The 57,671-nt window shown below is 58.9% G+C and carries 47 protein-coding genes (1 of these 47 running past the window's edge); 18 read left to right on the top strand and 29 right to left on the bottom strand.

What is annotated here, in order from left to right; all coding sequences use genetic code 11:
* Window positions 1-374, top strand: the final stretch of a protein-coding gene (locus tag FH08_RS0135065) for an efflux transporter outer membrane subunit (RefSeq protein WP_031362807.1). It extends 1,042 nt beyond the left edge of the window; the window shows 374 of its 1,416 coding nt (coding positions 1,043-1,416); its start codon lies beyond the left edge, outside the window; its stop codon occupies window positions 372-374.
* A 90-nt stretch (window positions 375-464) separates the two neighbouring features.
* On the opposite strand, the gene FH08_RS0135060 is transcribed toward FH08_RS0135065, so the two are convergent.
* Window positions 465-1,643: a porin gene (locus FH08_RS0135060; protein ID WP_031362806.1), complete on the bottom strand. Its 1,179-nt coding sequence runs from the start codon at window positions 1,641-1,643 to the stop codon at window positions 465-467.
* 373 nt (window positions 1,644-2,016) lie between these two features.
* Here FH08_RS0135060 and FH08_RS0135055 point away from each other — a divergent pair, with 373 nt between their 5' ends.
* The gene (locus FH08_RS0135055) at window positions 2,017-2,262 is read left to right on the top strand and encodes a DUF4148 domain-containing protein (RefSeq protein ID WP_031362805.1); all 246 of its coding nucleotides are present in this window, start codon (window positions 2,017-2,019) and stop codon (window positions 2,260-2,262) included.
* A gap of 113 nt (window positions 2,263-2,375) precedes the next feature.
* Window positions 2,376-2,537, top strand: coding sequence for a hypothetical protein (locus FH08_RS53055; protein ID WP_200878838.1), 162 nt, complete (start codon window positions 2,376-2,378; stop codon window positions 2,535-2,537).
* A 56-nt stretch (window positions 2,538-2,593) separates the two neighbouring features.
* Here FH08_RS53055 and FH08_RS0135045 read toward each other — a convergent pair whose 3' ends face one another.
* From FH08_RS0135045 to FH08_RS0135025, 5 genes are all read right to left on the bottom strand, one after another.
* Window positions 2,594-3,325: a response regulator transcription factor gene (locus FH08_RS0135045; protein WP_051888771.1), complete on the bottom strand. Its 732-nt coding sequence runs from the start codon at window positions 3,323-3,325 to the stop codon at window positions 2,594-2,596.
* Window positions 3,326-3,417: 92 nt separating this feature from the next.
* Entirely contained in the window at window positions 3,418-4,797 is a 1,380-nt protein-coding gene (locus FH08_RS0135040; protein ID WP_031362802.1) for a sensor histidine kinase, read from the bottom strand.
* A gap of 57 nt (window positions 4,798-4,854) precedes the next feature.
* A complete protein-coding gene (locus tag FH08_RS0135035; protein WP_031362801.1) occupies window positions 4,855-5,535 on the bottom strand; it encodes a response regulator transcription factor in 681 nt (226 codons plus the stop codon).
* A gap of 135 nt (window positions 5,536-5,670) precedes the next feature.
* A complete protein-coding gene (locus FH08_RS0135030; RefSeq protein WP_031362800.1) occupies window positions 5,671-5,883 on the bottom strand; it encodes a DUF4148 domain-containing protein in 213 nt (70 codons plus the stop codon).
* Between the two features lie 251 nt (window positions 5,884-6,134).
* Window positions 6,135-6,446, bottom strand: a complete 312-nt coding sequence (locus FH08_RS0135025) for a DUF4148 domain-containing protein (RefSeq protein ID WP_051888770.1) — start codon at window positions 6,444-6,446, stop codon at window positions 6,135-6,137.
* Window positions 6,447-7,178: 732 nt separating this feature from the next.
* Between FH08_RS0135025 and FH08_RS0135020 the strand changes: the two genes are divergently transcribed.
* Complete coding sequence (locus FH08_RS0135020; RefSeq protein ID WP_031362798.1) at window positions 7,179-8,324, top strand: porin; 1,146 nt, start codon at window positions 7,179-7,181, stop codon at window positions 8,322-8,324.
* Window positions 8,325-8,415: 91 nt separating this feature from the next.
* Here FH08_RS0135020 and FH08_RS0135015 read toward each other — a convergent pair whose 3' ends face one another.
* Entirely contained in the window at window positions 8,416-8,868 is a 453-nt protein-coding gene (locus FH08_RS0135015) for a hypothetical protein (protein ID WP_031362797.1), read from the bottom strand.
* Entirely contained in the window at window positions 8,847-9,014 is a 168-nt protein-coding gene (locus FH08_RS52745) for a hypothetical protein (RefSeq protein WP_160172537.1), read from the bottom strand. The genes FH08_RS0135015 and FH08_RS52745 overlap by 22 nt, the downstream gene beginning before the upstream one ends.
* A 218-nt stretch (window positions 9,015-9,232) precedes the next feature.
* On the opposite strand from FH08_RS52745, the gene FH08_RS0135005 reads away from it, so the two are divergent.
* From FH08_RS0135005 to FH08_RS0134995, 3 genes are all read left to right on the top strand, one after another.
* A complete protein-coding gene (locus tag FH08_RS0135005; RefSeq protein WP_160172536.1) occupies window positions 9,233-9,844 on the top strand; it encodes a helix-turn-helix domain-containing protein in 612 nt (203 codons plus the stop codon).
* Window positions 9,845-9,940: 96 nt separating this feature from the next.
* Window positions 9,941-11,239, top strand: a complete 1,299-nt coding sequence (locus tag FH08_RS0135000; protein WP_051888769.1) for an MFS transporter — start codon at window positions 9,941-9,943, stop codon at window positions 11,237-11,239.
* A 32-nt stretch (window positions 11,240-11,271) separates the two neighbouring features.
* Entirely contained in the window at window positions 11,272-12,537 is a 1,266-nt protein-coding gene (locus FH08_RS0134995; RefSeq protein ID WP_031362794.1) for an NAD(P)/FAD-dependent oxidoreductase, read from the top strand.
* Window positions 12,538-12,572: 35 nt separating this feature from the next.
* On the opposite strand, the gene FH08_RS0134990 is transcribed toward FH08_RS0134995, so the two are convergent.
* Window positions 12,573-13,328 carry an SDR family oxidoreductase gene (locus tag FH08_RS0134990; RefSeq protein WP_031362793.1) on the bottom strand — a complete coding sequence of 252 codons (756 nt, stop codon included), beginning with the start codon at window positions 13,326-13,328 and terminating at the stop codon, window positions 12,573-12,575.
* A 138-nt stretch (window positions 13,329-13,466) separates the two neighbouring features.
* Between FH08_RS0134990 and FH08_RS0134985 the strand changes: the two genes are divergently transcribed.
* Window positions 13,467-14,390, top strand: coding sequence for a LysR family transcriptional regulator (locus FH08_RS0134985; protein WP_031362792.1), 924 nt, complete (start codon window positions 13,467-13,469; stop codon window positions 14,388-14,390).
* A 114-nt stretch (window positions 14,391-14,504) separates the two neighbouring features.
* Here FH08_RS0134985 and FH08_RS0134980 read toward each other — a convergent pair whose 3' ends face one another.
* The 5 genes from FH08_RS0134980 to FH08_RS0134960 all read right to left on the bottom strand — a co-directional run bounded on the left by FH08_RS0134980 (window position 14,505) and on the right by FH08_RS0134960 (window position 22,350).
* Entirely contained in the window at window positions 14,505-16,247 is a 1,743-nt protein-coding gene (locus tag FH08_RS0134980; protein WP_031362791.1) for a methyl-accepting chemotaxis protein, read from the bottom strand.
* A gap of 609 nt (window positions 16,248-16,856) precedes the next feature.
* A complete protein-coding gene (locus FH08_RS0134975) occupies window positions 16,857-17,066 on the bottom strand; it encodes a hypothetical protein (RefSeq protein WP_031362790.1) in 210 nt (69 codons plus the stop codon).
* A gap of 468 nt (window positions 17,067-17,534) precedes the next feature.
* Window positions 17,535-18,167, bottom strand: a complete 633-nt coding sequence (locus FH08_RS0134970; protein ID WP_031362789.1) for a response regulator — start codon at window positions 18,165-18,167, stop codon at window positions 17,535-17,537.
* Window positions 18,164-20,200, bottom strand: coding sequence for a response regulator (locus FH08_RS0134965; protein ID WP_051888768.1), 2,037 nt, complete (start codon window positions 20,198-20,200; stop codon window positions 18,164-18,166). The genes FH08_RS0134970 and FH08_RS0134965 overlap by 4 nt, the downstream gene beginning before the upstream one ends.
* The gene (locus FH08_RS0134960) at window positions 20,197-22,350 is read right to left on the bottom strand and encodes an ATP-binding protein (RefSeq protein WP_031362787.1); all 2,154 of its coding nucleotides are present in this window, start codon (window positions 22,348-22,350) and stop codon (window positions 20,197-20,199) included. Before FH08_RS0134960 ends, FH08_RS0134965 begins: the two co-directional genes overlap by 4 nt.
* 175 nt (window positions 22,351-22,525) lie before the next feature.
* Here FH08_RS0134960 and FH08_RS48875 point away from each other — a divergent pair, with 175 nt between their 5' ends.
* The gene (locus FH08_RS48875) at window positions 22,526-23,398 is read left to right on the top strand and encodes a substrate-binding periplasmic protein (RefSeq protein WP_051888767.1); all 873 of its coding nucleotides are present in this window, start codon (window positions 22,526-22,528) and stop codon (window positions 23,396-23,398) included.
* On the opposite strand, the gene FH08_RS49755 is transcribed toward FH08_RS48875, so the two are convergent.
* Window positions 23,369-23,629, bottom strand: coding sequence for a hypothetical protein (locus tag FH08_RS49755; RefSeq protein ID WP_152602998.1), 261 nt, complete (start codon window positions 23,627-23,629; stop codon window positions 23,369-23,371). The genes FH08_RS48875 and FH08_RS49755 overlap by 30 nt on opposite strands.
* Before the next feature lie 545 nt (window positions 23,630-24,174).
* Here FH08_RS49755 and FH08_RS0134945 point away from each other — a divergent pair.
* Window positions 24,175-25,215 carry an ABC transporter substrate-binding protein gene (locus tag FH08_RS0134945; RefSeq protein ID WP_031362784.1) on the top strand — a complete coding sequence of 347 codons (1,041 nt, stop codon included), beginning with the start codon at window positions 24,175-24,177 and terminating at the stop codon, window positions 25,213-25,215.
* Between the two features lie 1,125 nt (window positions 25,216-26,340).
* Here the strand turns inward: FH08_RS0134945 and FH08_RS0134940 are convergent.
* The 10 genes from FH08_RS0134940 to FH08_RS0134895 form a co-directional block, all read right to left on the bottom strand.
* Entirely contained in the window at window positions 26,341-27,501 is a 1,161-nt protein-coding gene (locus FH08_RS0134940; RefSeq protein ID WP_031362783.1) for a glycosyltransferase family 4 protein, read from the bottom strand.
* Between the two features lie 52 nt (window positions 27,502-27,553).
* Window positions 27,554-28,831, bottom strand: a complete 1,278-nt coding sequence (locus tag FH08_RS0134935; RefSeq protein WP_051888765.1) for a glycosyltransferase family 4 protein — start codon at window positions 28,829-28,831, stop codon at window positions 27,554-27,556.
* Entirely contained in the window at window positions 28,828-30,357 is a 1,530-nt protein-coding gene (locus tag FH08_RS0134930) for a glucose-6-phosphate isomerase (RefSeq protein ID WP_031362781.1), read from the bottom strand. The genes FH08_RS0134935 and FH08_RS0134930 overlap by 4 nt, the downstream gene beginning before the upstream one ends.
* 3 nt (window positions 30,358-30,360) lie before the next feature.
* A complete protein-coding gene (locus tag FH08_RS0134925; protein WP_031362780.1) occupies window positions 30,361-31,503 on the bottom strand; it encodes a glycosyltransferase in 1,143 nt (380 codons plus the stop codon).
* A gap of 56 nt (window positions 31,504-31,559) precedes the next feature.
* Window positions 31,560-32,564 carry a glycosyltransferase family 2 protein gene (locus tag FH08_RS0134920; RefSeq protein ID WP_051888764.1) on the bottom strand — a complete coding sequence of 335 codons (1,005 nt, stop codon included), beginning with the start codon at window positions 32,562-32,564 and terminating at the stop codon, window positions 31,560-31,562.
* An 18-nt stretch (window positions 32,565-32,582) separates the two neighbouring features.
* Window positions 32,583-34,808 (bottom strand): polysaccharide biosynthesis tyrosine autokinase, encoded by a 2,226-nt coding sequence (locus tag FH08_RS0134915; protein ID WP_031362778.1) that lies wholly within the window; start codon window positions 34,806-34,808, stop codon window positions 32,583-32,585.
* Window positions 34,809-34,851: 43 nt separating this feature from the next.
* Entirely contained in the window at window positions 34,852-36,027 is a 1,176-nt protein-coding gene (locus FH08_RS0134910; RefSeq protein ID WP_031362777.1) for a polysaccharide biosynthesis/export family protein, read from the bottom strand.
* Complete coding sequence (locus tag FH08_RS0134905) at window positions 36,021-36,476, bottom strand: low molecular weight protein-tyrosine-phosphatase (protein WP_031362776.1); 456 nt, start codon at window positions 36,474-36,476, stop codon at window positions 36,021-36,023. Before FH08_RS0134905 ends, FH08_RS0134910 begins: the two co-directional genes overlap by 7 nt.
* 118 nt (window positions 36,477-36,594) lie before the next feature.
* Window positions 36,595-37,986: a UDP-glucose dehydrogenase family protein gene (locus tag FH08_RS0134900; RefSeq protein WP_031362775.1), complete on the bottom strand. Its 1,392-nt coding sequence runs from the start codon at window positions 37,984-37,986 to the stop codon at window positions 36,595-36,597.
* A 39-nt stretch (window positions 37,987-38,025) separates the two neighbouring features.
* Window positions 38,026-39,396, bottom strand: a complete 1,371-nt coding sequence (locus FH08_RS0134895) for an undecaprenyl-phosphate glucose phosphotransferase (RefSeq protein ID WP_031362774.1) — start codon at window positions 39,394-39,396, stop codon at window positions 38,026-38,028.
* Between the two features lie 549 nt (window positions 39,397-39,945).
* Here FH08_RS0134895 and FH08_RS0134890 point away from each other — a divergent pair.
* The gene (locus FH08_RS0134890) at window positions 39,946-41,451 is read left to right on the top strand and encodes a mannose-1-phosphate guanylyltransferase/mannose-6-phosphate isomerase (protein ID WP_031362773.1); all 1,506 of its coding nucleotides are present in this window, start codon (window positions 39,946-39,948) and stop codon (window positions 41,449-41,451) included.
* A gap of 97 nt (window positions 41,452-41,548) precedes the next feature.
* Here FH08_RS0134890 and FH08_RS0134885 read toward each other — a convergent pair whose 3' ends face one another.
* The 3 genes from FH08_RS0134885 to FH08_RS0134870 form a co-directional block, all read right to left on the bottom strand.
* The gene (locus FH08_RS0134885; RefSeq protein ID WP_051888763.1) at window positions 41,549-42,517 is read right to left on the bottom strand and encodes a transposase; all 969 of its coding nucleotides are present in this window, start codon (window positions 42,515-42,517) and stop codon (window positions 41,549-41,551) included.
* A gap of 359 nt (window positions 42,518-42,876) precedes the next feature.
* Complete coding sequence (locus tag FH08_RS0134875) at window positions 42,877-43,971, bottom strand: glycosyltransferase family 9 protein (RefSeq protein ID WP_235210597.1); 1,095 nt, start codon at window positions 43,969-43,971, stop codon at window positions 42,877-42,879.
* A 475-nt stretch (window positions 43,972-44,446) separates the two neighbouring features.
* Window positions 44,447-45,664 (bottom strand): glycosyltransferase, encoded by a 1,218-nt coding sequence (locus FH08_RS0134870; RefSeq protein WP_031362769.1) that lies wholly within the window; start codon window positions 45,662-45,664, stop codon window positions 44,447-44,449.
* A 572-nt stretch (window positions 45,665-46,236) separates the two neighbouring features.
* Here FH08_RS0134870 and FH08_RS0134865 point away from each other — a divergent pair.
* Window positions 46,237-47,493, top strand: a complete 1,257-nt coding sequence (locus tag FH08_RS0134865) for an oligosaccharide flippase family protein (RefSeq protein ID WP_031362768.1) — start codon at window positions 46,237-46,239, stop codon at window positions 47,491-47,493.
* Between the two features lie 41 nt (window positions 47,494-47,534).
* Here the strand turns inward: FH08_RS0134865 and FH08_RS54490 are convergent, their stop codons facing one another.
* Window positions 47,535-47,885 (bottom strand): transposase, encoded by a 351-nt coding sequence (locus FH08_RS54490; RefSeq protein ID WP_152602996.1) that lies wholly within the window; start codon window positions 47,883-47,885, stop codon window positions 47,535-47,537.
* A gap of 278 nt (window positions 47,886-48,163) precedes the next feature.
* Here FH08_RS54490 and FH08_RS0134855 point away from each other — a divergent pair, with 278 nt between their 5' ends.
* The 6 genes from FH08_RS0134855 to FH08_RS0134830 all read left to right on the top strand — a co-directional run bounded on the left by FH08_RS0134855 (window position 48,164) and on the right by FH08_RS0134830 (window position 56,840).
* Entirely contained in the window at window positions 48,164-49,366 is a 1,203-nt protein-coding gene (locus tag FH08_RS0134855) for a glycosyltransferase (protein ID WP_031362766.1), read from the top strand.
* 125 nt (window positions 49,367-49,491) lie between these two features.
* Window positions 49,492-50,940 (top strand): glycosyl hydrolase, encoded by a 1,449-nt coding sequence (locus tag FH08_RS0134850; RefSeq protein WP_051888762.1) that lies wholly within the window; start codon window positions 49,492-49,494, stop codon window positions 50,938-50,940.
* Window positions 50,941-51,130: 190 nt separating this feature from the next.
* Window positions 51,131-51,403 (top strand): hypothetical protein, encoded by a 273-nt coding sequence (locus FH08_RS0134845; RefSeq protein WP_152602995.1) that lies wholly within the window; start codon window positions 51,131-51,133, stop codon window positions 51,401-51,403.
* Window positions 51,404-52,762: 1,359 nt separating this feature from the next.
* Complete coding sequence (locus FH08_RS0134840) at window positions 52,763-54,208, top strand: beta-glucosidase (protein ID WP_160172535.1); 1,446 nt, start codon at window positions 52,763-52,765, stop codon at window positions 54,206-54,208.
* 877 nt (window positions 54,209-55,085) lie between these two features.
* Complete coding sequence (locus tag FH08_RS52180) at window positions 55,086-55,292, top strand: hypothetical protein (RefSeq protein ID WP_152602994.1); 207 nt, start codon at window positions 55,086-55,088, stop codon at window positions 55,290-55,292.
* Between the two features lie 231 nt (window positions 55,293-55,523).
* On the top strand, window positions 55,524-56,840 hold the full coding sequence (locus FH08_RS0134830; RefSeq protein ID WP_051888760.1) for a hypothetical protein: 1,317 nt from the start codon (window positions 55,524-55,526) through the stop codon (window positions 56,838-56,840).
* The last annotated feature ends 831 nt before the right edge of the window (window positions 56,841-57,671 follow it).

Raw genomic sequence — 57,671 nt, 5'->3', positions numbered from 1 at the left:
TCACGATCTTCGATGGCGGCAAGCGCAGCGCGGCCGTGGCGAACTCGCGGGCGGAACTCGCCGAGAACGGCGCAAAGTACCGGCAGACCGTGCTCGTGGCGTTCCAGCAGGTCGAGGACGGTCTCGCGCTGCTGCATCATCTCGGCGATGAGTCGGTCAACGAGGATCAGGCGCTGAGCGCCGCGCAGCAGACGCTCGCGCTGGCGACGTCGCAGTATCGGGACGGCGTGGTGAGCTATCTGGACGTGGTGACGGCCCAGACGACTGAACTGACCGCGCAAATTTCGTCGCTGGACCTGCGTACGCGGCAGCTGACGGCTTCGGTGTCATTGATCCGGTCGTTGGGAGGTGGATGGACCGGGAAGGCCGCCTGACGCTTGTTTCGGCCGCGGAAGTGAAAACGCCGCCGGGGTGCATTTCATGGCCCCGGCGGCGTATTTACATCCTGCCCTGCAAGGGCAGGATCAGAAGCGCAGGCGAACGCCCGCGGCCACCACCGCCTGCTTGCCGTTCGACGAAGCGGCCAGGTTGTAGATCGACGCATTGCCCAGTGCATTCACGCCTGTTGCGCCGGTCGCATGCTGGTAGACGCCTTCGAGGTAGACGTCGGTACGGCGGCTCAGCGCGTAGTCGGCTTGCAGCATGAACGCGTTCCACTTCGGCGAGAGGCTCGACGTGGCGGTGTCGAACTTGCCGTCGGTGAACGTGTACGAACCGCCCAGGGTCAATGCCGGCGTCAGCGCGTAGCGAGCGTTCAGCTCGTAGTTGTTGAACGTGAGCTTGTTGCCGGAAAGCGCCGTGTAAGCACCGCCCTGCGAGATCTCGCTCGGGTCGTCGAGTGTCGTACGCGTGAACACGGCGCCAATGGTCGCTGCGCCTATAACGTAACGCGCTCCAGCGCCCATGATGCGCTGGCGGCCGCCGACCAGCGTTGCGTCGCCGTCACCGCTCGAGAGCGCGCCACCCGTGTTGGCGGGCGGTGTGACACCGCCCGGATTGTTAGCCTGGAAGTACGCTGCAGCCAGGCTCAAAGGACCGTTGTTATACGACGCACCCGCCGTATAGGCGTTGTTATTGCTGAAGCCATTCGATGAATTGCTGAACGCGTACGCACCGCCGAACACGAGGCCGCCATAGTTCACGCTGCGAAACTTCACCGCATTGTTCATGCGGAAGTCGTTGTTCAGGTTGTCGTTGTCGAACGGGTGATCGGCTATGTTGCCGCCGAAGCCCGAACCGGTTGCTGACAACGGCGCAACGAAATCCACCATGGAGTCGTATTGGCGCCCGAGCGTAACGGTTCCATAGGCGGAGCTTGAAATACCGACCCATGCCTGACGGCCGAACTCGTCGCCGCCGTTCGAGAACTTGCCGTTGTCGATGTTGAAACCGTTCTCGAGGTCGAACACGGCCGCCAGACCACCGCCGAGATCCTCCGTGCCTTTCAGGCCCCATCGATCCGTACTCACGTTGCCGCTTTGCAGGCCCCACGCGGCATGGCCGCCCGTTGCGGCTTTCTGGTTGGAAATATAGTCGATACCCGTATCAAGTGTGCCGTACAGGGTAACGCTGCTTTGTGCGTTCGCGGCTTGAGAGACCGCGGCCGCGATCAGGCTCAAGGAGGCGATCAACGCTTTATTCATGTGTGCAATTCCAGGATGATGCGGCTGCTGTTCCGCTCCCCGGCATGGCGGAGACAGGATGGCGAAGTGCAGCCGCCCGACTCGCCATGCGGACCGGGGCAAATTTAGGCGGCGGGCATGATGTGGACGTGTCCGAATTGCGCTAATTCATGAAGAATAATTTATAAAGCAGACATCAAATATTTAACTTAGTTATCCGATGTTGTTTGTCCGGTTTCCTTTCACGTTTCATGAACTGCGCTACATGAACAACTCTTCACGTTTGAGCGTCTTTCCCGACAGGGCCGACTCGTTAATCTGTATTCACCGGACAACGATCACCCATCTGCATCGAAGCCCGGTCACTCCTTAAACGGACTTTTAGGAAAGCACCATGAAGACCATGATGATCACCCTCGCTTTTGCCGGCCTGGCCGCGACGGGCTCAGCCTTTGCCCAGAGCTCGGCGCCGGCTCAGGCACCCGCCCCCACCACCCTTGCTCAAACAGGTCAATGGGTGCCCCCCGATGGCCAAAGCATTGCGCCTAAAACACGTGCCGAGGTTTATCAGGACCTCGTGAAGTCTGAGCAGGATGGCCAACTCGATTACCTGAACCGCACGTTGTACTGGCATCACTAAGCATGGTGCGCCGAGTGCCGCTTGTCGTGACGGCGGCGCACATCCTGATTCGCCGCAATGCGAACCTTCAAACCATGGATTCGAGTGACAGGCGCTTTCGCCAAGGTGATGCCATGAGCCGCTTAAGACGCATACTCTCCGCCTTGCGATTACCGCTGTGCGCGCTGGCGTTGGGCCTTTCGCTGGCCGGTTGCGCGTCGATGCAAGGCGCGTCGACCGATCCCAACGCTTGTGTGGGTCCGGTGGATTACTGCCAGCCCTTCTTCGGTTCCTGATCTAGCCCGATGCATGCGTAACGTGAGCGCGGGGTCCCTGCACGGGAGCATCGCGCTTACACATTTCCAGCGTTCGATCGGGGAACGGAAAACGCGGGAACAGGCGGCAACTGCGTCGTGCTGATCTGATAACCGAAGCGGCTGACGGTTTCAAGACGCGCGCCGAAGGTATGCAACTCAAGCTTGCGGCGCAGCCTTGAGACAACCAGATTCACGCTCGACGGGTCCACGACGTCCTTGTCAGGCCACGCATACCGAATCAAATGGTCGCGCGCGACGGGGGCATCGGGCTGACGCAGCAGCGACTCAACCAACAGAAACTCGCGCTTGGTCAGGGGGAAGCGCTTGTCTCCCTCCACCAGCTCCCGCGTAAGCGGATCCAGCCTCAGCGAAAGGTCGAGCGTAGAGTCGCCCAAGCCCTGCAGCGACGATCGATACAACGCCAGCATGCGCTCCTGCATTTCGATAAACGAATACGGCTGCACGAAGCATGCGTCCGCACCTGCGCGCAGCATGCGCGCTCGCTCTACAGGCGTCGCGCGTCCAAGGACGACCATGATTGCGGGCGAACCCGGCAGACGTGCGAACCCGGACAACAGCGTAGCCACGTTGCAGATGGATTCAGTATCGACGGCGACGATCAACACCGCGTCGAAGGTGTCGTGCGACGCGAGATGGAGCCCGTCGCGCAGATCGTCGGTCATTTGCAGGCTATGCGCGCTTTCGCGTAAAGCCTTATGCAGATAAGCGCCTTCAGTGCAGACGGTGGAAATGAGCAGAACTCGCATAGGGGTGGCTCTTACTCGGTTAATCGGTTTATCGGTTTATCGGATAGTCTGGCAATCTGGCAATCTGGGAAAGCCGACAATCAGCACGCCTCTCACTCGAGCGCGTGGGGCCAGCATTCAACCGTCATCGTCGTACCGAAGGTGGGACCGGTACCATTGGCGCCCACACGAAGCGCGAAATCGTGCAACCGCATCACGGCCGACACAATGCCGAGACCGAGTCCGGAGCCCGCCAGATGACGCGTCTGATCGGCTCTGTAGAAACGCTGCAGCACCGCCTCCCGCTCGCGCTCAGGAATACCTGGACCGTTGTCCGAAATGACCAGTAGAGCGCCCTGCGGATGATCCGTCAGTTCAATACGCACGGCCCCGTTGTCCGGCGCGAACTTGATCGCGTTATCGAGCAAGTTGCTGAATGCTTCGAATAGCAACGCGCGATCGCCATGCATCGCAGGAACCTGTTCGACCGCCACCGCCCAGCTAATTCCCCGGTCCTCGGCGAGCGGTTCATACAGGTCGCTCAATTCATGGACCAGCGTAGTGAGATCCACGGACGAGAACCCGCCACGCCGCTTCAAGGCGCCGATCTCCGAAATGCGGAGCATCGCACCGAAGCGCTCAAGCAGCATATCGGCTTCGACTCGCGCACGGTCGAGCATTTGCGCGACGCCATCATCCTGGATCACGTGCATGCGTTCGGCCACATTGGCAAGCAAGGTACGGATATGCGCGGCCGGGGTACGCAAGTCATGGGCTATTCCGTCGCATGCGCTCTTGACCTCCGTCATCAGCCGTTCGATTTCCTCGAGCATGTGATTCACCAGATGCGCGAGCATATCCAGTTCGTCTCGCCCACCGATCGGCAAACGCCGGTTCAGGTCTCCCTGCGCGATCCGTAAAGTCACCTGGCGAATATCGCGCACACGCCGCATCTGCCGCAGGTTGAGCAACAAGCCACTGGCTATGCTCACAATCAAGCAGAGCAAGCCCCCGCCAACCAACGCGTTGATCATCGTCTCGCGAACAGCCAGCACGTGCGTGAGATCGCGGGCCACCACGATCTGTTCGCCGCTGTGCCGACGCATGCCCATGGCCCGGACGACGGGCGACTTCGCCTGGTTGGCGACAATCAGGCTGTCGTTGAGCGTATGACCTTGACGATCCAGCGGCAGGTCCGCTGGCAACACGCGGATATCACCGGCGAGATGGGTGCCGTCGGCGGCAAACAGCCCGAAGTAATTGGTATTCAGGTGTTCGCCTTCCGTGCGCCGGTAGATGGTCGCCGGAAGCGCCTGGTCCTCGATGGACCCGAAGTAGAAGATCTGCCAATGCAACACGGAGTCCGCATCGAACTCCATGCGCGTAGTTGCGGACCAGCCGATGAACCCGATCAGCACCATGACCGACAGTGCGAAGATGACGGCGTAGACCGAAAGCCATCTGAACGTCGTGTTATGCCAGCGGCGCCCCATTTCTACAGGATGCGTTCGATTCGTCGAGTCAGCCAAGGTGTGCTTATAGGAGATGGATCACGTCAGGATGTAGCCCGAACCACGCACGGTCTGAATCGTTGCTTTGGCACCGGCAGGGTCGATCTTCTTGCGCAAGCGCCCCATGTGAACGTCGATCAGATTGGTGCCGGGATCGAAGTGATACCCCCACACCGCTTCGAACAGCATGGTGCGCGTGATGGTTTGACCGGCATGCCGCATCATGAACTCCAGGATGCGATACTCGGTTGGCAGCAGCGCCACTTCAGCGCCGTCGCGTGTCACCTTGCGCGAGATCAGATCGATGAGGAGCGGTCCCGCGTTCAGCGTTGTTTCATTGCGTGCAGGAGTTTCGCGCCGGCGCCGCAGCAGTACTTCGAGACGTGCGGTGAGTTCGTCTGAATTAAACGGCTTGGTCAGGTAATCGTCACCGCCCGCGCGCAGGCCGCGGATACGCTCATCTACGTCGCCAAGCGCGCTTAGCATCAACACCGGCGCCTGTATGCCAACCGTTCGCAAAGTGGTGAGGATAGTCAGGCCGTCGAGTCCCGGGAGCATGCGGTCGAGCATGATCACGTCATACTCGCCGCTCATCGCACGGGCGAGACCGTCGGGTCCGTTGTCCACCCAGTCCACCTCGAACCCGCATTTTTCAAGCTCTGTCACGATCTCATTCGCTGCTAGCGGATCGTCCTCTACCGTAAGCACTCGTGTCGTCATTGTTCCCAATCCCAAGTCGGCACCGGAGAAAAACCGGGTGCCGTCTGCACTACCAGAGGGTAAATGATGCCACAACCGACTCGATGAGATCGGCGAATGGAATTGACGGACAGGCATCAGAAAGCTGCCTGACGTTTAGTGGCCACCGCGATAAACCACCGTATCGAGGTAATTAAGCTGACCGTCTTTTTCAGCGTGAACAAGCGAGCGCTCAACCTGCGCGCGGGTGAGCGTCGAGACCGGCGGTTTCCACGATTGGTCTTGAGCGGGCTTCGCCGGTGACTGAGCAAATGCCGAAGAACACATTGCGCATGAGAGAAGGCTGGCTGCGAAAAAAAGTTTTTTCATGTCGCTGCTCCTGGGGAACCTGGTGAATTAAGCCTCGCAATCGGCCAATGGCGTTGCGATGGTGCTAAGACTACGCGGGGACCCTTAACGGTCCGTCATCCGCTTCATGAAAAGATATTTACACAAACGCGCCTAGGGCAAAGCCTCTACGCCAACATCGAAACTTTCGTGAACCATTGCTTGGCACGACATGTCGAATTGCCGCCTTGCTTCGTTCAGGGCGACGGCTGTCCAGAGGCAACGCTCAGGACTTAGTTCGCGGAGGGACTGGCCGGATCCCCTGCGACCTGCGCCGGCGTGCAGTCATGACGGAACTCCTGATGCAGCTTGGCTTCGGCGTCTTGCAGATCGTCCGGATATTCGTTGTCGTCGGAGGTCGGTTGATACCCGACCGCTTCCAGCTCGCTTAATTCCTGCATCAGTTGTTTATGCGTGACGGTATGCTTGAGCGGCGTGAATGGGTAGTCGTGACACTCGGCCTGCGTGAGACTTGGGGCGGCCAACGCGGATGCGCTGGTAAGGGCGAGTGAAAACGTAATCAATGCAGCGGAAAGGCGTTTCATGGGTGTTCTCCATAAAGATATTGGGCTTGGGTAGTCGCCTGCGCCTGGCTGGTTTTGTTTAGCGGCGAGTGACGAGATTCAGGATAGCGAACTGATTGCAACGGAAAATCCGCTGTAACATGAAGAGTAATTTAAGGTTCGCCAAGACAAGCGCAGAGGCTCCGACGCAAGGTCGGGCCGTATATCAATGTCGCCCGCTGAACGAACCGGCATGAGCGCACGCTATAGAGCACTTTGTTCAGAAGCACAGGGTTTGCGAATGATGGCGTGGAGTTGACACGTCGCTTGCGCAGAGGCTCGTTTCGCTTACAAACCCCATTTCACACGTCACGCTGCCCTGCCTGTTTGGGGAGGCAGCGCTTTCACGCTGCCCTTTTTGCGGTGCGTATGCGGCCTCCGAAGCGCTCGAGCAAGGTCCCAATACATCAATTCAAATTGTTTGGAAGCCAGCTGTATCGGATTCACGACACGCATCGTTCTCGCCCCTCCCTGCCCGATGCTTCACGCGCTACACCGTTGCTTCGCCAGCAAGCCGCAACGCTCTTTAGCGGGCATTCTTCCGGCGCCTGAAAGTCTGACTTTCAGTTGGTCGCCCCAGCTATGAATAACGGCTCATTAACCTTCGTGGGCGCTTTCATGAAGTCTTGATTTCGGCGGCGAGTTCGCGCGGCAGGAACCGACATCAAGCGACACACACGCATTTGAAACTATATACATTGGGATTGGAAAATCATGAAGAAAACCTTGCTAGCCGCTGCGATTCCGGCAATTTTCCTGAGCACCGTCGCGCATGCGCAAAGCAGCGTCACACTCTATGGCCTGATCGACGAAGGGTTTGACTTTACGAGTAATGGTCAAGGCCATCGCGGCTACGAAATGGTCAGTGGCGACACCGTGGGTAGCCGCTGGGGCTTGAAAGGAAGTGAGGACCTGGGCAATGGACTGAAGGGAATCTTCCTTTTGGAGAATGGCTTCAACACGAACAACGGGCAACTGGGTCAAGGCGGTCTTGAGTTTGGACGTCAAGCTTACGTTGGCCTATCGTCAGCTCAGTATGGTACGTTCACGCTGGGCCGTCAGTACGATCCCACTATCGACATGTGGAGCGGGTTCACGGCTGCCGGCAACACCATTGGCGATCTGGCGGCGCATCCGTTCGACAACGATAACTCCGACTGGGATTATCGTATCCAGAACTCGGTCAAGTATGTGTCGCCGACCTATAGCGGCTTTACTGGAGAAGCCATGTACGGCTTCAGCAACCAGGCGGGCGGGTTTGCGACGAACCGCATGTACAGTGCCGCGGGTACCTACAAGATGGGGGGCTTTGCTGCGGCTCTCGCGTACATGAAGACCAATAGCGGCGGAGCCAATGCTTCGGGTGCCGTGTCAAACGATACAACGGTCTTTACGGCTGACTCGCAGCAGAACATTGACGCGGGCGTGTCGTACACGTTCTCGAACAAGGCGATGTTGGCATTCGCCTATTCGCATGTCGATGTCTACAACCCGACTGGCAACTCGTACTTCACGGAGCAGCCGGTGGCAGGAACTCAGAACTCGTGGAAGTTCGACAACTTCGAAGTCAACGGCCAGTACTTCTTCAAGCCTGATTTCTGGATGGCGGCTGCCTACACTTATACGTTCGCTCACATTTCAGCTACGACCGGCCGCTCCATGCCTAAGTACAATCAATTTTCCTTGATGCTTGACTATGACCTCAGCACGCGTACGTCGGTCTATATTCAAGGCGCATATCAACACGTGAATGGCAACACGGGGACGCAATTCGACAATGCCGATATCCCGGGTTCATCGGGGATCTCTTCAACCGGCAATCAGATGATGGCCCGGTTGGCGATGACACACCGGTTCTGATCGTTCGCACCGGAGGGGGCGCCAGTGGTTCTTCCTCGTGTAACCCCTTGCGTAAGATTCACGCAAGGGGCTGGGCGAATCAGTCTGGTCGCTAAGCCCCGAACGCCACGCGCTTCAAACCAAGGTTCTCGCGCAGTGTAGTGCCCTCATACTCCGTTCGAAACAGGCCACGGCGGCGCATTTCAGGAATCACCAACTCAGCGAGATCATCAATTCCTTGCGGCAACGTCGCCGGACAAATATTGAAGCCGTCGGCGGCTCCGCTCTCGAACCAGTGCTGCAAGTCGTCCACCACGCCAGCCGGCGTACCGATCAACACACGGCAGCCATTCCCCGCTGCCAGGGTCTGATAAAGCTGGCGGATACTCAGCTTGTCTTTACGCGCCAGATGCAACAGGTTCTCGGCAATGCTGCGCACCTGATTGCTAATGACCGCAACCTCGGGCACGGGACCGTCGACATCGTAGGCGGACAGGTCGCGGAGATAACCATGCAGCATCGCAAGCCCGCTTGGCGGATCGATCAGCGCCTGAAGCTCGTCCAATTTCGCCTGTGCTTCCTCGCGCTCTGCAGGAAGTACTCGACGTGCACGGCGCCGTCGGCGGGCACAGCAGGATGCCGCCACGCGGCAACGTGGTAGCCAAGGTAGCGCATCGACAAACCCAGCTTGATCTTGCGGTCCTTCAGCATGGCTCGTTAGCTTCGTCGGGAAGCTGTTGCTCGCAGGCGGCCACGGGGAAATTACCTGAAGAATCGTGAGCTTTCGTCGCCGGCCACGTCGCGCGTCGTCCGGCTAATTTAGCGCAAAATTTCACCAGATCCTTATTGTTTGCTTGAAAACAATAATTTTCTGGATGAAACTTCATCACAGTGTAATTATTGATCCACTGTCCCTACAAGGCGATACCGTGTCCGAAGACTCCTTGCCGTTGACGAACGCCCCTGTGCACGAGCAGGACGTGGTCATCGGCGGCCGCTTGCGCGCCATGCGCAAGGCGCAGGACCTGCGTCTGAAGCACGTGGCAGAGCAAGCCGGCCTGTCTGTCAGCATGCTCAGCCAGATCGAGCGCGGTATCAGTTCCCCTTCCATTCGCGTGCTTCGCAACATCTGCCATGCGCTGGGCGTGGATGGCGCCGCCTTGTTCGACGAGCGCAATGCGCCCTCTGCGCAAGATGGTGCAGGCGCAGACTTTGTCGTACGGCTCGCGGACCGCAAGCCGGTGAGCGTCGGCGGCGTCACTAAATATCGGGTGACACCCGCGGGCTGCTCGGTCATGGAAGGGTTCCTCATGGAGATCGGCGCGGGCGCCGTATCCGACGTGAACTTCGTCCTGCAGACCGGCGACAAGATTGGTTACGTCGTGCGCGGCAAGCTGCGCCTGTTCGTCGACGACCAGGAAATGCTGCTGGAAGCCGGGGACATATATGGTTTTCCGTCAGGCCATCGCTACAGATGGGAAAACGGCTGGGAGTCGCCCACCACCATTCTCGTCATCAACAGCAACCACTTCTACGTTTAGGTTTTCGCCTGGGCGCGGCCAGTCTTGTGCGCCTACTTAGCTGTACTGGACACACCGCGCCCCGACCGGCCGGTGCTCACGACACAGGACGCAAAGATGAAACAGGCGATCGGCAGTATCGGCCCGGACGGCATTCCATCATCCACGCAGGCATCCACGCACAAGATTCGTGACGTGGCGGCGGCGAACGTGGGCACGTTTTTCGAGTGGTTCGACCTGCTCGTCTACGCCATGTTCGCGATCACCATCTCGCGCCTGTTTTTCCGCACCGGCAACCCGCAGTCGGCCTTGTTGTACAGCCTGCTGACCTTCGCGAGTGCGTACGTGATACGGCCCGTTGGCGCGGTCGTGCTGGGCATCTACGCCGATAAGCGCGGCCGCCGCGCCGCGCTGACCATCGCTGCATTCCTGATGCTGTGCGGCACCTTCCTGATGGCGGTGATTCCGACGTATCGGGTGATTGGTGCATGGGCGCCCGCCCTGCTCGTGTTCGGACGCCTGCTGCAAGGGTTCTCGGTCGGCGGTGAATTCGGATGTGCGAACTCTTACCTGACCGAGCAAAACCCGCGCACGAAAGCGTTCTTCGCCAGCCTGCAGTTCTCGACCTCGGGCCTGGCGGTGCTGACCGCGTCGCTGTTTGCTTATCTGATCAATCACTATCTTTCGCAGGAGCAGGTCGATTCGTGGGGATGGCGCGCGCCGTTCATCTTCGGCTGCCTGATCGGTCCGGTCGGACTGTATATACGCAGCAAGATCAACGAGACGCGCGAGTTCGAGGAAGTCGCTGACAAACCGCATCGGCCGCTTGCCGAAGTCTTTGCCTCTCACAAGCGTTTCCTGCTCATCGGCGCGGCCGTCGTGGCGGCGGGCAATGTGGCAAGTTTTCTGAACATCTACATGCCGACGTTCGCTATCAATAACCTCGGGATAGCTAAGGATTCCGCATTCATTGCATCCATCTTCAGCGGCCTCGTCAGCACGATCTTTCCGATCTTCGGCGGACTGGCTGCCGACCGATTCGGCACCATCAAGGTCATGCGGATTGCGTTGATCGCCGGCCTGATCATGATCTTTCCCATGTTCTTCGTGCTGACACATACGCCCTCGTTCCAGTCGCTGATCCTGTTTCAATGCGCGATGTCGCTGGTGTTCTACAGCTTCTATTACGCGCCGGTCGGCTCACTCCTGTCGCAGCTCTTTCCAACGTCGTGCCGGACAACCGGCGTGTCGATCGCCTACGTTGCATCTCAGACATTTTTCGGTGGCGTCACACCGCTCGTCGTCGGCTTCCTTGTTGCACAGACGGGCAGCATCATGTCGCCGGCTTATTACGTGATCGTGATCGGCGTGGTCGCGCTAGTGGGCTTATCGGCAAGCCGAAGCCGTGCCCACTGACATCATCGACCGCTTATTTTCAAGGACATGACATGCGTTCGACATTGCCTGCGGAGATCGATGTTGCGATCGTCGGAGGCGGCATTATTGGTATCAGCACTGCGCTCGCGCTGGCACGCAAGGGAGTACGTGTAGCCGTATTCGAAAAGGGTACGGTCGCGGGCGAACAGTCGTCGCGCAACTGGGGATGGATTCGCACGGTCGGGCGTGATCCGAAAGAGTTGCCGTTATCGGCTATAGCGAACGATATGTGGGCCGACATCCAGGCGCGCATCAACGTGGGATATCGGCGCACCGGCCTCGCCTATCTGGCGGAAACGGACAAGGAGATGGCCCGTCATCAAACTTGGCTCGACTCGGCCAAAGGCACGGGCACGGAAGGCAAACTGCTGGGACGCGACGAACTGGCGCGTCTTATTCCCGCCTCGAACCGGCCGTGGATCGGTGCTTTGTACAGTGCGGGCGATGGCGTTGCCGAACCCACGCTCGCCACCGCTGCAATCGCCAGACTGGCGACGGACGCCGGTGCGCTAGTGTTCGAACAGTGCGCGGTTCGCGGGCTGGAGACCAGCGCGGGAAGAACGTCGGCAGTTGTCACCGAGCGTGGTGTGGTGAAGTGTGCGTCCGTAGTGCTGGCAGGTGGTGCTTGGTCACGGCTTTTTTGCGGCAACAATGCCGTTGATTTCCCGCAGTTGAAGGTACATGCGTCAGTGCTGCGGACAGGGCCACTAGAGACTGGCTTGGACATGGCGATCAATGGGTCGGACTTTACATGCCGCAAGCGTGCTGACGGAGGTTATACAGTCTCGCAACTCGGCGCCTCGATAGCTGACCTCACACCAGACAGCATCCGCCTGTGCCGTCAGTTCTTGCCGGCATGGATGGCGGAACGCAAGTACCTGAAGCTTCGCGTAGGCAAGCGTTTTGTAGAAGAACTCAAGATACCGCGCCACTTTCGCCTCGACGCCCCCACACCGTTCGAAGCCTGCCGGACGCTCGATCCGCCGCCGACCATGAAGATGGTCGATGGCGCGCTAGGCAAGTTGAAACATGCGTTCCCAGCGTTCAAGAATGCGACGGTTGCGCAAGCCTGGGCCGGGTTTATCGATGTCACGCCAGATGCCGTGCCGGTCATCTCGGAGGTCGGCAAGATTCCAGGGTTCTTCCTGGTCGCTGGATTTTCGGGGCATGGTTTTGGCATTGGCCCGGCAGCCGGTGCGTTGATGGCGGACCTGGTGACCGGAGACACGCCAAGAGTGGACCCCAGGGCGTTCCGGCTGGACAGATTTAATTCTTGAGACTCGACCGGACAAGCGGTCTGCCGGTACCCCTATCAGAACTCCTGCATGGTCGGACGCAGCACGATCTCGTTGATATCGACATCGCCCGGTTGCTCGATCGCGTAGGCAATCGCGCGGGCCACCGAATCCGCGGGGATCGCTTGCTGATAAAACTGCCCCACCACCTTCGCGCTCTCTTCATGCGAGCTGCCGAGCTTAAGCTCGGAGTCGACCGCGCCTGGCAGGATGATCGTCGTGCGGATCGAAGCGCCGACTTCGTGGCGCAGCCCTTCAGAGATCGCGCGCACGGCAAACTTGGTGCCGCTATAGACCGTGCCACCGGGGCTGAAAACCTTGATGCCCGCTACCGATGAAATGTTGATGAAGTGGCCGCTGTCCTGCTTCTGGAATACCGGTAACGCGGCGGCGATTCCGTACAGCACGCCCTTGATGTTGATGTCGATCATGCGTTCCCACTCGTCGACCTTCATCTCCGACATGGGCGCGATCGCCATGAACCCTGCGTTGTTGATCACTACATCCACGCGTCCGTAAGCGCTCACTGCCTGATCGACCAGCGCCTGGACATCTGCGCGGCGGGTGACATCGGCGGCCATTACCTCGACCTTGCCGCCCGCTTCGCGCAACTCGGCGGCAATGCTCTCGAGCCGGTCCAGACGCCGTGCACCCAATACAAGCGCGGCCCCTTTCGCCGACAAATGACGCGCCGTGGCTTCACCAAGCCCGCTGCTCGCGCCGGTGATCACAACGACCTTGCCTTCGATTCCACTGCTGACGTTATTGCTCATTGTTGACAGGCTCCTGTGTTCCTGAGAGGACGAACGCCCCCTCGACAGAAGACAGTATGAGAATCGCAAGCCGACCATTCAATGGAAATGATACGATTTCATAATTCCATTTTATGGAATCAAAACCGGGAACCCGTCATGCAGAATCGCCTTGAAATGTTGCGTATCTATTGCGCAGCTGTTGAAGCACAGAGCTTTAAGGAAGCGGCTACCCGGCTGGGCACCTCGCCTCAGGCAATCACCCGAGCCGTCCAGGAAGCGGAAGCACTGGTGGGCGAAATCCTCTTCCATCGCAACACCCGGCGCGTGCGCGCGACCGAAGCAGGAGAAGCGTTTGCTCAGCGGGCGCGCGAGCTCGTGCGGCAGATGGATGATCTCTTGAGACCAAAAGACAGCGAGATCGATGCCGAGATTGCTGGGCTGGTCCGGTTGACCACACCCAAGTCCATCGGCGAGCGTTTTCTCATGCCCGCGCTAGTGCGTCTTGCCGAGAAGCATCCCCGCATCACGCTCGACCTGCGTTTATCCGATGCGATCAGCGACCCCATTGCGGAGCAGATCGACATTGGCGTGCGGATCGGCTTCATGCGTGACAGTCGCTTCGTGGTGCGCCCTGCATCGCATGTGGGCTTCTCCGTCATTGCCAGTCCAAAGCTTCTCGCACGCGTGGGCCGTCCCGCGGATCTGGCTGAGCTTGCGCTGCTGCCATCGACGGGATTCATCGACCGGAACACCGGGCGTGTGTGGCCCTGGCAGTTTTCCAACGGGCAGCAAATGACGCCGACAAACCTTGCGTTCCAGACCGACGATGGAGAGTGCGAGTGCCGCGCCGTGGTTGCGGGGCTGGGGTTTGGACAGATCGTGAGTTATCTCGCGTTGCCCTTGCTGCGTGCAGGCAAGGTGATAAGCGTACTGGACGACATTGCGCCGGAGCCGTGGCCGGTCTACGTCTATAGACCGCAGCGAGGACCGGTGCCCGCACGCATACGGCTCGTGTTCGACGCCGTGCTGGCAGCGCTGGAGAAATCGGAGCTGCAGCATGGGCCTTATGTGTCGGGCTGACGTGTCGGGCTAACTTCGCGCTCTGGGCGATTCTCTCAACAGCATGCCAGCTGGCGGTCAATCCGGCACGAGGAAAGACCCGCCACCACGGCCACAACCTACCCGCCCGACGCGTTAAAACGCCTCCCACTCCGCATTCGACGTGCTGCCGCTGGTTGCGGGCTTCGCCGATGCACGCAACACCCGCGCTCCATTCGCGACCTTCTCCCGAGACACCGGACGCGGTTTGACTTGCGTCCTCGGCGGGGCTTTCGCGCTTATGACCGGCGTTGCATATCCCACTGAATGTTCGGTGCCCAGCCGGAACGAAGACACTGCCTGGGTGAGTTTGCGCCCCTGATCCTCGAGCGATTGCGAAGCCGCTGTCGCCTGCTCGACCAGCGCGGCGTTTTGCTGCGTCACTTCATCCATTTGCGTGATTGCGGTGTTGACTTGCTCGATGCCGCGACTTTGCTCGCCCGAAGCCGCAGCGATCTCTCCCATGATGTCGTTCACGCGAGCGACAGCGTTCGTGACTTCCGACATGGTGCGGCCCGCTTCGCTGGCGAGCCCGGAACCGGTCTGGATCTTCTGCACCGACGAAGAGATCAGGTCCTTGATTTCCTTCGCGGCGCTCGAGGAACGTTGGGCGAGGCTGCGCACTTCGCTCGCAACAACTGCAAATCCCCTGCCCTGTTCGCCGGCGCGAGCGGCTTCGACAGCTGCATTCAGCGCGAGGATATTGGTCTGGAACGCGATCCCTTCGATGATCCCGGTGATATCTGCGATCTTCGTGGAGCTCTCGCTGATGTCGGCCATGGTCTCGACAACCTGCCCTACGACGCTGCTGCCCTTCGCCGCCACTTCTGATGCATTTGATGCCAGGGAACTCGCCTGTGCCGCGCTTTCTGCGTTTTGTTTGACCGTCGAGGTCAGCTCTTCCATGCTTGCCGCGGTTTCCTGCAATGACGACGCCTGCTGCTCTGTGCGCGCCGACAAGTCGATGTTGCCCGATGCAATCTCGCTGGAGCCGGTGCAAATACTGTCGGCCGCGATCCTGACGTCGCCGATCAACTTGACCAGGCTGCTTTGCATTGCGCCCATCAACGCGAGTACGCTGCCGGCGGGGGCGAGATCGGCCCCGCGAACCAGACTCAGGTCCCCGCTTGCCACCCGTTGAGTTACTTCGCCAAGCGCGACAGGTTCGGCGCCCAGGGCCTGGGTCAGCCCGCGAATGATCAGCGTGGCCGCGCCAATCGCCATGGCGAGAGCGAGCAGGCAGGTCGCGATAAGCAGCGTGCGCTTGTTTGAATAGTCAAGCGCTGACTGCTCCTCCATTGCCTTCGCGCTCTCGGCGGTGTACTCGGAATAGTCGTTGGTCGCCTTGATCAACTGAGCGAGAAGCGGGCGGCACTGGTCATCGATCATAGTGATGGCTTCGTCGCGCCTGTTGGTAAGCGCCGCGTTGACGATGTTCATCGCAACCGGACCATAGAGACTCTCTACGCGGCTGATTTCGGCCACGAGGCTGCGTGCCTTGTCGGAGGCACTGGTGTCCTTGACCCGTTCGCTCAGTTGACGCAACGCGTTTTGTACGTCCTCGTGGGCTTTGGTCACCTCGGTTTTCTCCGCATCGAGGTCAGCGGGTTTAGTCACCAAGACAAGATCGCGCGCCGCGATTGCGCGCCGATCTACTGACGTGCGCACCGTCTCTGCAAGACGCGCGCGTACTTCTATGCCGGAAACGTAATTGGAGAATTGACTATTCGCGTCGCTAAGCGCCTTGAGTGAAAAGATCGAGATGGCGACAAGCATGAAGATCAACAGACCAAAGCTCCATGAAAGCTTGGTTTTAACGGTCAGCGATCCGAAGTTCATTTGATAATTCCCCTTGATGACAATAATGTGAAACGCTCAAGCAAGCTCGACTCAGGCATTGGTGCATGTAATCGGCCAGACATTGATCTTTGTAGAATGCAGGACGCTGCTCTGCTTTTCTCTGTATGTACTACGGCGGAGGCGGTGCGAACTGGAGAGGGCTTTTGCGAGACAAACGTTTGCTAAAAAAATAAATAGTCGGCAAATAGATTTGTCTTAGGCTTGTCCACCACGAGCAACATGGGCTTCCAAGTTTTGATTGGAACAAGGTGTTTTTCCCGCCCATGGATTCGCGGCTGAAAATGAGGCGCGAATAACATGTGTCCTGTTCTCGTCCACTACGCATTCGTTCGGACGATCATGTGATGGCGGGGTGTATCCATGTCGCGTGTTAAAGACCGCGAGTGAAGAATGGTCTGTCAGGGCGATCGCTAATACGATCGTCCTCAACAACCAAAAAAAAGGCGCCGTGCGAACACGGCGCCTGAAATTCTAGCTCCGAGGGGAGGGCTAGAACTGAGAGCCAGCTTACAACTCAACCTCCCCGGCACATGGGCCGCTGAAGGTTCTACAAACTTGCCGCAACCACCGTTGGCGGCAGCGTGAGCGTCAGTGCATCACACCGAAAAAAGCATGGACGGCGTCGTCTGGCGTCAGGCCGACGTCGAAGTAACCTTGAAGACGGTCCGCAATCGTATCGTCAAGAACGAAAGGTGGGTCGATGAACCGCGCGGCGACCGCCTGGTCGTACCAGACGCTGATCCAGCCTTTAAGCTCATACACATCTTCCTGTCGTTCCAGCCCGGATTTGTTGTCCATGGAATCTCCGTAAAACTCACCAGCGTCGTCAAGCTGCCACCCGGACGCGCTCCATCAAAGCCTTCCCGCACGGCGGGATTACTTGCCAAGAACCATCGTGATGAAAGAACACCGAGAGCCGGGCCGCAGACGGATGATTGTGACGAAGCACAATCGCAACCACCCCCCCCCGCCATGAAAATACCAAACAAACAGACCAGCACTTGAACCGCTGCGACCTTTAGCGACCCTTACGAGACCTTGCTAAAGACCTGAGGATTTTGCCGCTACCGGCGTACTGCTCGCACCCCTTTGCATGACATCATGCTATCTGGTTCCAATCTATTTTCCAGTCGGCAGAAGCGGAATTTGAACTAGGAATATCCTGCAATGACTATAAGGATTTCCTGACAGGGCAACCCTGTGGATTCAGATGGCCAGGGTTGATACCGGAGTGTAAGGAGTGTGTGTTCCGAGTTTTTCATTCCCTTACTCAGTCACGAGGCCGTGCCGAACGGCATAACGAATCACTTCCGAATTGTTATTGAGCCCGAGCTTCTGCATGAGCCGCATCTTGTGCGTGCTGATGGTCTTTGCACTTAGCGACAATGCGTCGGCAATATCATTGATGCTATTACCGGCGGCCAGCATTTGCAGCACCTGGAACTCGCGGTCCGAGAGAATCTCATGCGGCGGCCCGTCGCTGGAAGGCGAGTCGAAAACGATTGCATCGACCAGCTTCGGATCAATGAAGCGCCCACCCGCCGCCAGCTTGCGGATCGCAGCGAGCAGCACCTCAAGGTCGCTGTCCTTGGTCACATAGCCCGTCGCGCCCGCACGTAACGCCCGCGACACCACCTGTCCCTCGTTGTGAATGCTCAGCACCAGGATCGGTAACGCGGGCTGTTCCGCCCGCACGCGCCGGATCAGATCCACGCCGCTAATGCCCGGCATGGTCATATCGAGCAACAGCAGGTCCACGCGGCAAGCACGCAGCTTGTCGACGACTTCAGACCCGTGCCCGGCTTCCCCGACCACGGTAATATCGCTCGTAGTGGCTACGATCTGCTTCAGCCCGCTTCTTACGATCGCGTGGTCATCCGCTATAAAAATACTAATCATCGTTCCCGCCCGCTATCCAGCGGCAAATTGATTGAAACCATGGTTCCGGCACCCGGAGCACTATCGACTTGAAGTGTCCCGCCTATCAGGCGCGCCCGTTCACTCATGCCCAGCAAGCCGTACGAGTAGCCGCTTTGCTCCGACTCCAGGTCAAAGCCCTGACCGTCGTCGCTCACCCGAAGATCGAGCGCGAGGTCAGTACTGACAAGTGTCACCGCCACGCGCGACGCGCCGGCATGCCGCGATACGTTCGTGAGCGACTCCTGGACAATACGGAACACGGCCGTTGCATGGGCGTCCGCAAGGGTCGGCTCACCGCCCCGCACTACCAGTTGACAAGGCATGCCGTTGCGCCGGCTGAAGTCCTCGGCAAGCCACTCCAAGGCCGACACAATACCGAAGTTGAGCGCCGCCGGTCTCAAATGGCTCGCGACGTTACGCACCATCCACATGGTTTTCTCCACCAGCTCGCGGATGTCATCGATCTTCCGGGTAGCTTCCGCGTCGGCGACTACACGCATCTTGAGCAGCGCAACATCCATTTTCAGCGCGGTAAGCAACTGGCCCAGTTCGTCGTGAACCTCCAATGCTATAAGACGCCGCTCCTCTTCCCGGATTGCCTCCAGATAGGCCGACAACTCGCGCAATTGTTCGCGCGACGCCAGCAGTTCCTCCTCGGTACGCTTCCTTTCGGTGATGTCCTGGACGGTGCCGACAATACCCCACGACTGCCCCTCTCGCATATCCAAGAGTTCTGCCTGGAGCCGGACGATGCGTGTCGTCCCGTCCGGACTCGTGATGCGATGGTCGATACCAAAGGGTTGTCCCTTGGAGAGCAGTACACGTACCGCGCGCCTGATGGTGGCCTGGTCGTCGGGATGAACCAGCGCGAGATACACGCTATAACACGGCTTCACGATCGAGGGTTCCAATCCGAGAATGCGGTAGAGCTCGTTCGACCAGTGCGTGAGCCCGCTATCGCGATCCCATGCCCAGTCGCCGAGCCGCGCAAGACGCTGCGCATTGGCGAGGCTCGCTTCGCTCGCTCGCAGCTTCTCGTCGGCCCTCCTGCGCGCCGTGATGTCGTATAGCCCTACATAAATTGCCGGAACGTCGCCGTAGGTCGCAACGCGTGCGTTCGCCACGGCCCAGAACGAGGTGCCGTTCGGCCGCCTGAAACTCAGCTCGGTGTTACGCAGACTTCCCTCGTCGCGCAGGTGGCACACCAGCTCGCCGCGCTCCTTGGGCGCAGCATACAAGTCGATAATGTTACCAAGCGCCGGTTGCGTCGTATCGAGCCCAAAGAGTTCGTGCATCGGCAGGTTCATGTAGAGGATGTCGCCTTCCGGCATGGACGTGATGCACAGCGGAACCGGACTCGTCTCCACGATCGCGCGAAACCGCGCCTCGCTTTCCTTCAGCCGCGCCTCCACGCCTCGGCGTTCGACAATCTCCAGGTTAAGGCTGACATTGGCCCGCGCCAGTTCCTCGGTGCGTTGCGCTACCCGCGCTTCGAGTTCATCGCGGGCATCGCTTAACGCCTTTTGCGTCTTTTCGCGTGCGGCAATTTCATGCTGCAACTGCATGTTCCTCGTAACGAGTTGCTGCTGCAGCGTGCGCAATGCCAGATGCGTCCCAATACGCGCCACGACCTCGTCCACCCGGATCGGCTTGGTCACATAGTCGACGCCGCCCGCTGCCAGCCCTTCGATCACGTCGGCAGTCGCGGACATCGCCGTCATGAAGATCACTGGAATGTCACTGGTTTCACTGTTCGATTTAAGCCGCCGGCAGGTTTCGTAGCCGTCTATGCCGGGCATCTTGACATCAAGCAGGATGAGATCCGGTCGCGAGAACGCCGCCCGTTCCAGCGCTTCCAGACCATCCAGTGCCACGAGCACGCGAAAGCCCTGCCCCTCGAGACTCTCCACCACGACACTCAGGTTAGCGGGCATGTCGTCCACGATCAGGACCGCAGGCGCTTCCAGCGTCGCGGGTGCCAGATCGATGGTCGTGTCGTTTGTGTCATTCATGACGCGTGCCCCCCTTCAAGATGCCGCTCGACGAATTGCACGATCGCCTTGGTCCGATAGTTCTTTGCCAGCGAGCGCAACTCAGCAGCGAACGCGCTATAACGCTCGTCGAGGATGGCGATGCGTTCGGCCCACAACACGATCTCGCGCATGTTGCCTTGACGCGCGAGCCGGTGCAGGTCCTGCATTTCTTGCGAAGGCACGGCCGGGCACGGCATCGTCGCAGCAGGCTGGGCCAGCGGCTCGCCAAGCGGCGCATACGTCCAGGTGAGCGGGAGCAGCGCGGCAATCTTCATCAGCAGCGTGTCGAGATGGATGGGTTTCGCCACGAACGCGTCGGCGCCGGCGCTGAGGCTGCGCCTTTCGGCGCCGCCCGTCGGGCTGGCGGAGATCGCGATGATCGGCACAGCGGCAAAGTCCGGCAGAAGCCGTAAGCGGCGCATGGTTTCGAGTCCGTCCATCTCGTGCATCACGATGTCTGTCAGGATCAGCGATGGGCGTTTCACCTGAGCTTTATCCAGCGCCTCCTGACCGCTGGCCGCTTCGATCATGTCGAAGCCGATCTGCCCCAGCATGTCGACCACCACCGCGCGGTTGGTGGCCACGTCGTCGATGACCAGCACGCTCCTGCGCGCTCCCGCGTAGCCGGTGACCACCCACGCGGCATGGGACTCTTGCGACACGGACGGGACCGGTACCGCTTCGAGGTCGAACCAGAAGGTGCTGCCCTCGCCCTTGCGGCTCTCGACCAGGATGTCGCTTCCCATCGAACGCATGAGTTGCCGGCTGATGCCAAGCCCAAGCCCGGCTCCTCCACGATGCCGTTGTTCGGCGCCGGTTTGCTCGAAGGGTTCGAAGATCAGCTCGTGTTGCATGTCGCCAATGCCCATCCCGGTATCTTCCACCGTGAAGCGGATCCGCCCATCCGGCAAGGGCGCCACGCGCAGGCTCACGGTGCCGCTGTCGGTGAACTTCACTGCGTTTGCCAGCAGGTTGAGCAGTACCTGGCGCAACCGCCGTTCATCTGCACGCACGGCGTTAGGCACGTCCCGAGCCGCGTCGCACACGAAGACTAGCTGCTTTTGCTCGGCCTTCACACGAATGATTTCCTCGACGTCGCCGAGTAGCCCGGGGAGTGACACCGCAACAATATCGAACGGCATTTTGCCGGCCTCGATCTTGGCAATATCGAGAATATCGTTGATCAGCGCAAGCAGGTGTTCGCCGCTGCGCTGAATCACGCCGAGCCCGTCGCGCTGGCGCTCACTGAGCGTCCGGTCCCGGCCGAGCACCTGCGCGTACCCCAGGATGCCGTTCAGCGGCGTGCGCAATTCATGGCTCATGTTGGCGAGGAATTCGGATTTCGCTCGATTGGCCGCCTCGGCGGTGCGCCGGGCTTCACGACCCTCGGCCGCTTCCCGCTCGTCGTTATAGGCGCGGTGAAGGCGCGCGCACATGGAGTCGAACGCGGCCACTACCCGTTCGAGTTCGTCTGGACGGCGTGGCCGGCGGCGATGCAGCGTGAAGGCTTGCGGCGCCTGCCGGAAGTCGTAACTTTCGACGCGCCGCGCCACAGTGGCGAGATGGCGCATGACGAGCCGCGAGAAAATGTAGATGGTGAACAGCGACACGAGAAACGTATTGGCGCCCTGGCTCAGCAAGATCACCAGTGCTGTCCTGAACAGTTCGTTGTACAGGTTGGCGAGGGTTGCCTCGACGCGCAGCGTGCCGATCGATTCCTCGTGGCCCTGGATGCGATACACGATCGGAAAACTGCGCACCATGACCGGCCCGCGAGAATGGCTTCCGGCGGAGACCACCATGGAGCTGTCGCTCGCGATCGACTCGGTGACTTCGGCCAGCCGAATGTCCGGCAAATGGAGAATGCCGTCGAGCTGGAGTTCGAGTTGCGGCCGGTCGAGGCGCCAGAGCGCTTCGCCCAGACTACCCCGATAACTGCTATCGATCTCCGCCAGCCGGCTTTCGACGACCATCACCCCCCGGTGATAATCGCGATACAGTTGAAGCGCTGTGAGCGTGAGCGTGACCGTGCAACTGAACAGGAACACTGTAGCGAGCAGCCGCATCAAGACACTGCTGCGGTGGCGGCCGACCAGATCCCAAAGTCCGCCGAATGTGTGGAGCGCCATAGTTCTTCCTCAGGACCGCCTTGGTTTCTTGATTTGCCTATTCTGCGCGCTCTGGCGGCGGTGGTCTAACGGTGGCATAACACCAGGAATTCAAAGAAAACAAAAGGGATGGCCGGCTGCAGAGGCCGTCGGGAACGCCGGCAACCGGCCGGCGTCCAGTGCTTGGGAGACAACCATGCGTATTGCCGTCATGGCATGGCTAATCGCGCTCACGATGACGTCTACCGTGTGTGCGCAGGATGTGGTGAAACCCCTAAAGTCGGAGGAATTCAAGGTCCGCTATGCGTATGCATTCGAGTTGCTGACCGAAGTGCTGCAGCGAACCACGCCGCAATACGGTCCTTACGTCGAGCAGGCTTACACGGACGAGATCTCCGTTGCGCGCTCGCATCTGGAAGCGATCAAGGGCACGCGGATCAACGTCATGATCAGCGACGTGGGTCATAAGGAGTTGGACGAGGGAATGATCCCCATCCCATTTCCTATCGACAAGGGTTTGCTTGGCTACCGTGTCGCGCTGATTTCAAAGGGCAGTCAGGAGAAAATTGCCCAGGTGCAGACGCTGGATCAATTCCGCACGCTCTCGGTCGGCCAGGGTGCGTTATGGGGTGATGTACGCGTATACGAGTACAACAATGTCCCGGTGAGGACGGCCGATACCTATGAATCGTTGTTTCTCATGCTTATGCATGGGCGCTTCGACATGTTTCCTCGCGGCGTAACTGAGGCGCCTGGAGAGCTGGCCGCCTACCGCGCGCGTTATCCCGATCTCGCGATCGAGCAGCATCTGTTGATCCGGTATGCATTCGCCCAATGCTTCTACATCAGCAAATCCGATCCACGTCTTGCGGCCCGCATCAACGACGGGCTGGAGCAAATGGAACGCGACGGTAGTTTTGACGCCTTCTTCAACCGTCATTTCGCCAGGCAACTAGCCGAACTCAAGCTGGAAACGCGAACTGTCATCGAACTCAAGAATCCTTACTTACCCTCGTGGGTACCGTATGGACGCAAGGCGCTATGGTTCGATCCTGCAAAGCCGCAGTAACTTCGAGGTGGCCCATGCGCGATCGCGGCTGTGGCGAATAATCGCGCGATCGTCCGCGCCATGCACCTGCAAGTCGTCAATACGTTGTTTTAGTTCGACCAGCAGTTCCGCCTGCCCCTTAGCCAACGCGTTGCCATGCGATTCCTGAAGCTCGCCCAAGGTATTGCAAAGTTGCCTGAGCGAAACCGCATCCATGCTGATCATCGGCCAGCAACGCAGCAGGAAGGTCAACGAGATGACGTTTCTCGTATCGCACCACGAATCGAACAGGCGCATGCAGATAGCGTCTATTTGGTCGGCGGCAGGCTTGGGGTCGAAAGAATCGGCGCTCATCGCAGCATAGTGAAGGGCAAGGAGTCCTGGATTGTTCGATCGTAAAGCAGAAGCCCGAATTTAGAAATCGGGAAAGCCACGAATATCGCTGAAAAAGCGCTGCTCGCGATCTAGGGAAATCCCGACCGGAGCGATGCGTGCCCGGCCGATCATTACCCCATGTTATGGGTACTCAAACAATTGCGGCATTGCCTCCTCAAAAATGGCCCCCTATATTTTCCCCATGCCAGCCGTATGCGCCTTGCCTTGCATTGCAACAGCGATCGCTTGAGCGTGCGGGTCCGGATGAACCGCATGGCACGATAAAGACATTACATTGATCGCGCGGCAAACCTTGTCCCAGCGGGCAAGCCGCATGCGGCTCCGAATGTCACGCCGAATGTCACTCCGAATGTCACTCCATTCTCCGCAGCCGAATCACTCAACCATCAGGACCGCCGTCGATGAGAACCCTGTCGCTTCGCCCCGTCGCACTGTCGCTGCTAATTGGTCTTGCTTCGACTGGTCCCGCTTTTGCCGCGGGACAGATCACCTTCGTGTCGCAAGGCGGCAGTTATCAGGAAGCCCAGACCAAGGCCATTCTGGATCCTGCTGCGAAGCTACTCGGAATCACGGTCAATCAGGACAGCATCCCTGACGCATGGCCGGCGATCAAGGCCCAAGGTGCGACCGGAAAACCGATCTGGGACGTAGTGGATACCCCAACGTCGAATTGTTTGCGCGGCGGCCGTGAAGGCCTGCTGGAGAAGCTGGATTTTTCCAAACTGCCGAACGCGGCCGCCATGCCGGAGCAATACCGAACGCCTTATTCGGTTGCTTACGAGTTCTATTCAACGGTGATTGGCTACAACAAGAAGTCGCTCAAGAAGGTTCCGCAAAGCTGGGCGGATTTCTGGAATGTGAAGGCGTTCCCCGGAACGCGTGCGCTTCGCAACGATCCGCAGACGGTGCTCGAAGCCGCGTTGCTTGCCGACGGCGTGCCGCGTGACAAGCTTTATCCGCTCGATGTAGACCGGGCTTTCAAGAAGCTTCAGCAGATCAAGCCTGACATTACGGTCTGGTGGACGTCGGGCGGCCAGTCGGCGCAATTGCTGCATGACGGCGAGGTAGACATGGAGATGATCTGGAACGGCCGCGCAAGCGCCGTGCAAAAGGACACTCCGGATGTGGCTTTTACTTACAACGACGGCATCCTGCAAAACACGCAGTTGTGCATCCTGAAGAATGCGCCGAATCTGCCGGCGGCGATCCAGTTCGTGAACGCGGCGGTGTCACCGGAATTGCAGGCTAACTTGCCGCTTTATATCGACTATGGGCCGGGGAATCCGGCGGCTTTCAAGACCGGTAAGATTACTGCCAAGCGGGCGAGTGAATTGCCAAGTTCGCCGGAGAATGCGGGTAGGCAGGCGCTGATGTCGGAGGAGTGGTGGGCGTCGGAGCCAGGTATTCAGGCTAAGGCGCGGTGGCTCAAGTTTATGCAATGAGGGTGTTCGTTCGCACTCGGGGGTTAGGGTTGCGCTGGGGTGGTCGGTTCCTGGGGGTAGTGGTCGGGGGTGATGCCGGGTTGCTAGGTTCCTGCGTTAGCGGTCGGATTCAGTGCCGGGTTGCTGCTTTCGGCCTTAGCGGTCTGCGTGATTCGGATTTTCTCTTTATCACTATTAGCCACTGTGCGTGGCGGCACGTCATTTCTTTGTCCAAAGCGACAAAGAAACGAAGCAAAGAAAGCGCTTTCAGAACGAGGGCTCATAAGTTGACCTAGCGTGCAGCCTCCACGTTTTTGGCACCCCAAAAGCACGGTGCTCGCCAGAACCACCAATGTTTGAACCCCTCTTTCTCCGAACACGGATACCCACACGCTTCGCCACCAGTGATTGAACCTGCCCAAGGTTCACCCCGCGCTATCCGCGGATAACCATCCACCAAATTTGTACGGACCACGAACTACATAGCCAACCCACCAAGAAACAAGGTTGCCGAAATGTGCGAGGCTTCCACCAACGAAATGACCGTCCAGCCCGCGCAATCAACTCACTAAAATGAAGCGGCAATACACGTGATGCCGTAAGCCTGACCCACGGAAATAACTGTCCGGATCACGATACCAATACATCAAGAAATGAAGCAAAAAATGCGCGTTAGGCCGTGCCGCATCCTGGACAAGTAGTGCTTGCCCGAGAGCGTACGGGGCGAAGCGTGTGCGTGTAAGAATTCGCGAGAAGGAGGGGTTCACACATCCGTCGCTCTTGCGAGCACCGTGCTTTTGGGGTGCCAAAAACTTGGAAACTGCACGCTAGGTCAACTTACGAGCCCTCGTTCTGAAAGCGCTTTCTTTGCTTCGTTTCTTTGTCGCTTTGGACAAAGAAATGACGTGCCGCCACGCACAGTGGCTAATAGTGATAAAGAGAAAATCCGAATCACGCAGACCACTAACACTGAAAGCAGCAACCCGGCACTGACTCAGACCGCTAACGCAGGAACCTGGCAACCCGGCACTGACCCCGACCGCTAGCCCCAGAACCTGGCAACCCGGCACCGACCCCGACCGCTACCGCACGAACCTGCCAACCTGAGCACCACCCCCCCCATCCCCGACCGAGTGCGAACGAAATTCACCGCCCTATATCGATCGCTTCGCTATAAACCGCAGCCACCCTCTTGGCAATCACCGGCGTATCGAAATTTTCCCGCGCATAGATCCGGCACTCCTGCTCCGTCGGCAATTCCAACGAACCATCCAGCGCACCAATCAAGCCATCGGCAATAGCATCCACCCCCGTCGACGGCAAAACAAGATTCGCCGATAACGGTGCAACCGCCTCCGGCAAACCACCCACCGGCGTCACCAGCACCGGCGTCCCCGACGCCAGCGACTCCACCGTAATCAACCCAAATCCCTCCAGCGCAACCGTCGGCACAATACTCACATCCGCCGCACGATACAACGTCGCCAAATGACGGTCAGGCACAAATCCCAGCAACCGGACATTGTCGTCAAGACCCGCATCCGTAATGCGCGCCTGCAACTCCTCCGCAAGACGCCCCTTCCCCGCGATCAACAGCAACACATCCGGTTGCTTAGCCTTCACACGCTTCATCGCTTCAATCAAATCTTCAAGCCCCATCCGCCTGACCAGTCGCCGCACCGCAAGCACCACCGGCCGGTCCTGCGGCAACTGAAGCCGGCGACGCGCATCGGAACGGCTCATCGGAACATTGAACTGCGAGACATCCACACATCCCGGCACCACCCGAATACGCTCTGCAGGAATGGCATAACGCGTCCGCAATATCTCCCCAAACGCCTCCGACAATACGATCAACCGCGACGAACGCGCATACACCCGCTGCTCAAGCATCCGCTTGGTCCGCTGACCAATGGAATCGGCACCCTCAACATGGCTCTCGTCCGCCCACGGCCCCTGGAAATGCGAGACCTGCGGAATGCCACGCGTGACATCAAGACCCGGGAAGGTATAGAGCGCAAAGTGCGACGAGACCACATCGGGCCGCTCACGGCTCAACGACGCCCGCAACGCCCGGCGCGCCGCCATCAAGCGGCGCGGCAACGACTGCGCCGCCGGACCAAAGCCGTGAATCGCGCCCTCCGTGTCGGCTGCCACCCGCGCTGATCCCGCAACCACGCCGCGTACCGTGACGCCCGCACCCGGCAACGCGCCGACCAACGTGTGATACATACGGTCCAAACCGCCCGCGCGCTCCGGGAACCAGTGCATTCCAATTTGCAGCGACTTGATGGCTTGCGTGCTCATATCCACGACCCCGATCGAAATTGTTGATGAATAACGACAACCGCCAACTTGCTCATACTGGCGATGCGTTTGATTCGTTTGAAATGTCAGCCAGCACCGAATGGCGGGCACGGATCGTCGCGCTGTTCGTCAGCGCCGCCGCTTTAGCAACCCCGCCCTCCGCCTGCGCTTCACCGGAAGCCGCTGCGCCGGCCTGGTTCGCAAAACCGCGATACAGATCCAAATACCGCCGCGCCATACGCGCCCAGCCAAATTGATCCGCCAACACCCGCGACGCTTCACCCATTTCGCGACGCAGCTCAGGTGCATCGGCAAGCGTGGTGATCGCACCCGCGAGCGCGGCGGCGTCGTCGGGATCGTCGAGCACAATGCCGCAGTCCGTGCCGATAATCTCCGCCCCACCCGCCGTCTTGGCCGTAATGATCGGCAGACCCGCCGCGAGCGCTTCCAGCAGCGAGAGGCTCATCGCTTCGTAACGCGATGGGAAAACGAAGGCATCGACGGAATGCATCAACGTGGGCATGTTCTTCACCAGCCCCAGGAAATGCACGCGATCGGCAATGCCCAGCGCCTTCGCTTCATCGGGGTAAGGACTGCCCGGGAGATAACCGGCCACCACCAGCTGCACATGGGCAGGAAGTTGCACCAGCGCCTTCAGCACCGTGTCCAGGTTCTTGCGCGGCGTGCGCAGGTCACCAACAAACAGCAACAGGCACGCATCGTCTCGCAGTCCAAACGATTTTCTGTCGGCACCATTCACCCGGGCCGCACTGAACGCACTCGTATCCACGCCGTTATAAACCACCTCGATGCGCTCGCCCGCCACACCATTCGCGCGAATCTCGATAGACACTTTCTCGGAAACCGCCGCAATGATCTTTGAACGCTGATACGCCCAGTGTTCAAGCCGCGCATTCACGCGGCTATACAACACCTGGTAGGCGGACCACAAGCCGCCGGTCAACTTGAACGGATAGTACGGACTGCGCAGCCAGCCGCCATGCACGAAGTGCGCGGTATTCACGTCGGCCTTGGCCCACGATATAAACCCGTTCACATGCAGGACGTCGTATTCCTTCTTGTGCGACTTAAGCCACAACCCCGTCTTCAACGCGAAGATCTGCTGCTTGAAAAGCTTGGTCGGCCAGAAACGTCCGACCTTGATCGCGACCCATCGCAAGCGCGCCTCGGAAGCAAGTTCCGGCGCCACGTGCGATGCCAGCAGCGTGACCTGATGGCCTTCCGCCAATGCAGCGCGCGCGATCTCGTAGTTCACGCGGCCTTGCCCATCGTTGTGACGCACGACATGAGTGACGATGGCGATTCTCATCGGAGTGCCTTTTCAGGGAGAGTGTGTGCAAAGAGCGCTTGCTCCCGGCGGCGCGCAAGCCGCTGATGATGGCGCGCCGCGAGGACCGAGCAAAGGCCCATGTAAAGGATCATTCCGCCGATAGACGTGAACGTGTTCGTGAACACCAGCATGCCGACGATCGCAAACGCAACGCTTAAGGAAGCCTGCGCGTATTTGTCGTCGCGCAGCGAAAAAGAAGCCCGGAACGAACGTGCGAGCAGCAAGCCCAGGCCGGCCAGATACATCAGCGAACCAGGCCATCCGAGCACAAACGGCACGTTCATCACGCCACTGTCGAAGCTGCCGTATTTACCGAGATCGCCGTTGGAGGTGGAGAGTTTCGTCGATGAACCGGTGGCGCCGAACCCTTCGCCGGAGACATCGGTGAAAGCCGTTTTAGCGAACGACGCGTAGAACTCGTTGCGCGCGGCGTAGCTGTTGTCATCGCTGAGATTGGTGATGGACTGCAAGCGCGTGGCCATCTTGTCGGCTATCGGCCCGAAGGTGAGCAGCGGTACGGAAAGTCCCGCCAGCACCACTGCGCCGACCAGGATCCGCACCCGCACCTTGTTGCTTGCCTTGAGTAGTTGCAGCAGCATCGCGATGACCCAGCCGCCCCATGTCGAGCGGACCATGCACAGGCCGAACGAGATGAATCCGAGGCCGCCCGCGACCCAGCGCACGCTTTGCGTGCCGGCCATGGTGAAGGTGAGCGCGGCCATCATGGCGAGCGCGAACGGGCCCGATGAATTCATGGTGCTGAACACCCGCACGCCGAGCCGGACCGGGTCGCCTTGCGACGCCATCTGCGAGCCAATCATCCACATGGCGTCCCAGGCGGGCATCAGGAAGAACTGCACGAGACCATAGCCGCCCATGAACAGCATGCCCCAGATGAACGTGTCGAGGATCGCCTGGCGGTACTTCGGATAGTCGCGGGCATGGACCATGATGTGAAAGCCGATCAGCACCGGATACAGCCACGCAGCGAGGTCATAGGTGGCCGCCATCGGGCCGTTGGACATCACGCCGATCAGGTACGCGTAGGCGAGACCCATGAAGATCAGGAGGAACGGCAGGCCACGCCGCTCAGCCAGCACTTTGTAGTGCCGAACCACCGTCAAGCCGCAGATCATGGTCACGACCACGGGCGCTACCTGGATCAGGCTCGTGGCCGTGAAACCGCCCTTGGCGAAATCCGCCAGCCTGCGCACTTCGGGACCGAGAAACCACTGCCACCAGACGAAGCCGATGTAACGCGCCGGACTCTTGAAGTACAGCCATAAGCCGACAGCCGTCGCCATAGCCGGGAACCCGTACGTCAGCGCCGTTCCCTGATGCGCAAGGATAAGCAGCAGCGTGAACATCCAGAAGCCGGTTTGCGGCACCCAATGTTTGGGCTCGTCGCGAAACAGGCCAAGAAAACCGGCGCGCAGGGGCTTGCCACCGTTCTCGATCAGATCGGCCAGATACTTCGGCGTACGCGCAGCTGCCGGTGTGCTCATGGATCAATTCACCCGGCGTTGAGGCGCGACATGCAGCGCGGTTTCTGAAGCGCGCGCCGGTACGTCCATGTGCCGCTTCCTCATGAACTCCTGCGTGATGCGGACATGCTGCAGCGCGAACTGGCGCGTCGTGTAATCGCGTGCAGCGAAGTGACGGCTCGCCGCCTGTGCACGTTGGAGTGCGAGTGCGGGATTGGCGACTATGGTGGCGAGCGTGCGTTGCAACGCAGGAACATCGTGCGGTGGTACGTAGAACACATGCTCAGGTCCGAAGTAATCGCGCAAGGACCCGACATCGGAGACGATCACGGGCTTGCCCAGCGCCACCGCTTCGAGCACGACGGTTATGCCCGACACGTGTGAGTTCGGACGCAGCGGCACCACGATAACGTCGGCCCAGTCATACAGTTCACGCGCCGCTTTCAGGCCGAACGCCGGAGCGATCTTCACGTTGCCGGCATGCAGCGCCTTCGATACCCGTCGACGCGTCGCAATCCGCACTTCATGCGCCGGATTCTGCCGGAACGCCTGGACCAGCGACTCCCAGTCGCGATCGCGATCGTTGCCGATTGCCGCGATTCGCACCGGCGTATGCGGTTGCCAGGCGGTCGGCTCCTGCAATGGAAAGTCAACCGGGTTGATACCGTAGAACACCTGCTCCACATCGCGCTTGAAATATCCACGCGCCATTTGCGCGTTCTCGCTCGCGTGCGTAGTGAGGACATCGGCACGGGCGAGCAGCTTCTTGTAGACCCACTTCCTGAGCGCACCGAAACCCGCCCACTTGTCGACGAGCCACACGCTTTGCGCGAGCAACATCGGATTGCCTCGAGCGCGGCCCTTCAAACGCAGCAGCAATGCCGCCGATAAATGCTCGGCCTCGGTATGCGTCCAGACGACATCGGCGTTCAGAATTTCCTCGCGATTGCGCCACGTATGAATGAAGTCGAAGCCGAGCACCTCCTTCAATCCACGCCGTGCGAGCCGCACGAATTTATTCTCGGGCTTGTCGCGCGAATACGTCAGCGTGAGTTCAGGAGACTCTGCGTGGTGATAACCGTACAGGCAGCCGATGTTCTCCCCTTTGCGATAAAACCGCGGGTCCGCGCCATAGAACAAATGCACATTGACCTTGGTCGGTTGCATACGGGAAACCTCCGCGTCGCCGTGATGTTGTGGGTTCCTGACCCGCGCTACGCGGCTCATGCGGCTGTGGCGCCGTCGGTACGGCCGCGCATGGCAAGCGCATAGGCTGCGGGCTCGTGCTGCGCGTCGCGGCGGGCGTCGCGAGCACCCCGACGCATCGCACGGTAACGCGTCCAGCAGGCTGCATCGCGGGTGCGTGCAAGCGCGAGCAGGACATGCACGAAGCCGGGCATCGCGCGGGTGCCGATGGCGGCGTACCAGTACCACGCCACATGCCGCGCGAGCGGACCCAGATGCTCTCGCAGCACCAGATGCACGTTGTACGCGGTGTCCGAGAGCGCGCCCAGCGTTTGGACATCACGGCCGTTGTCGTCGAAACGTTCGGCGGGGAAATGGTCGACTGCAACGCGCGGATCGTAGACCATCTTCCAGCCCGTGCGCTGCACGCTCAGGCTAAACGAGAGGTCGTTGCCGTGTTGCGCGCCCTTGCCGCGCAGACGGGTATCGAAACGCAATCCGCCCACTGCCGAGCGTCGATAAATCATGTTTGCGCCCTTCAACATCAAGACCGTTCGCGGCGCACCCACACCCAGATGATGGTTGCCACAGATCTTGCCGGTACGCCGGATCACGCCGACTTCCGAACGCTCGCCATCGAGCAGTGCCCCGCGTTCGAACACCCAGTCACGGCCGCCAAGCGCACCCAGCGTTTGATCATTGCTAAAGGCTTGATCAATTCGCGCCAGCCAGTCGACGCGCGGCGCGGCGTCGTCGTCAGTGATCGCGATGATGTCGCCGCGTGCCGCATCAAGCCCGCGGTTCAGCGCCGCGACCTGCCCGCCAAGCCCCGTCTCTATGACGCGCAATTCGAAGGGATTGTTCGCGGCCAGTTCTGTTTCGAGCGCGCGATGTGTCGCGTCGTCTTCGGGACGCGCGACGACCAGCACTTCATCCGCCGGGCGAGCCTGGGCACGCAGCGCGTCGAGGCAACGCTTCAGGTCGGCGGGACGACGATAGGTCGGCACCATCACGGAGATGGTAAGGGTCGAGGTCGATGTCATGCAGCGCTCCGCTCGCGTTCAAACATTCAAGTAGTCTTCAACCGCTGCATAGTGTCCGCGGCTATAACCACGCGAACGTGCCGGCATGCCGTTCATGATTGCGCCATGCAGCGGAATGCCCGCCGAACGCAAGCGCCGGATGGCATCGGAGATCTCCATTTCGTTGTGCGCACCGGAGCGCATCACGAGGAAGTTGGTCCCCGAAAGCTTGCCGATAATCGATGCATCCGTGACAGCAAGCACCGGCGGGGTATCGATGAAAACCACGTCGTACACACGCCCCAGGCCATCAAGATATTGCTGCAGGCGCGGCGACATCAACAGCTCCGACGGATTCTCCGGACGCTTGCCCGCCGGCATGAAACTCAAGAACGGCGTGCGCGTGGTGCGGATGGCCTGCTCGAGTCCGATCGTGCCGGCAAGCAATTCCGCCAGGCCGTTCGCACGCTCCAGACCAAACGAACGTTCCAGCTTGCCGCGTCGCATATCGCCGTCGATCAGCAGCACCTTCTTGCCCGACGCCGCAAGCAACACAGCGAGGTTCACGGCGAGAAAGCTCTTGCCGACACCCGACGCCGGGCCCGTCAGCATCACCGTATGATTGCGCGCTTCCATCAGCGTGAACTGCAGCGACGTGCGCAGGCTGCGCATGATTTCCACGCAGACATCGTTCGGACGCATGGTCGCGAGAATGGGTGAGACACGGTCTCGATCACGCTCCGTGCGCTTCGCTTCCGCATCAAGCTTCACCTGCTCCGTGCTCATGGGAATGAGGCCGACCAGCGGCAACCCTGCCAGGCGCTCGACCTTGTCCGGATCCACAATGCCATTGAACATGGCGCGGCGCAGGAACACGAGGCCAGTCCCGAGGATCAGCCCGAGAATCACGGCCGCCGACATGATCAGGAATTTCTTCGGCTTGACCGGTGCACCCGGGCGCAGCGCGGCATCGACGATATGCACGTTGCCGCCCGTCCCCGCCTTCTGCACCGACAGTTCCTGCACGCGATTGAGCAGCAGCACGTAGATGTCTTCGGCCACCTTCGCATCGCGTTGCAGCGACACCGCTTTTACTTCGGATGCCGGAAGATTCTTGAAGCGCTCGCTGAAGCGCGCACGTTCAGCCTCCAGTTGGCTCAGCTGCTGCTGCGCGACGATGAGCGCCGGATGGCCGCTTTCGAAGCGCTGGTCCAACGTTGCCATCTGAAGCTTCAACGCGGAAATCTGCGCTTCGTAAGTGATGCTGCCTTCGAGGTAAACTTTCGCTTCGTCGCTAGCGTTGATCGAACCGGACTTGCTTTGATATTCCGTCAGCGCGGCTTCCGCATGCTCGAGGTCACCCTTCAGCCGCGGTTGTTCGCTCTTCAGGAACGCGAGCATTTTTTCCGCATCGGCCTGCTTGCTTTCAATGTGCTGGAGCAAATACGAATTAGCTAGTGCATTCGCAATTTCAGCAGCACGTGCGGGGTCGCCGTTCTCGAGCGAGATCTGGATCACGCCGGTCGACTTGCCTTGCTCGACGACCGTAATGCCCGACTGAAAGGCGGCGATGGCATCGAGGTCGTTGGCCCGTAACACCTCGAAGCGCGTACCGGGACGCGCCACCAGTTTCGTGACATTGATGGATACGCCATTGCCCTTCGCCATCTCACCCACACGGCCTTCGAGCAACGGCACACCTTCAGGCGTCGCCAGCGAGTAGCGGTTGTTGCCGAGCGCCGTCATGGTCATCTTCACGCCTTCCAGCGCCTGGACCACTTCAATTGAATCGACCATGGCCTCTTCGCCGCCCCACGCATACGACGTCATGCCGAGCCAAGGCTTGCCCGGTACTCCCGGCGTGGCGAGCCGTGCAGCAATGCTGCCAAGCACCGGTATGGTCACCGGGCTCACCGAGAAGTTGAGCTTGCACTGCTCGATGACCGGTGCGACCACACCCCGGCTCTTGATCATCTCGATCTCGGCGTCGGTCGGCAGCGCGCCCGACGAATTGCCGATGGTTGCGCCCGTCTGCGTCTGCGTGAGCGCTTGCGACGTGTTGTCGGACTGCTCCACACGAACGTGCGCGTCGGCGGAATAGACCGGCTTCGCGACGTAGCAGTAAGCGGCCGCGGCGAGAATGATGAACACCGCGGTACCGATCATCCACCAGATGTCGTCGAGGACCACCTGCAGCAACTGCCCGAGGACGACGTCCTCTTCTTCGGTCTTGCCCTGATAGGAATGTGCTGGCGTGCTCACGATTCAACCCCGGTTGGTTTGAGGCATTCGACGATCAGAAAAGCGTTCATCGCGTCAGTTCCTTCAGGTAGAAGAGTGTCTGCAAGGTCGGCAGAACCTGGTTGACCATACGGTTGAACTGGACGGCGCCGGCCGTGCCCACGTACACCACGTCGAGCGGGTGAAGCTGGAATTGCGCGGACAGCAGCAGCGAATCCGGTTGCGTCAGATCGAGCCGGTAGATCTCGGGCGTTGCCGGCTTGTCACGCGCGCCGCGCACCACGTAGATTGCCCGTGCGTTCGCGTCGGTATCCAGGATGCCGCCGGCTTGCGTCAGCGCATCGGCGATCGTCAGGCGGCCTTTCAACATGGAAACAGGCAGCGGCGTCTTGACTTCGCCCATCACGAACACGCGGCTGTCGGTACGATCCGGCACGTTCACGATGTCACCCGACTGCAGCATCACATTCTGCGAAATCTCGCCACGATCAAGCACGCCGTCGGCGTCGAGAACGTAGAGTTTGCCGTTGCGCGTGAGACGCACGCGCTGCAGATCGGCGTCGGCGTTCGTGCCGCCCGAGCGTGCGATTGCATCGACCAGCGTGAGCGGCACATCGCTCATCGCGAGCGGTCCAGGCGTCTTCACCTCGCCGGTCACTGAAACCTTCTGGCTGCGATACGCAAGCACGCGAACATCGACTTGCGGCTTCTTCAGATACGGCGACAAACCCGCTGCGAGCTGATCGCGCATCTCGCCGGCCGTTTTGCCCGCAACGTGTATCTTGCCGACGAACGGGAAGTAGATCGACCCGTCAGGCGCGACCGTCTGCCCGAACGGATCGGCCTGTCCGGGCAACGCAGTGGTGTACGGCTGCGCGAGCGCGCCGGCGATCGTTTGCGTGGTGTTGCCGCCCGCCGACATGGTCTGCCCCTGCTGCGTGGTCAGCTCCGGGTGATCCCAGATCGTGATGCCGACCACGTCCTGCGGCGCCAGGCGATACACGTATTGCGCAGGATCTGCAAAACGCGTGGGCGGCAGCGCCGCTGCCGGACCCGGCCGGTTCTGCTGCATGATCACGTCCGCCGTGATCAGGTGCACGGGATAGGTCGCGGTCGGCGCGGGGTCGGAATCGTTCAGGCGCGACGTGTCCAGGTTGTAACCTGGCAAGGCGCCACATGCCGACAAAAAAGTCGTCAGCGAAAAGACCACGGAAACAGATAAAGCTAGAGACCGGTTCACCATATTTTATTCAGCCATCCCTGGACCAGACGTTCAATTAGCCCGAAGCTCTCGCGATAGGCAACTTCGTGGCCGCCGTACGGATCGGCCACTTCAGAGTCTTCCCACTTGCCGAGCAGATGGACCTTGCCGCGTGTGTGCGGCGCCATCTGTTCAATCGCGGCAATTTGCTGCCTTTCGGGCACGAGAATCAACTCGGCTGCGCGCGCCATGGACTCGTCGAGCCGGCGCGCGGAGTGTCCCGATGGATCGACATCGCGCTCCGCCAGCAAGCGGTACATCGTTGGATCGATGTCACGGCCTTCTTTGGCAAAGAGGCCGGCAGAGCGGAATTCGATCGAGCGTCTTGCGTCTTGACCCGCTAGCTTGCCGGCATGCGCGCGGAACAGCATTTCCGCGGCAGGGCTTCGGCAGACGTTCGCATGGCAGACAATCAAGACGCGTCGAAACATGGGTTGTATCCGTTAAAACGGCGCAGTCGCGGCATCGGGTCCCTCAACCGATGCCGCGCTCGCAGCGCGTGGGTGTGTCGATTTCGTTTTTATTGAACAGCTGGGCGTGCCAGTTGGCTCAAGCCGTGGCCGGCGCCTTCACCGATTGCCGTACACCACGTCCGATCGCGTGATACTCCACGCCGATCTCGCTCATGGTTTCCGGCTCGTAGAGATTGCGGCCGTCAAAAATCAGCGGGGTCTTCAGGCGGCGTTTCATGCCGTCGAAGTCCGGGCTCTTGAACACCTTCCACTCCGTCACGATGATCAATGCGTCGGCGTTATCGAGTGCTTCTGTGTGATCGTTCGCGTAGGTCAGGCGAGCGAGCAGCGCCGGCGTGTCGCTCAGATCGAGCGCAATCACGCGGCGTGCTTCGTCTGTTGCGACCGGATCGTAGGCGCTGATCGACGCGCCGCGTTCCAGCAGTGCCGCGATCAGCACACGGCTCGGGGCATCGCGCATGTCGTCGGTATTCGGCTTGAACGCGAGGCCCCACAGCGCGAACTTCTTGCCGCGCAGATCATCGCCTAAGCGAGCCACGATCTTGTTGGCGAGGGTTTGTTTTTGCGCCTCGTTCACCGACGTCACCGCCTTCAAAATTTCCATCTGCTCGTCATACTCGCCCGCTGTCTGGATCAGCGAACGCACGTCCTTCGGAAAACACGAGCCGCCATAGCCGCAACCCGCATACAGGAAGTCGTAGCCAATGCGCGGATCGGAGCCGATACCGCGACGCACCGCCTCAATATCCGCACCCACGCGATCCGCGAAATTCGCGAGCTCGTTCATGAACGAGATACGCGTGGCGAGCATGGCGTTGGCCGCGTACTTGGTGAATTCCGCCGAGCGCACGTCCATGTAAAGCGTGCGTTCGTGATTACGGTTGAACGGCGAATACAGTCTCTTCATGCGTTCGCGGGCGCGTTCACCGGGTACGTCGTCGTCGCAGCCCAGAACAATCCGGTCGGGCCGCGTGAAGTCGTCAATCGCCGCGCCTTCCTTCAGGAACTCCGGGTTCGATACAACGGAGAACATATGCTGCACGCCACGCGTGGCGAGTTCCTGATCGATCGCTGCCTTCACGCGACGCGCGGTGCCGACAGGCACTGTCGATTTGTCGACAATCACCTTGAAGTTGTTCATATAACGGCCGATATCGCGCGCCGCCGCAAGCACGTACTGAAGGTCGGCGGAACCATCCTCGTCGGAGGGCGTGCCTACCGCAATGAACAGCACTTCGCCGTGTTCAACGGCGGCCTGGACATCGGTGGAAAAGCTGAGGCGTCCGGCAGCGCGATTACGCGCGATGACCTCCTGCAGACCCGGCTCATGGATCGGCACGCCGCCGCCGTTCAGGATCGCAATCTTGCGCTCGTCGAGATCGAGGCACAGCACGTCGTTACCGATGTCGGCCAGACACGCGCCCGTCACGAGGCCTACATAGCCGCTTCCAATGATGGTGAGTTTCATAGCACGCGCTCCAGGGTTGGCAAATTATTCAAAGCATTCTTAGTAAGCGTTGACACCGGCGAAGCCCTTCCACAAAGTCATTGCAACAATCTTCATGTCGAGGCCGAAGGTCCAGTGCTGCATGTAGTACAGATCGAGCTTCACGCGCCCCATCATCTTTTCGATACGATCCGTCTCACCGCGAAAGCCATTCACTTGCGCCCAGCCGGTGATACCGGGTTTGATGCGATACCGGTACATGTACCCCTTCACGAGGTCCTTGTAGATGTCGTCGTGTTCGAGCGCATGGGGACGTGGACCGACCACCGACATCTCCCCTCTCAACACATTGATGAACTGCGGCAACTCGTCCAGGCTGGTTCTGCGCAGGAAGGCGCCTACGCGTGTCACGCGCTTGTCGCCCTTCTTCGCCTGCGTGACATGACCGCTGGTTTCCTTGTGCACCTTCATCGAACGAAACTTGTAGATCTCGAACTCGTAACCGTCGATACCTTTCCTCTTCTGCTTGAAGAACACCGGTCCCGGCGAGGACATCTTCACGGCCACCGCCAGCACGATCAGCAACGGCGCGAGGCACAGCAGCACGCCTGCTGCGAATAGGCGGTCGAACACGCGCTTCGGCAGCACCTTGAGGTCCGTGATCGGCGACGCAGCCAGGTTGATGGCCGGCACACCGAGCAGATCGACAACCGCATGGTTGAAGAACGACAGGCTGCGCACGTCCGGTATGAAGCGGATATTCACGAAGTCGTCGCGAAACTCCGTGACGAGCTTGTGGATGGTCCGCTCCTGCGAGATCGGCAGGGCGAGCCACAGCTCGCGAATCGCACGTCTACGCACCAGCTGCGTGAGGTCACCCAGATCACGACTTACCGGCACGCCGGCAAGGGTGAGCTCCGGGAAGCTTTCGTCGAACACATAGACCGGGCTGAAACCCGCTTCGGGACGGCTGCGCATCTGTTCGATCAGGAACTCCCCATAAGGCGCCGCGCCCACGATGGCGACCGCCTTCTGGTTAAAACCCTCGCGGCGGATCAACTTGAGCGTCGCGTGCACAACAGCCTTCGAGAGCATCAGCAAGGCCGCCGCGGCGACGCCCCAATACAGCAGCCACAAACGCGACAACAAATCTGCACGATGCACGCTGAAGGTCAGCAGCACGCCCGCGCCTTCCACCATCAGCCATGCCAGCGTCACGCGCCACAGCAGGTCATACACGGGCTTGCCGCGCCACGACTTGTATATTCCGAATGACGGGAACGTCATGATCACCAGCACGCAATTAAACGCGAGCAGCGTGCTTTGCATGTCGTCGAGCCAGACGGCATTTCCCGCGTGCAACGACGCGGCCAGCAGCGCACCCAGCGCTACCATCGCAATGTCGATCATTCTCGAAAGCACGCTCAACATGTAAGACACCTCGGGTGGGAAGACACGGTCTGCTCGGGTCCCGCTTCAGCGTCACGCATTCGCCTGGAGCAAACAGCAAGCAAATGCGGAGAAACGAGAGCGCCCGGCGCCTTGGTACATACCCGTATGAGGCTGGAATTAAATTCATGCTGCAACCGCAAAATAATGCGCGGTTTAATTCGCGTTTTTGCGCGTATTTATTTTTGTCACGAAGCAGTTTGAAAGCCACTGCATGCCCACGATCAGGCCACATCAAGACCACGACAGCAGTCTACAGGCGATGCTTTGTTGAATTTTTTTCAGATTGTTACTGATCGCTAAACACCTTGCTGGCAAAGGCATTCCGCCGAATTTTAGGCAATTAATTTTCGAGAAAAAATTCCAGAAAAGTAAGAAAAAAATTCAATCATCTATTCTCGTTACTTTTTAAGCACCAAATTACCGACTTGAGTATATCGAGTGATTATTTTTCTGTTTTTTGATTTATCAGCCATTTAGTACGTGATAAAAATTGTAATACCCGATCAAGCTCAAGGAGCTCCCCTCGTCATGACCGCTCTCGACACGACACTTAACACCACTCCACTCACGCCTGCCTCCACTGAAATCAAGCTCAGGATCCAGCCGGTCATCCTGGCCGGCGGCGCGGGCACACGCCTGTGGCCCATGTCGCGCGAGCACTTCCCCAAGCAGTTGATTGGTTTGATCGGTGACCAGTCACTGCTGCAATCCACCGCACGGCGTCTGGATGGCCTGACCTACGGCACTGCGCGTATTGACGACGCAATCATCGTGTGCGGAGAAGATCATCGCTTTACGACTGCCGACCAATTGCGAGCCGGTGGCAAGCGCGCCCGTCTCGTCCTTGAGCCGCTTGCGCGCAATACGGCGCCCGCGCTGACTGTCGCTGCCATGCACGCGATGGCGGACGGCGAGGACGCTATCCTCGTAGTCATGCCCGCAGATCATGTTGTTACGGATACCGAATCGTTTCACAAGGCTATTGGAGCAGGCGCCAAGTGCGCGCAGGACGGTGCGATCGTCACCATGTGTATCGTGCCGACGCATGCAGAAACCGGCTACGGGTACATCAAGGTTGGCCAGCAGATGCTTAGCTCGGGTGCATGGCAACTCGAGAAGTTCGTGGAGAAACCGCATCTCGAACTCGCGCGCCAGTATGTCAGCTCCGGCGAATACTGGTGGAACGCGGGTATTTTTATCGTGCGCGCTTCGGTGTGGCTCAAGGCCATCGAGCACTTCCAGCCTGCCATCCACGCTGCCTGCCGCGCCGCCTGCGACGCCGGCACGCACGACGGCGATTTCTTCCGCCTCGACAAAGAAGCGTTCGCTGCCTCGCCGTCGGACTCCATCGACTACGCCGTGATGGAGCAGCTGGCCAACGACCAGAGCGTCTGCTCGGGTGCCGTCGTACCGTTGAACGCGGGCTGGTCAGATGTGGGCTCGTGGGACGCGATCTGGAAGATCCTGCCTAAGGACAGCGAAGAAAACGTCGCGCGCGGCCGCGTGATGTTTCAGGGGGCGTCATCCACATACGCGCATTCCGAGGGCCGGCTGATCGCGTGCGTGGGAACGCATAACCTGGTGATCGTGGAAACGGCGGATGCCATTCTCGTTGCGGACAAGGAGAGCGTGCAGGACGTCAAGGCGATCGTCGCGCGCATCAAGGCAGAGCAAGGCAAGGAGGCCGCTGATCATCGCAAGGTGCATCGGCCGTGGGGCCACTACGATTCCATCGATAACGGCGAGCGTTTCCAGGTCAAGCGGATCGTGGTGAAACCGGGCGCGCGGCTGTCATTGCAAATGCATCATCACCGCGCCGAGCACTGGATCGTGGTGCGGGGTACCGCGCTTGTCACGCGTGGCACCGAGACGTTTATTCTCGCGGAAAACGAGTCCACCTACATCCCGATCGGCGTGCAGCACCGGCTCGAGAACCCGGGCAAGATGCCGCTTGAAATGATCGAGGTGCAATCGGGCACCTATTTGGGCGAAGACGATATTGTCCGTTTCGACGACAAGTACGGCCGGCAATAAAAAACGCTGTGCGGGGCGTGATACACATGCCCCGCACAGCGTTTCGAGTCAACAGCATTCAAACCCGAAGAGACGTGGTCCCGTGCACTATCCAGCGTTAACCTTGCACGTCCGCATAGCGCCGAACTTCAGCCTGTTCCGGCGCTGCAGCACGTTCATGCTTCGGATCTTTCTGCGCGTGGCTGGCCGCATTGTCGACGGGCGCTGCACGATGCGGCGCGTCCGCGGCGCTTTGCACGGAATGGGTGATGCGGGTAGATTGCGCCGCGATCCATCTGCGGGACCATTCGAGCGCGTACTCCGCCGCATCCGTGGGGTCCTCGTAGCGCGGACCGATCAGGCCGGAACGCTCCACCCGACGGCCGTCCTTCACGATTTCGGCCCAGCCGCGGAACATGCTGCCCGCTACCGGCCGCGCGATGGCGTAGATGGCGTAACCATGGCCGTCATGCACGGGGGCGCAGTCGGGCTCGAAGGCCATTGGCAAGGGATCGACGGAATGGGGCCGTGCGTCCGAGGGTTCGTGCTGCAGCGAACGCAACGCCGAAGAGGCCATGGCCGCCCGGCTTGGCGACAACGGCGTGGGCGCATTGGCGCGCGCAACGTCGTGCGCTTCAGCGATCCGGCGCGGGACGGTAGTGAACAGCGCGTCCACCGCGTTCGCGCCGTTTCCGTCAGAATCACCCCACGACTCCGGGTTCTGCCAGAACACGCCGCGCAGCCGATCGCATTCGTAGGCGGGCTGGGTCTGGCGTGGCGGCGCTTCAGTCGGCGTGGACGGCACGATGGCGAAGGACCGGCCACGCGATGCGAGCCGCGTCACCATTTCGAGCAGCGTGCCGTTCATTTGCCAGTCGTTGAAACGACGGCGGCAGGTGGGCACGGTCGGATAGTGACTGGGCAGCTTCGACCAGGTTTCGCCGGTGGTGAGAATCCACAGCACGGCATTCACTATGGTCCGCGGGTGCGCACGCGGACGGCCCCGGCGGTGTTCACGGACTTCACCTTCGGTCACGAGGCCGACAACCAGTGCCCACTCTTCATTACTGAGTTCATCAAAGAACATTGCGTTGCTCCATGCAGCCGAACTGCGCTGCGATCGTCGAACCAAGCGTAGCAGGCGTTTTTTTCTGCCCGCAAACGGATGAATCAAGAAGTTCCTGCTGTTCGCAAACGTTTGCCGAAAACGACAAGATGGTGCATGTAATCTGCATCAAATCCGCTAGCTGGTGCAAAACAGGTTCCAAAGCGGCGCACAATCCACTCTAACCCTTGCGTATGAAGATTATTGCAGGAAGCATACCACCCTAATGGTTTGCCCGAATATGACAAAACAGTAGATTTTCAGGGAATGTTATTAGAAATAATTCTTACATATACAGGTAATTTGTTCCGATTAATCGATTGAAGAATTAAGCGAAGTTGTTAAGTAAATCCATAAAAATCCGCGTCTATCTTTAGCGCTCGATAAGCGCGTTCGATCCGCTCCACATCTGATGCCCGGTTACTGGCCTGTATGCCTTCCAATTCAGGAACGGGCAAGAAGACAGCCTTGCAGCGGGGATAGTCCCGCACCCGCAAATCTGGTGCGATGGTAGTGAAGAACGCCGTTGTCGGAATATCAAAGCCGGCAGCTATATGAACGGCCGCTGTGTCTGGCGTCACCAGATAAGCGGCGTGCTTGATCCATGCGAGAAAATCTGCCGTGTCGGGCGCTCGCGAGGTGACGTCAGTGTAAAGCATATGATCGATGTCCCCAAAACCCACTATGGGGAGCCCGAAACGCTGCCATAGGGCTTCGACAAGATCGCTACGCACAGACTCCGGGATGCTACGCACGGGGGTACTTGCAGCCGGGCACAGCAATATGTAATCGCCCTTTAGTCCCTCAGGTCCCTCAGGCTGGGGCAGCGCCAATTTCTGCAGCCAGTGATTGCGCTTGTCTGTGGACGGGACGTCGTCAGCCTCTATCCCCATAGCATCGATAAAAAAATCGATCATCGGCAGCGTGGCAAACTTTGGCCAGAATAAATGATTACCTAAGTCGATACGTAACTCTGTGTAAGGGAGTGTGTCGAGATTCACGGGTAAATCGATCACGGAACCCAATAGCGGTGCGGCCAGCTTGTAGAGACGCTTTACATAGCCAGGCGCGTGAACCGGTCGATAAATCGTGAAGGTAATGTGCGGAAATCGCGCCTTGATGGCAGTAAGAGCGGTAAGGCCAATGACTGAATCGCCGAGTGTCACACCCATGCCATTAATCACGTGTACCCGCGATACCGAAGCATAGTCAGGACTGAATGGGCTCAATGCGGCATTGTTGATGTCATTGGACAGCCCGAGCGCGCGATATCCGAGAGCGGGCGTATTGGTCACCTCCAGATCGTACGACGCCACAATCTCGCCGCCCGGGGAGAGCAGCGAACCCGCATTCGTCAGCGCTGAGACTTCGTCTAGCACCATCCGCGGCGCTCCTGGCGCGTCGCCTGGGATGCGAACGCCCGAGCCGATAGCCATGACACTTCGTATGGACTCATCCGTGTGGACCTCGAGGTTGCGGACGCCATGCAGGGTGGCTGCTTTCGCGTGGATTTGCCTTGGCCGCCTGCTTTAACACACCTGTTTTTCATTGACGGAAGCATACATGCCGAGCATTAAACGGCGCAAACGCTTTGCCACGCCAGCACGACCGCGATTCAATCACTGTCGGACGAAACCAGATACACCGCAGGAGGGCTCCCGGCGACAACTCTTTCGCCGGGTAAAGTCCATACGCATCGAACCACAGTGCCTGACTTTTTATATTTCGATTTTTGCTTGGCTTGCGCGCTGCCCCAAAAGAAACGGTTCTATTGCTTGACGACACAGTCGCGCTCATCGTTCCCGACACACCCGCGAGGGCGCGGATCGACGACCCGGGTTTGCTGTCGACACGCACCTTGTATCTTCGACTGCAGTACTACGGTGGTCATTGAGGCCAAACGGTTCCTTCTCACGACGGCCGCCGCCACTGTAGCCTTGCACGAACCGACGGTGGCTGGGTGCTCGAAAGCGCAGCTTCCGAGCGGAAGCTCGCCAACCGAACTTCCACGAACGTGCAGAGCGCCGCCTTAAAATTCCCAGCAGAGAAGCGCTCGGCGTTTTCGCGGCAAAATGTCGAATTGAAGCGGTCCGAATGCTGCTCGAACGTGTCAACGGCGCAGATCAGGGACTCGATCGTTTGTTCCCTGAAAAATACACCTGTCGGCCGCTCGTCCGGCAAGCCGATGATCGACTCCAGCGCGCCACCCTTGCCGAACGCGATGACCGGTGTGCCGCACGCCTGGGCTTCGACGATTGAAATGTCGAAATCCTCCTCGGCCGCAAACACAAACGCACGAGCGCGCTGCAAGTGATCGTGCAGCACATCGAACGGTTGGTACCCCAAGATCTCTACATTAGGCCCCGCAGCAGCCTTGATGCTGGCCATATCAGAGCCGTCGCCGATCACGACAAGGCGTCGCTCCGGTGTCCGTGAGAACGCCTTTACGATCAGATCGATACGCTTGTGCGGGACCATGTTCGACGCCGTTACGTAGAAGTCCTGCTTATGTATGCCGACCGATAACCCGCTAACGTCGACCGGGGGATAGATCACCGTCGAGTCTCGTTGGTAAGCCTGCTGAATCCGCCGCGAACTGTAACGCGAATTAGCAATCAGATGATCGACGCCATTGGCCGAACGCGCGTCCCACGCACGCATATAGTGCAGCAGCATGCGCACAAAGACCGATTTCAGGCCTGACGCGAACCTGGATTTCTTCAAGTTCGGGTGCTGAAACTCCCGGGCATGGCGGAGGGACGAATGCACGTAGCTGACATGCAACTGGTCCGGGCCGACCAGTACTCCCTTGGCGAACGCACGCGAACTCGAGAGGACGAGATCGTAGGCCAATAGATCGAATTGTTCTATCGCAAGAGGCATCAGCGCCAGATAGTTCATGTATCGCGCGCGCGCGAACGGGAGCTTCTGGATGAACGAGGTGTACGCCTGCCGGTTTTTGAGGAACGAGCGATCTTCCAGAAAATCAACGATGGTAAAGATGTCTGCTTGTGGAAAACATTCCAGCATGGACCGTAGGACCTGTTCGGGAACCCTTTCGGGAACCCTTCCGGCGCTTCCGGCGCTTCCGGCGGTCACCAGCCAGTCATGGACAATTGCTACTTTCACGATTTCTCACTTTCGCGCGCGGTGAATCCGTCCGGCGCGTTCGCCACATCGCACATAGCGCTTGAAGCGGATGCAAACTGCGAGCACAAACATTGCTTACCGTATCGATTAAACCGCAGCGCCCCGGAGGGCACTGTTCGATGGCACACATGCGGACCCTGCTGCAAGCAGGACAATGCTCTGACCTTGCAAATTTCGTTTCGTCCATACAATGTTGTGCAGCGCACCGAGCCCGCCAACAACGGGCGCCTACAATCAGGCTCACAATTCGAGGGTAGAACCCAAGCATTTGTACGAAGAAAACGGACGCGCGGCGGTGCTAAGCCAAGACGAGCGGCGGATTCGACACTTGTGCCGGTTCCGCACCATTGCCACGAGCTCCCCGCGTGAATCTCATAGGCGACGCGACAGTTGACAGGTCGATGCAAGCGTTGTGACGGCAGTCGCGGCAGCGGCTCCCCGACGCAACCGTGGCACCTCACCTCGCGCCGTTTCCATTTTTCTTTTCGCTCGGCTGGGCGTCGCAACGCGGCGCCATGCTTAGGCACTATTCAAGTCAGGATGCGCAGTCGATGGCTTCTTTTCGAAAGAATTTTGCGGTGTTGATGATGCTGCAAGTTTCGACCTATGCGGCGCCGCTGCTTACCTTGCCGCTGCTTACGCGGGTGCTCATGCCAAGCGGTTATGGGCGCCTCGCGTTTGCTATGGCCTTCATCAATTACTTCATCGTACTGACCAATTACGGCTTTAGTCTGACCGCAACGCCGCAGATATCCATCAACCGTGACAACCGGGCACAGCGTTCACGCATCTTTTGGGAAACCATCCTGTCGCAAGCCATCATTACGGCGGTTGGATTTGTCGTGCTAGTGGCGCTGACGTTCACTTTCGAGCGGCTCGAGCAGGATCGCGCCTTGTTGATCCTCGGCTTTGGCTCGGCCATTGGCGCCATGTTGATTCCTACCTGGTATTTCCAGGGGATCGAAGACCTCCGCGTGATCAGCATCATCGTGTTCACCGGGCGCGCGCTGAGCGTGCCGGCCATGTTCCTGCTGGTGCACACTCGCGAGGACATCTACTGGGCGATGGGCGTCAACATGCTCGTGCCGCTGCTGTCAGGGATCACGATCGTCAGCTACTTGTATCTGCGCCGCGAGATGGATTTCGTTGCCGTGCCTATGCGCGACATTGTGAAGGCGTTGAGGAATGGCTGGGGCATCTTCATGGCCACGGCCGTCTTCGATATTTATACGTCCAGCAACGTCGTGCTGCTCGCGCTGATATCGGGCGACGTCACAGCGGGGTATTTCGCGGCCGGTGACAAACTGATACGGGCCGCGCTCGCCATGATGACTCCGCTAAGAAGCGCTGCGTATCCGCGTATCAGCTACCTGATGCATCACGCCCGCGAGGACGCATTCGATTTCTTACGCAAGATGCTGGCGTATCAGGGAGTCCTCCTTGCGATTGTGTCGCTGACGATTTTCTTGGGCGCGCCGTTCGCGGTCAAAATACTTTATGGTGCGCAGTTTGCGCCGACGGTGAACGTCCTGCGATGGATGGCGTTCATACCGTTCATGTCGGGGTTTTCCGACATATTTGGGGTTCAGACCATGCTTCCGCTTGGGATGAGGTCGCAGTTCAGCCGCGTGTTGATTGTTTCCGCTTTTCTGAATTTCGGATTGCTGGCTTTGCTTGCGAGGCTCTATGGCGAGCAAGGCGCAGCGGCAACTGTGCTCACGGTCGAGACGTACATCGCGGTAGCCATGGGCGCGACGTTGTATTTTCAGAAAGTGCCCTTTCTTAGACGACGTCCCCTTGCGTCGTAACTCAAGAACTCCCAAAACAAGTCGTCCGATGCTCGCCGGACTTACCAGCGGGCTTCGGCAGACGACCCGCCGCGGCCGCCATTGCCGGAAGTTTCTGGCAATGGCAAATGGCGTCTTCGAACGCGTGAATAGACGTGGTACTTGTCGAAGCTCATTCGTTCATCAGGCAGATGTTCATCGACGCACTTGATGAAAGGCGGCGACATGTCGATGCTCACCGAGCCGATTTGCCCAGACGTGCCACCCTGTTCGCCCAGATAGGCCGGAAAGCGTTCGATCATCGCAGGCCCCTGTTCCGATAGGAACATCGATATCTTTGCCTCAATAATCGCTGTTGATGGCGATCGCAATTGAAACATCTGCTGATCTCTTTGAACGGTGCGGAAGCGCACCTTCCAAACGACGATCTCGTCGTATGTTTACGTGAGTTCACGGCATAAGGCGACATCGGCAACAAAAGCCGTTTAGTGGCGAAAAAACGAAATGGCAACCAGCAACGACGGCCTGCTGTCAGACGCCTCCAAGCTATTCTTTCAGAGGCCTTCTTCATCCCCGAATCCGGCGCTTCCGTTAATTAACCCGGCGTTCGCGCTGAACGACAACAGCCGATGAGCGGCGTCGTGACGTGTATCACGCAACAGCAGTGAACTGCAACATTGGAGATTCGAGCATGCAACGATGCCGCATATTGGTGATCAACGACTTCGCCGAAAAAGGCGGCGCCGAAGAAGTGTACCGCCAGTCGGCTGAGTTTTTGCGCGCAGTGGAAGGCGTTGAAGTCGCATGCTTCGACCAGACGACATTCTGTAAGCCGGTGGAGGGCCGGGTGAGCTGGTGGAACTTTGCGGCCGCGCGCGCGCTTGCGAAGGTGATAGTCGATTTCAAGCCGCATCGCGTGCTGGTTCATAACTATCACAGCGTGCTGTCGGCATCGGTGCTCGCCGTGATCGCGCGATATAAGCGCGAACTCGGCTACACGGCGTACATGACCTGCCACGATTTCCACCTTGTTTATTACAACCCCAATCTGCTCAGTTATACAAAGCAAGGCGACGTAGGAACTCTTCCGCTCGACGCGTTGCGCACGCCGCGCGCTCTCTGGTCGCGATCAAGCCCCAAAGGTCTCGCCCACGATGTGCTCAAGAAGGTGCACTGGCACGCAATGCGCGCGCTGGTAAAACCAGAGCGTATCTTCGACGCATTCCTCTGCCCGAGTCTCTTCATGCAGGAGGCGTTGGTGAAGAGCCGCCTGATCGGTGACTTTGACCTCCTGTTTAACCCGGCATCGGTTAATTTGACGTCCTTGCCGCCGAAGGTATGCACGAACGAACTCATCAACCTGGCGTTTGTTGGACGCGTGGCGGCAGAGAAAGGGCTGGCGCAATTCATCGAGCTGGCGCAATCCATCGACTTCGCGCAGATCAATCGTCTTACCATTTACGGCGACGGACCGGCACGGGTCATGATCGAAGAGCGGTTCGCGCCGCTGATTGAAAGCGGGAAAGTGGTGTTCTTTGGACGGCTGCCGCAGGCAAAACTTTTCGAAGAGCTGCATCGTACCGCCGATGCGGTCGTGCTGCCATCGGTCTGGCCGGAAAATGCGCCACTTGCAATCATCGAGGCGGCGTTGCTCGGTTTGCCGGTCCTCGTCAACGATATCGGCAGCTTGTCGACATTTGGCGATCAGGTTGGCAACAAGATCAAGTTTCACAGCGATCCGCAGGCGCTTCGCGAAGCGCTAGGCGAACTCGCACTGCATCTGTCGACCCCCGCTCGGGCGTATGACGTCCGTGAGTTCTCGCCCGATCATTACGGAAGACGGCTCGTAGAGATTATGCGCATCGACGAGCAAAGGGCGATGGTGATGCATTGACGCGCCTTGCACGCAAGGACTGCTGTAGCGGGGGATGTAAAACGAGGGAAAGACAGTGAGCGGGCGTTTAACGCTGTTTTTTCGTCATCGCGCTCGGCTGGAGCACGGTTGCGCTGGTCTGGCGGGTGGTATTCGCAGCCGCGACGATCATGCTCGCGGTGCTGCAATGGGCGCGTGCGGTCGCGATGGCCTGGGGCTCCGCGGAGCGTCCGCTGGTGCTGTCGCGCCATACCCGCACTGCGTGGGGTACCGCGCTCGCGGTCATCACCATCGTGACGCTGGTGATTTTCAATTCGCTGGCACCGGACATCATCTGCAAGACTTTCCAGGCTTGCACGAAGGCCTATCAACCTCAGGTGGCAGCGCATATGTTGAAACGATACTTGATGGCCGCGACTGCAGCGGCGGCAGCAGCGTGTCTCGGTGTGCTTATATTTGCAGGCGACGATGACGGCTCGGATCACGACATAGCTGTCCACCTCCAGGCGGACCGCCCGAGCGTCATGCCGGCGCCCGCCGTTACGACGCCGCGACCGGTCCTGGTGGCCCAACATCTCGCGGATATCCCGCCGGCACCACCCTCCCCCCCGCAGATACAATGCGGTAGTCGCACCGCCGGGATTTTCTATGGTGTCAACGGCCATCTGCAGCAAGGCTTGGGCGCCTATGGGACGGGTGGCGATCCCATCAAAAGCTATGCGCGTCAAGTATCGCAGCTAAACGACCTCGGCGCGACGATGTACGCACAGGACGTTTACAGCAAGGTCGGCGCCGAAGACCTGGCGAAGTTCGCGCGCTTTGCGAAGCCGTATTGCATCAATGTGCTCGCCGTACTTACGCCGGACGTCCAGAAGAACGTGGACGAAGATGCCGCGTATAAGGAGGGCCTACGGCTTGGCGAGGATGTCGCGAAGCCGCTGGCCGGCCTGGTCCAGTACTACGAGGTGGGCAACGAGTTCGAGAACGGTGCGATCCTCCACGGCGCGTCGGGAGACGAACCTTCTAACTATGACAATGCCAGGTTCGTGAAAGCGCGCGGCTCTATCCTCGGTATGATCGACGGCATAAAGCGGGTGGACCCGGCCGCCAAGATCGTCCTATGTGCTCTCGGCTGGCTGCATTACGGATTCTCAGACATGCTGTTTGCGGGCACTCAGCCCGATGGAAGCGGAGGTCATCCAATTCCGCAATGGGACATCACCGCTTGGCACTGGTATTCAAATATGCATGACATTACGTCTGTGACGAAGCACTTCACGATCGGGAAGGACATTGATGTACTGCAACATCTGCGCGATGTTTATCGCAAGCCGATCTGGATCACGGAATTCGGCGCCCGGCCTGATTTGAACGAAGAAGAAGCGGCCGCCTATCTGGTCGGTCCTAACGCGCTAGCCGGCTATGTTGAGAACGCGGACAAATATAATATTCAAGGGGTCGTGATTTACGAACTTTACGACGATTATGCTTACGGTGGCGACGGCAACTACGGCTTGTTTTCGTCGAACGGTGTGACCAAAAAACCCCGGTATGACGCGGTAAAGAATTTTATCCGAGCGAACCCTATGCCTTGAGGCGTGCCCGCAGCGGGCAATCAGCAATCAGTCGCTCGCTCCACGCTTCATGGCACTGAAGTCAACGCAGCAATTAGCCATTCATACGCGAACTTCACTGCCCCCAGTCCGGCGCGTTGTGCGAACCTTGAGGTGCGGCTGGAAGTGGTCCTCGCCGCAGAAGGACTGGAAGTACGCCCAAAGGAAGTCCGTGTGGGACACATCTTGTGTCCAGCGCTCGCAAACCGAGTCGTCACTTTCGTTCTACGCGTGCTTCAGGCACATCATCCCGACCATCAGCCGGATGGGCAGGCCCGATCGGCCCGGCAGCGCTGATGCCCGCACTCGCGAGCTTAGGCGCGTCGCGCAACAGATCGACCTCCTCGATAACACGGCCCTCGCAAGCACGCCCCTCGAAGTTCGTTCAACGGCGCTTTCATTCGACTTCAGCGACATCCGGTCAGCCAGTGCGGCTGCCGGGTAACGCAAATCGATCATCGCAGCCAGGCGGCTACGCAAGAACTCCGTGTGGTCATCGGCGACTCCCAACTCCCGGACAATACGCCAATTCCGTATTGATTCCGGGCGTTCCGCAACCCCTTGTTCGCACCCATTCCCGCACCCCGAAAATCTTCACGCCATTAAGCATGACTAACTAAATATCTTGCATATTCATGAGAGGCGGTGCTCTTTGCAGATCATCTCAATGCGGCTCTGAAAGCTGGCGGACAAACGGATATCCGGCCGTCATGGGAAGCCCTTCCACGTTTAATTAAAAGCTGTTGAATCATCATAACTTTCAGATCTTTTCGACGTTGTCCTAAGCAAGCCAAATTAAAAAGTAAAGCGATATCTCCCGGATAATCTACGAAAGTAATAATTGATTCAAAAATGAGAATTATAATTGGTATATCTGTCTGAACTACACCATACGTCTCCGTTTACCCCTCAAAATTGCGTCCAAACGGCGTTTATCGGGGCTATATCTACAGATGAATGTCATTTATACCGGATAATTCAAACCGTTACATGATGTTACGTATGTGTTACTGCATAAAAACGTTTCATTCATGTAACATTCAGTCTTGAAGTGATTGAGGTATTTGCAGCAACGCTCTTGATCGTATCGCTCTCGTCAGCAGTTCTGATTCACCGAACAGCAAGTAGTTAAGAGTTGAGTGCGCCCAGCATGGCGGCGTGGATCTCCTTTGCGCGTTTTAGTTGCTAACGTTTATTCTTCATATTAAATAGGATAACTTACGATTAACCTACTCAATTTGCTGTTTTACGGTGACTGCAATGCTGTTCGGCTTTGCAAACCGACCGTGGGCTTTCCGTCCATGCCTTCGACTGTTTCAACGCAAGCTGTTTTTGCATCGCGATAAGCGGCGCGTGGGGTTGTTTTGCGGTGGGCGTCGAAGATCTGTCATCGGCGGTGAATCACTTTGAAAGGTTTGCACTGCTTAGCGACAATGAAACTCTGCAAGTGTCCGCACGCCGCGTGCATCGGCAATCGAGATCCGCTGGCAAGTTATTGTGCGCTCGGTCGTGATGCCGTTATCCGTTCGTAGCCCCGGCTGTAAGTCCACGGGCTTTTCGATATCGGAGTTGTTCGCGACAACTTGAGCATGTAACACAAGCCGGCAAAGGTTACGACCTCGCAACCAGGTCAGTTGTTTCACTATAAGTTAGTACCCCGAATTTATTTGGATCTGAGAGCTGCTTTACCGAAGTTCTTGCTGACCGACGGACACGCTCGTTGCGGTCCGGCGCGAAGTTTTTGATTCGCATGCCCTTTTTTTAACGATTTCGTCGAGATCCCTTGACGATGGAGAAACTCGCCATGTTAATGCGCAATAAATTTTCCTTCGCAGCAGTACCCAATAAATTTGCCATCGCAGCCGCGCTTGGCCTCACATTGGCCGCATGTGGTGGTGGTGGCAGTAATCCCACCGCCAGTGACGCTGCCTCCGTTGACGCCTCTGTGGTTGACGCTCAAAAACATCCGGCGTCGATCAGCGGTACGGCCATTCCCCCTGCTACGTCGATCAACGATGCATCGGGTGCGGTTTGGACGGTGAAGAATGGCGTGATCTATCGCGCGGGCGTCCAAACTGTTTCGAGCGATGTCACCCTGCTGCTCTGGTACTCCGGAGTGATCTATCAAGAGAACGCTTATAACGCATGGTGGAAGTGGCAGAACCATAACTGGGTGGCAGCGTCCGACCCGCGCATCGCGGTGACGCCTCCGGTAGTGACACCGCCAGTCGTCATACCGCCCGTAGTGACGACGCCGCCTGTGAAAGTGCCGCCCGTCACAACCCCGCCTGTGACTACGCCGCCCGTAGTCACGCCGACCACGACGGTTCAGTTCTACGGTGTCAACGGTCACTACAACGACGGCGGCCCGTACACGTCGAACATCCCGCAGCAGGTCAAGGACATGCAGGCGCTGGGTATCCAATCGATCCGCCAGGACGCCGGCAGCATGGCGCAGATGACGACGCTTGCGAACCTGATTCCTCAGTTTGCGCCGGTTGTGATTCAGCCGGTCTTCAACCAATACCCTAATGCATCTACGTCCGAAGCAACGGCGTATAGCACCTACTACGCCTATGGCGTGACGAACGCTCAGCAGTTCGCCGGCAAAATACCGGTCATCGAATTGATGAACGAGCCAGAGGTGCAGTATTTCCCCAACGGACCGGCCAACAACGGGCAGAACATCACAGACATGGCTTCGAGCAACAGCGCATGGCCTGCTTTCCGTGGTGCGGTGCGCGGCTTCATCGACGGCTTCCGTAGCGTCGATACAACCAAGAAGACGTTGATTGCGAGTCCTTCCGTTGGCTGGCTGCATTACGGCATTCTGGACGGCCTGTGGAACGGCACTGCCCCCGATGGCTCAAGTGGGCACCCGACCGCTCGATGGGACCTGACGAATTTCCACTGGTATCAGGATGACGGCGATATCGAGAACGCGGGCAACACCAACACCAACGTGCTCCAGTACCTGAAGACCGCTTATGCCAAGCCGATCATGATGACGGAAATCGGGGTTCAGATAAGCGAAAGCGAGTCAGCGATCGACTCGTACGTCTCAACTGAGACCTCGTTCTATGCAGCCAACGCCGCGAAATATGGAATCGTCGGATTCAACTGGTACGAGCTGTACAACTTCCAGAACTTGAACGGCTTCTACATGGGCCTGTACTCCTCGCAAGGTGTGCAGAACGCTGGACGGGCGGCTGCGATGAAGTCGGTGATCGCTGCGACGGGTGGGCAATAAGCAAGTCCCTGACCTAACCGCAAATGGAAAACGCCGATGCGCTCGATGACGGAAGTTGACGTCTGACAGCGCAACGGCAATCCCAGGTCCAGGCTAGGGCGTGCAGGATCACGCCCGACATTACTCAATGGAATTGGTATTCGGTTGATGGCGACATCGAAGATGCTTGCGGCGGATCAGGTTGCTACAACGTGCTCGCGCAGCTCAAGTCGAGCTGCTACCTAGCGATCCTGCTTACCGAAGTCGGCGCGCAAAAAATCCATTGAGGAGATGCATCAAGCTTGATTCGTATTGAGGCTGCCCGCGACCCTTACCGGGACGCGGGACAGGCCTTGCTACGACACTCATCAGGCCCGGTACTAATGAACTGATAACCCTACAGTTCAAACGACGTCGTTAATGTAAGACGCACTCAATGATGTGCCGCGGGTTGCGCTCGCACGACATCGGCTCAAGATCGCGATGGGTTCTGCTGCTAAGCCCAGTTTTGTCGTGTCTTGGCCACATTGCATTTACCTCGTAATCAAACGTTTGTTGGCCGGACTTCGCCCCCGTGGCGTCGAAACCCCTGCGCCGCGTCGATTCATCCTGTGCAATAAAGGCAGCTTTTGGCCGTCGGCCCGTTTAGCGGACGCACCGGTCAGGCTCGCGTTCGCATTCTCCCAACCGCTTCCCACCTACTATCGTCCCTTCGCGATTGCGCAAGTGCCGCATGGCGAACCTGAGGTCCCGGCGCCTCCTGGCTCAGTCGTATAGCCAGGCGCATTACAAACCCAAGTTATCCAGTGGCCGATCAAGCGCCAGCACCCAAGCTTTCCCGACAGCTGACGCACGGCGCGATCATCGCAGCGTCTGTCCGATCGGAACATTTGTATCGTTGTCTAGGCTGATCGCTTTGAACGGTGCGCCAGCGCACCTACCAGACGACGATTTCATCGTATGTTTACGTGAGTTCAACGGGCGGCAGGCGACGTCGGCGACAAAAGTCGTCTGGCGGCGGAAAAACGAAATGGCAATCAGCAACACCCGCCTGCAGTCAGATGCCACCAAGCTCTTCTTCATCCCCGAATCCGGCTTGCTGTAACTTGCTTACATCGACGCAGACGCAAATAGGGTTTCCGCTTCCCAGTCGCTCCTCGCCGAATCAATGTGCATCGTACTCGGGCGCACATACTCCGTGCGTCGAAGATCGGACCATTGGGGCTAAGCCATTAGCTCAGCCGGCTGGAGCAAAGTTTCATCGCAGACGCGCTCATCATGCTTCGCTACTCTTAATCTCGGCCCCAGGCCTGCTGTACGCACCGACTCCGCGACCATGAATAACAGATCTTCGCTTGTCGACAAATATTACTTTCTGTGGGCTCTTGTCATGCCCGTTACGTCGGTCCTCGTTGTACCCTCGATCCAGGGAACGACGCCGGGGTATTTGCTGTGCTTCCTCTCCCTGCCGCTGGTCTTGCTATATGGCGGAGCCGGACGGGGCCGCTACTCCAGCTTCCTGTTCGCTGCCATTCTGGTTTGGATAATGCTGTTCTTGCTCGCGCAACTGGCGGATGTCACGGTGGCAACGGAGCCGGATCTGGCAAAGGTCGAGCTGGTCGATGGCACCGATACCGGCACCTTCGTCATGCGCATCAGCATGTTTACCCAGTCGATTTACCTGGCCGCTGTTGTGCTCTATGGCGCGTACATCTACGTCTTCTACAAGCCAAGCTGGGATCGATGGCTACTTGCCGCGGGTACGTTCTATGCACTGTATGGCATGTATGAGGTCGCGTATTTCGCCGTGACCGGCCAATCAGGTGATTTCGTCTCCAACCGCACTTTCGGCGACACGTTCGGCATGGTCAGGCCCGACGGTACAGTGGGCGGCAGCGCATTCCAGATAACGGACATTGGCGGTTACACCATGGCGAGGCTGAAGAGCCTGACTGGCGAGCCGTCGATGTATTCCTTGACGATGTTACCTTTCTGGATCTATTTCAGCAGCAGGACGAAAAGCCGGTGGCCGCTGTGGATCATCGGGGCATCGCTTATCCTGACAACGTCGACATCCGCGCTTATCGGTTATCTTTGCTACCTCGCTATTCGTATGAGAAAGCTTGAAATCAAGCCGTTGCGTCTGGTGCTTGGGTTCGTGGCGTTGCTGGTAGTGAGTTACGTCGCGCGCCACGCTATTGCGGATTTCTACCAGGTGGTGATTCTGGACAAACTGGATGGCCGCGGCGAGTCGGGCGTCGAACGCTCTGGCCTATTCTGGTCCTCTTTCGAAATGTGGCAGGACGGTTCCCTCGCCAACCAACTTTTCGGGGTGGGTTTCGGTTACATCCGGTCAACCGACCTATTCTCAACATTGCTCGTCAACACGGGCGTAGTCGGGACTCTGATCTTCACGGTCATCATGTTGTATCCCGCGTTCAAGCTCGACTGGGAACCTCAGGGCATAGCGTTGCGCCAATGCTGCGTCGCTATTTGGGTGATGACGATGATCTCTGTTCCTGAGTTCTCGTATCTGGCGCCGTGGACCTTTGTTGCGATCGCTTACAGCCGTTTGTATCAAATGCGCCGAGCGGTGCAGCAACCCGAGTGGGCGCCATTGCGTTCACGCTCGGCGAGACGTGTATCACGATGAGAGGTCGATTACGCTAGCGGCGACGCCGGGAGTTTTGAAGGTCCCTGTCGCCGATACCTGGGATTTACGCGGTTCTGCGGCCCAGTTGCGCGCGTCGAGCAGGGTATCGAATGCTTAGAATGGTAAGCGGCCCGGTAACTTCAGGGTTGTGAACGTCGATTACGAAAAGGGGATATGTGACCGATCACATATCCCCTTTTGGCGTTCGCAACACAACCAGCGAGCGCTTGTTCGCCAGTCAGATAGTCGGTCGAGTGATTTTCGCTGAGGTCGGGCCGCGCACCAAATTCGGTAATTCAGATCGGCTTGCCATAGACGACTTGGAGTTGATGCAATGCGGTGACGCCGTTAGTCCGACGGCTGGCTGCCGCAGCGCGTTAGTGTTGCACTCGACAGTTGCGGCAGAAGCGCCACGTGCTCGTCGGGACGCCACACGGCGATTGCACTGGCCCTCTCGCTCGACGACGCCCAAGCAACGTCGGCTGAACGGCAACCGTCGCCGCTGTGCTTGCGAGCGCTTGCATCTGCGTGGATTCTCGTCTCGCATTGATGCTTGTTCCGTCGGCGTCCGCCGCAAAGCGTCCGCCGCAAAGATCAAGCCGAGTCCGACGGTACAGGCCACCGCCGCCGGCCCAACGATCAGATAGCGTTTGACGGAAATTCCCGTCGCTTGTCGCGCAACGCGCGAAAAAGCAACAGTCACCTGGATAAGAGCAGGTTGCCCTCAACACCGGTCAAAGGCGCTGCGTCGCCTGACCGTGCTCAGACTCAGGCAAGAGATTTTCTATGCGGCTCGCGGCCACCCTGGGCCGTTTTTCTTGTGCCGCTTCG

Source organism: Caballeronia sordidicola (assembly GCF_000729995.1).
Taxonomy (GTDB): Bacteria; Pseudomonadota; Gammaproteobacteria; order Burkholderiales; family Burkholderiaceae; genus Caballeronia; species Caballeronia sordidicola_A.
Note: the sequence above shows the minus strand (reverse complement) of the source record. Positions and strands in the feature narration are given on the sequence as shown.

What these genes read in the sequence shown, in the direction of transcription:
- FH08_RS0135060 (WP_031362806.1), bottom strand. Translation starts at nt 1,643, where the DNA reads ATGAATAAAGCGTTGATCGCCTCCTTGAGCCTGATCGCGGCCGCGGTC.
- FH08_RS0135055 (WP_031362805.1), top strand. Translation starts at nt 2,017, where the DNA reads ATGAAGACCATGATGATCACCCTCGCTTTTGCCGGCCTGGCCGCGACG.
- FH08_RS53055 (WP_200878838.1), top strand. Translation starts at nt 2,376, where the DNA reads ATGAGCCGCTTAAGACGCATACTCTCCGCCTTGCGATTACCGCTGTGC.
- FH08_RS0135045 (WP_051888771.1), bottom strand. Translation starts at nt 3,325, where the DNA reads ATGCGAGTTCTGCTCATTTCCACCGTCTGCACTGAAGGCGCTTATCTG.
- FH08_RS0135040 (WP_031362802.1), bottom strand. Translation starts at nt 4,797, where the DNA reads ATGGGGCGCCGCTGGCATAACACGACGTTCAGATGGCTTTCGGTCTAC.
- FH08_RS0135035 (WP_031362801.1), bottom strand. Translation starts at nt 5,535, where the DNA reads ATGACGACACGAGTGCTTACGGTAGAGGACGATCCGCTAGCAGCGAAT.
- FH08_RS0135030 (WP_031362800.1), bottom strand. Translation starts at nt 5,883, where the DNA reads ATGAAAAAACTTTTTTTCGCAGCCAGCCTTCTCTCATGCGCAATGTGT.
- FH08_RS0135025 (WP_051888770.1), bottom strand. Translation starts at nt 6,446, where the DNA reads ATGAAACGCCTTTCCGCTGCATTGATTACGTTTTCACTCGCCCTTACC.
- FH08_RS0135020 (WP_031362798.1), top strand. Translation starts at nt 7,179, where the DNA reads ATGAAGAAAACCTTGCTAGCCGCTGCGATTCCGGCAATTTTCCTGAGC.
- FH08_RS52745 (WP_160172537.1), bottom strand. Translation starts at nt 9,014, where the DNA reads ATGCTGAAGGACCGCAAGATCAAGCTGGGTTTGTCGATGCGCTACCTT.
- FH08_RS0135000 (WP_051888769.1), top strand. Translation starts at nt 9,941, where the DNA reads ATGAAACAGGCGATCGGCAGTATCGGCCCGGACGGCATTCCATCATCC.
- FH08_RS0134995 (WP_031362794.1), top strand. Translation starts at nt 11,272, where the DNA reads ATGCGTTCGACATTGCCTGCGGAGATCGATGTTGCGATCGTCGGAGGC.
- FH08_RS0134990 (WP_031362793.1), bottom strand. Translation starts at nt 13,328, where the DNA reads ATGAGCAATAACGTCAGCAGTGGAATCGAAGGCAAGGTCGTTGTGATC.
- FH08_RS0134985 (WP_031362792.1), top strand. Translation starts at nt 13,467, where the DNA reads ATGCAGAATCGCCTTGAAATGTTGCGTATCTATTGCGCAGCTGTTGAA.
- FH08_RS0134980 (WP_031362791.1), bottom strand. Translation starts at nt 16,247, where the DNA reads ATGAACTTCGGATCGCTGACCGTTAAAACCAAGCTTTCATGGAGCTTT.
- FH08_RS0134975 (WP_031362790.1), bottom strand. Translation starts at nt 17,066, where the DNA reads ATGGACAACAAATCCGGGCTGGAACGACAGGAAGATGTGTATGAGCTT.
- FH08_RS0134970 (WP_031362789.1), bottom strand. Translation starts at nt 18,167, where the DNA reads ATGATTAGTATTTTTATAGCGGATGACCACGCGATCGTAAGAAGCGGG.
- FH08_RS0134965 (WP_051888768.1), bottom strand. Translation starts at nt 20,200, where the DNA reads ATGAATGACACAAACGACACGACCATCGATCTGGCACCCGCGACGCTG.
- FH08_RS0134960 (WP_031362787.1), bottom strand. Translation starts at nt 22,350, where the DNA reads ATGGCGCTCCACACATTCGGCGGACTTTGGGATCTGGTCGGCCGCCAC.
- FH08_RS48875 (WP_051888767.1), top strand. Translation starts at nt 22,526, where the DNA reads ATGCGTATTGCCGTCATGGCATGGCTAATCGCGCTCACGATGACGTCT.
- FH08_RS0134945 (WP_031362784.1), top strand. Translation starts at nt 24,175, where the DNA reads ATGAGAACCCTGTCGCTTCGCCCCGTCGCACTGTCGCTGCTAATTGGT.
- FH08_RS0134940 (WP_031362783.1), bottom strand. Translation starts at nt 27,501, where the DNA reads ATGAGCACGCAAGCCATCAAGTCGCTGCAAATTGGAATGCACTGGTTC.
- FH08_RS0134935 (WP_051888765.1), bottom strand. Translation starts at nt 28,831, where the DNA reads ATGAGAATCGCCATCGTCACTCATGTCGTGCGTCACAACGATGGGCAA.
- FH08_RS0134930 (WP_031362781.1), bottom strand. Translation starts at nt 30,357, where the DNA reads ATGAGCACACCGGCAGCTGCGCGTACGCCGAAGTATCTGGCCGATCTG.
- FH08_RS0134925 (WP_031362780.1), bottom strand. Translation starts at nt 31,503, where the DNA reads ATGCAACCGACCAAGGTCAATGTGCATTTGTTCTATGGCGCGGACCCG.
- FH08_RS0134920 (WP_051888764.1), bottom strand. Translation starts at nt 32,564, where the DNA reads ATGACATCGACCTCGACCCTTACCATCTCCGTGATGGTGCCGACCTAT.
- FH08_RS0134910 (WP_031362777.1), bottom strand. Translation starts at nt 36,027, where the DNA reads ATGGTGAACCGGTCTCTAGCTTTATCTGTTTCCGTGGTCTTTTCGCTG.
- FH08_RS0134905 (WP_031362776.1), bottom strand. Translation starts at nt 36,476, where the DNA reads ATGTTTCGACGCGTCTTGATTGTCTGCCATGCGAACGTCTGCCGAAGC.
- FH08_RS0134900 (WP_031362775.1), bottom strand. Translation starts at nt 37,986, where the DNA reads ATGAAACTCACCATCATTGGAAGCGGCTATGTAGGCCTCGTGACGGGC.
- FH08_RS0134895 (WP_031362774.1), bottom strand. Translation starts at nt 39,396, where the DNA reads ATGTTGAGCGTGCTTTCGAGAATGATCGACATTGCGATGGTAGCGCTG.
- FH08_RS0134890 (WP_031362773.1), top strand. Translation starts at nt 39,946, where the DNA reads ATGACCGCTCTCGACACGACACTTAACACCACTCCACTCACGCCTGCC.
- FH08_RS0134885 (WP_051888763.1), bottom strand. Translation starts at nt 42,517, where the DNA reads ATGTTCTTTGATGAACTCAGTAATGAAGAGTGGGCACTGGTTGTCGGC.
- FH08_RS0134875 (WP_235210597.1), bottom strand. Translation starts at nt 43,971, where the DNA reads ATGGCTATCGGCTCGGGCGTTCGCATCCCAGGCGACGCGCCAGGAGCG.
- FH08_RS0134865 (WP_031362768.1), top strand. Translation starts at nt 46,237, where the DNA reads ATGGCTTCTTTTCGAAAGAATTTTGCGGTGTTGATGATGCTGCAAGTT.
- FH08_RS0134855 (WP_031362766.1), top strand. Translation starts at nt 48,164, where the DNA reads ATGCAACGATGCCGCATATTGGTGATCAACGACTTCGCCGAAAAAGGC.
- FH08_RS0134840 (WP_160172535.1), top strand. Translation starts at nt 52,763, where the DNA reads ATGTTAATGCGCAATAAATTTTCCTTCGCAGCAGTACCCAATAAATTT.
- FH08_RS0134830 (WP_051888760.1), top strand. Translation starts at nt 55,524, where the DNA reads ATGAATAACAGATCTTCGCTTGTCGACAAATATTACTTTCTGTGGGCT.